The organism is Radiobacillus sp. PE A8.2, from assembly GCF_045635475.1.
Lineage (GTDB): Bacteria > Bacillota > Bacilli > Bacillales > Amphibacillaceae > JBJGXI01.
In genome coordinates this window covers 1-57671 of sequence record NZ_JBJGXI010000032.1, presented here as the reverse complement: position 1 = coordinate 57671, position 57671 = coordinate 1, and the positions used below count along the sequence as shown (strand labels likewise).

Below are 57671 nucleotides of genomic sequence, written 5' to 3'. Positions count from 1 at the left end.
CCTCATACTGTAAAGCGTTTTGATGAAGCTCTTTCAGTCTTACTATCTCTTCTCGCATTAACCGTTTGCCTATCAACGTGATTTCGTAAATTTTCTTTCTTTCCTCATCAGCATATACCATAATAATTTGATCTCGTTGCATTTTAGTTAGCGTCCCATATACCGTTCCAGATCCTAATTTAATTCGATTATTCGTTATATGTTCAACATGTTTGATTATCCCGTATCCATGTCGTGGCTCTGTTAAAGACAGAAGAATGTAAAATGCCGTTTCCGTCATTGGGATATAAGATTTTAATATTTTTTCACTTTTCACTGTTCTCACCTATTTTCATAGATCTATTATGTCACATCTCGACTATATCGCATCGTGACATAATAAGCAATATTTTTTTATTTCTAGCTACAATCTATTGAATTGGTATGTATCAACTATAAAGTGGTATAATATGGACGAAATATTAACAACCTTTGGAGGTACTATGCTTACATTTGAAGAAAAACTTGCTATTATTGAATCTTTTCCTGAATTACAACGCAAAGAGGTGTCTCTTGGACGAGTCAATTTTCATTATCAAGAGAGTATTTATGATAAAGTAACTGTCGTATACCACTTACATCCGAATGGAAACGGCTATGTTTACGCCGAAATGATTGAAGAGAAATATTCCATCGATGATAAAGGTATGGTAAATATCCGTGATTTCACGGAAGAACAGCTTCGCAAAGTTATAGCAGAATCGATTGCGTCGCTCTCAGAGGATAATTTTGAAGAAGATTGGATAAACGCTGATCAACAAATTCTTACAATATTCCACGATTTTGATTTATGGAACGTCTATGCAGGAGACATGCTGGACGGCACATTCCCAACATATAGTGGAGCAGCTTCTTACTTAGAACAAGAAGGTTTTAGACGCAAATAGTCACGTAAAGAAACATCCTTAACATGAATCGTTAAGGATGTTTTTTTCTTTGTAAATCAGACCTTAGACGGACTCGATTTACAGTCCTAGTATGTTTAGCTACGCACAACTCCTCTTTATACTAGAATTATCAAAGAGATAAAGGAGTGCGGATCATGTTAAACGTATTTAAAAACAAAAACTTTTCATTCTTATTTTTAGGTAGATTAGTATCCAATGCAGGAGACAGCCTTTATGCAGTGGCAGCCATGTGGCTCGTGTATGAATTAGGTGGTTCTGCTTTTTATACAGGATTAGCTGGTTTTTTAACCCTCCTCCCACAATCACTTCAATTTTTGGCTGGGCCGTTTGTAGATCGTTGGTCATTAAAATGGACATTAGTCGTATCCCAGCTTATTGAATTTATCCTTATTATTATCATTCCTATTTTTCATTTTCTAGATTTATTGAATGTGGCAGTCGTGCTAACGGTTATGCCGCTAGCAACATTAGTAAACCAAATTGCTTACCCCGCACAATCAGCAGCGTTACCAAAAATTTTATCAAAGGATGAGCTCGTAAAGGGAAACTCTGCCTTTTCGTTTGCTTATCAAGGTGTAGATTTAACATTTAATGCACTTGCTGGTATTCTTGTAGCTGCGGTCGGTGCAGTTTCTTTATACATTATTGACTCGATTACATTTCTCGCTGCCGCTTTGTTATTTTTATCTTTAAATATTCCACAAAAAAAGAAGCAGCAAAAATCCAAGCAAAAGAGACCCATAAAAGAAACGATGAAAGCTTACGTTGGAGAAATTAAAGAAGGAGTATCTTTTATTCGTGGTAGTTTAATTGAAAAAATAGTATTCGGTAGTGTTGTTGCAAACTTCGCAATTGGTGCTACAATTGCCGTTTTACCTGTACTCGGTGACACGTTAGGCGGTTCACACATTTATGGTTATTACTTAGCAGCATTGTCTGCTGGGTCTTTGCTAGGAGCATTAACGGCTTCTTGGGTTGAAAAATTTCCGTTAGGTAAGTTTGCCATCATTTCTTTTCTGTTCGGATCTTGCTTTTGGTTCGTATCTTCTATCGTTCCATGGACTGCTGTAAGTATTGCGCTTTTTGGAATGGCTTGGATTCCTATCGGTATGACGAATGTTATTTTTGCAGCACTTATGCAATCTGTAGTTCCAGATCATTTGTTAGGAAGAGTATTTTCTGTGTTAATGAGTGTGAACACCGTGGCAATGCCGGTCGGATCATTGATCGGCGGTACAATGACTGAACTCATTGGCAGCCAACTCGTATTTGGATGCACTGCACTCGGCATCGCAGTAGTGCCCATATACTGGTTATTCTTTAATAAAGATTTAAGAGGTTTACCTATTGTGAAGGAAATTGACGCAGCATATGTAGGATTAGAGCAATTTGATACATCTCAAATTGATAAAGATACTAGTTCGAAGGTAAATAGCTTAGCCTAAATAGTCAATTTCCCACGCACGTTTATTGATTCTTATAAAAACGGGAAGTGCACATGCACCTCCCGTTTTGTTTATCTATTTTATCCCCGCTCTTGTTCGTAATCTTCTTCTTTTGACAGTTTACCTGGCCAGAAAGCAAATCTGCCAAGTACCATTGTTATTGCTGGTACGAGTAAAGGTCTAACAATAAATGTATCCAATAATACGCCTATTGCGGTTACTGTACCAAATTGAACAAGTACTTGTAAGGGCAGAACCGCTAACACCGAGAAAGTTCCTGCTAAAATTAAACCAGCAGATGATATCACACTACTCGTTTCGCCGACACCTTCAGCAATTGCTTTTTTCAACGGCATCTTTCGTCTGTTTTTCCAAATTCTTGAGATCATAAATATGTTATAATCACCGCCAAGCGCGACTAAAAATACAAATGCATACAGTGGAATTAAACCTTGCATCGCAGGGGCACCCATACCGTAATGAATGAGTAACCAACCTAGACCCAATGCAGAGAAATACGATAATACCACAGTAATAAGCAGATAAATCATAGCAACGATTGATCGTAAATAGAGCAATAATAATATAGCTATAATGATAAGTATTATAGGGCGAATGATGTCTTGGTCACGGCTAGTAATTTTTTCTGTTTCATAAAGTGTAGCTGTTTCCCCGCCAATCCACACTTGCTCTGAAGCATCACTTATACCGGATTGCTCAAGTATGTTCGTAACAGCCTCTTTTATTTTCGGAATTTCTGCCACTGCATCTGCCGAGTAAGGGTCAATAGATAATGTCAGACTGTACTGTATTAAATCAGAATCGACCTCCCCAGTTCTTGGATCGCTTACGCTTTCCACATTTGTTAAAGCAGCAAGACTCTCCTGGATATTAACTTCTGTACCATCTGTATCGACTATCACCTGGACAGGTGCTATTTCACCTGGAGGGTAATGGTCCGCGATGATAGTGAAGCCTTCACGTGATGGCATATCTTCTGGAAATGAGTCAAGTACACCATACGTATAATCTATTTTTATGGTAAACAATGCTAATCCACCTAACAGCACTATACATACAATTATTATTTGCCATGGTTTCTCTGTCACTAATTTACCAGTTAATTCGCTAAAACGACTTCTTTGTTTCGACCGACGGATAGGCTTGCCTTTCTTTTTCTCTAGTTCTTTGGTCATTTTCTCTGTTCTTGGAATGAACGGGAAAAACGCTGCACGTCCAAGTAAAGCAAGGATTGCGGGTAACAGTGTCATTACTGCAATTGCCATTATGAATATCGCTAAGCTAAACGGAATTGCGAAACGATCATAAGAGGCGTATTGAGCAAGTGATAAGGTTAACAACCCTAAGACCGTCGTCAAAGCACTCATCATAATCGCACCGCCAGAATTGGATATAGCTAGCTGCAATGCTTTGTATTTATTTGGTTCTAATTGCAATTCGTCTCGATAGCGCGAAATAAGGAATAAACAATAATCCGTTCCTGCACCAAATAAAAGCACCGTCATAATCGAAATTGCCTGATCATCGACGACAATCCATCCGTTGCTCGCCATTAATCCTAACACTGGATTAATGATGCCATATGCAAATCCGACGCCAATTAGTGGTACGATTGCTAATAATGGTGAACGATAAAGCAATATTAATAATATTAATACGAGTAATACAGTTGCGATAAGTAATGTCACATCAGCTTGAGAAAATAACGAAACTGCATCGGTCTGAATACCAACTGGACCTGTAAAACGAATATGCAAACCATCACTCTCTAACTGGTTGCTGACTGGTCCGTTTTCTGTGAGCTTATTGATCCTTTGTTCTAGCTCTTCTAATGCTAGCTGTAAATCTCCGGTTAATGCAGTTTTATCAAAAAACACTGGCGTGGTTAGCGCCTCCCCATCACTGGATGCGGATTGCATGAGTGCCTGGACTGGAATCTGATCAAATGGTGGTACCATTGTTTGTTCAACTAATGGCTCTTCTATAAGCCCTTTATACAGGCTTTGAACCGCCTCATAATCTGATTCTGTTAATCCCTCTGAGCGATTCCAAATAATTAATAAAGGAACACCGCTATCATTAGGAAATTGTTCATCAGAAATTTTCGATGCTTCTACAGACATCGCATCTTCTGGCAATAAATCATTAGATCCAGGTTCCACATCTCCTACAGAAGGCAAGACTGCCGATAGAATTGCAACCATCGCTACCCAAAATACTAAACTAATCCATCTACTTTTTGAACCAGCTACTACCTTCTCCCAACTATCCAAGCCTTTCATCACTTCACTCCTCTCCTTCAACTACGACTGTATCAAGTGACGCTGAATTAATTATATATACTGGTTAGTTAATTATCAACAATTATTGCTTATATGATATAATAACAGTGCAATGATTAGGCGAGGAGCGAACGAGGATGAAAGACAGACACCCAAAAGCACTAGGTCGACCTCGAGCTAGTGAACAAAAACAACCTACGAATGAAAAAATTCTGCACGCTGCTACAGCGCTTTTCCTAGCGAATGGCTACAAAGAGGTATCGGTTGATGAAGTTGCAAAAAAGTGTAACGTTACAAAAGCAACTGTCTACTATTATTATGAAAGTAAAGCAGCTTTATTCACAGAAACTATGGTACAAATGATGGTTTGGATACGGAAACAAATGCAAACCATGTTAGAGGATGAACTACCACTAAAGACACGCTTATTAAACGTAGCAGCAGCACACTTAAATGCTACTGTAGACATGGATTTAGACAGTTTCATGAGAGAAGCGAAACATGTGTTAACGGAGCAACAAACTAAAAAAATACAAGAAGCAGAGCAACAGATGTATGCTGCATTAGAAGATGCCTTCATTCGAGAAATAAAAGACGGAGAAATCAGTAATATTAACCCTACATTTGCAGCACACACCTACGCTTCACTATTAAAAGTTGGTAATTACAAAAACGCAGATCATAAGCGAATCTTTTCATCTACAGAGGAAACAGCTGTGCAAATCATTCGCTTCTTTTGGAACGGGCTTTTTTATGAAGAATAACCATTCACTTAATTTTCCTGTATACCCTTTAATAACTGGCTATAATAAAAAAGTGAAATCGAATCTATATTATGATGAACAACAGTTAGTGCTTGTTTTTTTACAAAAGCACGTTGGAAATTCGAAAATGCCTTCATTGTAGGTCTTGTCACTGTGTTCGTTAAGAACGCTGACTGATTTGATCCAGTCCTTCGCCTTATATTAAGCGAATTTATCATTTCGTCAGCAGTTAACACACCAATTCCATGACCAAAGAATTTACCATTTCCCATAACAACCGCATTTTCGCCTCTCCAATAAGGTGTTTGAGGACTAACATCAGGGTTTTTAAAATAGACAACATCACCAGGCAAAAAATATTCAGTCTCGATTAATTCTAGGCCAAGATCAGCATCCGCATGCCAACTGTATAAATAAATATTTTCAAATAACTGATTAAATAATTCCTCACCCACAAGTGTAAGTATCGCATGATAAAAAATGATAAGCATAGCGGTTGCACATTCAAATCCATACTGATCACTATTGGTATAAATATCTTGAATTGCTGCGGATGGACTTATCCCCTCACGAAGTCGAAATCCACCTTTTGTTGTGCGTTCCCAATAAGCTGAATTACAGTAAGATTTAGCAAACACTGAAAACTTAGCATTACTCATATGGAGTTTACTTGCACTTATTAAAATTTGTTTTCGCAGCTGTATTTCCTGTGATAACTCATTTAAAGACGAAAAGTTGTAGACAACCGGAGACTGATTCATCTCTTGCACAATCATGAGTTCTACGCTTCCCGGCGACCAATTATCGTTTTGCTGATAAGATGCCCCTGATAGTTGAATCATTGTATACTCCCCTTCCTGATAAAATGTGATTAGGATAGTATATTATCAGGAGCCTAAAGCGTGTTAACCTAAGTTTCGGTGTTTATCCTGTTTCTATTACGAATGATTACAAAGAAGAGAGATGCACTCGGGGAAAGAGAGATTTCTTATAGCGTTTGCAAGTAACATCGATTAGTAATGAAATGCCAGATTTGGAGAATCATGATCAAGCAAGGGAGTGGTTCAATTAAGTCACTTCCGGATTACCCCATAGTTCCAGAATCGTTTTCCTCATATACTGAAAAACCTAACCTTCATGTAAAAGATAATCTAACCATTCAATCTCTCCTCACGATAATAAAAAACGATTGCATCCATAATTCTTGATGCAATCATTTTTTTCAACTAGCAGGTTGTGCCAAGCCTTCTTTATGTAGAGTTTGCTCTAACGCATCATACGCGCTTTGTTCATCATTTCCTTCTATAAGAAGTTTGAATGAATCGTCTTTTTCAATTCCTAAAGACATGACACCCATAATCGATTTTAGATTTGCGGTTTTATTATTAAATTCTAAATTAATGTGGGAACTATATCGATTTGCAATTTGTATCAGAACTGTTGCTGGTCTTGCATGTATGCCTAAAGGATCTATTACTGTGAATGTTTGTTCCACCATGTTAGTATTCTCCTCTTATATTATTATTAAGATAGTATAACGCAACAACTATGAATTATTAAATCATCTGCTTTCATACGCTGATTTTAAAATGTTCCCTACAAGTGCTCAAAAACAACTATTAGATTATTAAAAGCGATTTGAGGGAAATATTGTCCGCCAATCATTTAATCGACGCAGTTGATCCCCGATTACTTATGCAGACGTCTACTTTTTACGTTGCTATTTCAGCACAATTAATTTTCTGTTGTAAAATAATGCCCCATAGCATGAGCTACGGGGACATTATACTAAGTATGCAGCGTCAAAATTTCCCGAATATCCTCCTCTGTGAGGCTAGAGGATGCTTGTTCTTCTGGGTCGATAATCTCTTTTATTAAATGACGTTTTTTCTCTTGCAGTTCATTCATTTTCTCTTCAATTGTCCCATGTGCAACTAATTTAATCACATCTACATCATTTTGCTGACCCATTCGATAAGCTCGGTCTGCTGCCTGCTCTTCAACAGCAGGATTCCACCAGCTATCATAAAAAATAACTGTATCTGCACCCGTTAAATTAAGACCTGTCCCTCCCGCTTTCATCGAAATCAGAAATATATTACGATCACCTTCGTTAAATCGCTCACAAATATCAATTCTAGTTTCTGAAGGGGTCTGCCCGTCTAGATAGAAAAAAGGTAATCCTTTATAAGCTAATTCTCCACCAATTAAACCGAGCATTTTCGTAAATTGCGAAAAAATCAGCACTCTTCTTCCAGAAATCCTTGCTTCTTCTAGCATTTCCATTAGAAGTTCGAATTTTGCAGACCTATCATTATAGCTATCAACAAACAGACTCGGGTGGCAACATATCTGACGCAAACGAGTTAATCCTGCTAAAATTCTAATTTTATTTTTACGAAATGTATCTTTATCGAGATGCTTTAAAGTGTCATGCCTTAACTTTGCCAAATATGCAGCATACAGCTTCTTCTGCTCTGGAACTAATTCAACCAATTTCATAGAGGTCCTCTTCTCCGGAAGCTCTGTTAGTACATCCTCTTTCATTCTACGCATTAAGAACGGTTGAATTCGTCGGACAATCGTTTGCTTGGAAAGCATACTATAATCCCGTAATCCTCCAAATAAGGTAGGAAAGACAACATGAAAAATGGACCATAGCTCTTCTAGTGAATTTTCAACCGGTGTACCTGTTAGCGCAAAAAAATGTTCAGATTGAATCCGTTTCACTGCTCTAGCCGTTTGCGTAAGTGGATTTTTAAAGGCCTGAGCTTCATCAAAAAATACCGTATGAAATAGCTGTTTTTCAAACCATTGGTAATCCCTCCGCAAGATCGGATACGATGTGATAACAACATCAGTTTGCGAAACTTGATTTTGTTGTTTTACCCTGTCTTGTTTACTACCAGCAATAACCACACTGTGTAAACCTGGTGCAAACTTCTTCATTTCACGCTGCCAGTTATACGTAACGGATGAAGGACAAACAACTAACACCGGAAGATTATGTTGACGAATATGATCTACTTCAGACAAAATATAAGCGATACTCTGGACCGTTTTACCGAGTCCCATATCATCAGCCAGAATCCCACCAAACCCAAAGTCCGCCAACGTTTTCATCCATTGAAAACCTTGCTTTTGATAGCTTCGTAATACTGAGATTAATTCCTTAGGGACCTGAAATACTTGGCTGCCAGGATTGCTTATCTTTTCTGAAAACTGTCGAAAACTCTCGTCCGTTATAAAGGTGTGATTAGACTCAATTGTATCAAGCAATTCCATACTCTTTTCCAAAGGAAGGGCCAATCCATTTTCCAGACCTCCGCTTCTCTCAGGTAGGTTATTAAGAAAACGTCCAATCTCTGTGAATTCTTTACTCTCTAACGATAATAAAGATCCACTTCGCAAGCGATAGTACTTTCTTTTCTCTTCTAACGCGACCAAAAGTTCTCGGATTTGATCTTCAGGGATATCTTTCATTTCAAATTTGAATTCAAGCCAATTTGTCCGTTCCTTTTTTACTTTTACACGTATTTTAGGATATATATTCTCCTTAATTACTCGGTTTCTCACAGCTGTAGTCGTATAAATTTGTGTTAGCATTTGTATTTTTGGGACTACATAATTTAGAAAATCAAACTCTAGCTCTTCATTATGCATAAAATAACCACTTTCTGTTTTAGTAAACAGACTATCGTCCATCATTTGCAGAATCTTATCCTCTTTATCCACATCCCGAATAAGCAGATGACTAAGGCTCGGTTTCTCATCTTCCAGTGGGTTGATTACGATATTTTCATAGTGGAATTCAAGCGCAGCAAGCAGCCGATCTTTGACACGATCCAAATATAATTTAGCTACGAGAGGTGTTTTAACAAATTGCTTGTGAAGATTATCAGCAATATGGACTGATCCTAATTGTTTTAATCCCGGTACAACTTTTTCTAAAAACAGATCGATCTGATTTCTTGGAATCGGAATTTGATTCGTATGAGACGCAGCAAGCATTCTTTTAAGTTCAGAAAGACGTTTACAGTCATGATGAGTTAATATAGTTACTTTTCCTTCATATATTACAGAATGATAGGAACTAAGAACAAGCATCTTATCTAACCCTGTAACCTTCAATTGATAGCCATCAGTTTCTTCCAATTTAAACTTTAATGGTAACAATTCCTCAGACACATGGACATTGCTTATCACTCGTCCCTCTATCTGCCACTCAACGTAGGATACGTTTGTAAGTAAAGGCAGCAGCTTCTTCCAAGCAGATGGTGAAATAAGTAGTAGATGATTAGCTATTTCCAAATTAGATTGTCCGAACTTGTCATCATCAATCATTTCTATTAACTGTTGGATAATTTCATCCACTTCTCTAGTGAAGCAGTGATCATTAAAATCGAATGTGAAATCACTTGAAGCAACAATTGGACGTCCCTCTTTCATTCGCTCTAAAAAGTCTCTAATATTTGATACTATGTGTGATCCTATTTTCACTTCAATACCAAATATATATTCTTGCTCGTCTGACCAAAGAGACATACACCTAAACGTGGTATTAATCACGTTTCTGTTTTCGAAGTGAGGCTGGTGGCTAGATGATCTTGTTTTCGGCTCCTGAAATAAAGAAAGCAAGCCATCTGTGAGCTTACTAGAAGCCTCCGTATTATGTTGTATAGCTATAAAAACAGCAGCAATATGTTGACAGTCCTTAGGATAACTTGCCAAGGTTGGACAGCTACATTGGGAGCTAATTTTCCCATTCATACCTACTTCGATTACGACATGGAATGTTTCACCTCCATAAACCGTAGCTAGACAACCATCTGAACTGTACTGTTGAAATGAAACTTTTTCCGAGTTATATAAAGCTTGCCCCTTATGAAAGGACGCCGTGCCACATTGCTCGATAATAGTTTTTCGATTTATTGATAAATTCATTTACATGCCCCTCCTATACTCTTGTTATCAAGGGCAGATTTATTTGATTGAGAAATGTTTATTTTACAGCATTCTTGTTAGCACCACTAACTATTTTCTGAATGTAAGTATAAGAAGCGGGAGGCTGCAAATTGCACCTCCCGAAATTTCAAATCAGTAAACATTCGTTATCATAAATAAATGCGTACCTTATGTCAATAAACAAAAAATGCTGATCTGTTAATGGAAAACTAAATGTTCGTATCATTTCTCTAGTTTCAATATCAGAATAGATATCAGACAATATCCCTCTGCTCCATGTTCTCATTTGCACCATGTTTTCCAAAAAATATGGACGGAATGCCCAGTTCGATCCTTTTTTATCATGCTCAACTTCCCATGTATCTGCTCGTTTTCGAAAGTTGGAAGACACTTGCTGTCCGTCGCTGTTACAAACATAGATACGAAAGCTTTCTTGATCGAATTGACCCGTTACAAGTTCGATAAATGCATCCACTTTTCTTGGTCCATCCCATTGAGGAAGTAATCCTTTTAGTTTATTTTGCCATGACAAGATATAAGTTAGTCTTTGTTCAATTAATCCCTTTTCCCGTTGAATATAAGCATCAACTTTTTCACCAACATTGACGAGTAGAGCGTCATCATTGGTCAAAGCAAAATCTGGCTTTGCTAGGAAAAAGCCTTGATAATAACGCCCACCATGTTTCCAGGCAAATTGAAGTTGAAAATCATCCTCAATATTTTCAAACAACAATGCAGCGCCAATCCGACGTGCTAGCATAGATAACGAATACATAACATCCTGAAAACCATCTGCATTATAATTTCGAATAATTCGCGTGTCTATCTTTAGAATATGAGGTTCAATCTGTCTAATTCTGTCAATGTTAGAGCTTTTTGCTCCTACATGATCTACGGCAATTTGGATACCGTATGTTTTATAATAGAGAAGTAAATGGCTTAACATTTCAAAATCCTCATCGAAGTCATGCTCTGTAACCTCAAGGACAATACGGTCCAATGAAAATCCCTTTTGTTCATAACTAATCAAGGTTTGTAATAGGTCTTCCCCATCATTAACCATCATTTGCTGAGCATTTCGATTAATAAACAAGAGTCCTTGTTTATCAGACTCCAGCATTTCCGAAAGTGCAATATGCAACAAATGCTGATCTACGTCCACTTTAAATTCCTCAGGTACATCAGAATCATGAAAAAAAGGGCCCAGACTTATCCATTCATTGCCATCATACACGCGCCCCAGAACTTCATAACCTATCACATTATGCTTGATAGCACTTATAATTGGTTGGTAAACAGGCTTAATGTTATGTAAATTCCCAATAATATCAAACGGATCCATGAAACTCCCTCCTTCATGAGGATTTAATTGTACCATACCGTTCGGGAGAGTTCGGTATCAGAATCTTACTAATTATTACTATACCATTTGATTAGTCGATCTTAATATGATTTAGGTTTCATTTTATAGTATTACATACAAAAACACATGAACAAGTTTTTCGAACATCTTATTTTGTCGCTATAACAGTATAAGATCGGAAGAGAATGCAAACAATTTTGGTATAGAGGAGTGGTTACTATGACACAAGAGCGATTATTAAAAGAAATCGATACGTTGGACATACAACTGATGGATTTAATTTTGGAGCACTGGCATAGGTTTAGTAACTTTAGCACATGGCAATTTTGGGTTAATATTGCTTTTTTTCTGATACCCTTGGTCATCACGCTCGTATTTGTTGATAAGAAAAAGATTTTTCAAATTGCTTTCTATGGTTACACCTTCCACGTTATGTTTGTTTATATAGATGTGTTTCTTTCACGGTTTAATTATTGGGATCACCCTTATTTAATGATACCTTACATACCCGTTAGCATTCCTGTTGATGGTTCACTAGTCCCAGTAACTTTTATGCTCGCATACCAAATCGCAATAAATAATCAAAAGAATTTTTATTTTGTCACTTTTATAACAGCAATTATTGTTGCCGGTATGGCTTGGATATGGCAGCAATTTGAGTTACTAATACTTTACAATGGCATGAATCTCCTTCATTTATTTTTGCTTGACCTATCCATTGCCATATTAGCCTACTGGTTTACTAATTTTTTTAAATGGTTAAATCAAAATCATCAAGCTTTTAAATAGAAGTTAGGTAATTATCTTGTCTGTATATTATGATGTATGTACTCTTCTAACCAACATTTTTATAAGCATGAATGTAAGCTAGCTAGAAGAAGGAGTAGAACTTGACCTACTCCTTTACCGATATATTCCCACCTTTATATTCTTTGCTTCTTCTTCTGCAGAAATTATTATTTTATAATTGCCTGGTGTAGCATTAAATTCAATATTACCCTTCGAAAGTGGAGAAATCGTTTTTCTCCATACTACCTCTTCCGAACTTTCCATTAGCATCGATACCTCTCCCTCCAGAATCAATGCTTCATAGGGTAACGATATCGGGCCCTCTTTGTTCAGCTCGATTTCGATTGAATAATCACCTTGTAGAGATCCAATTGACAACTGGATACCAGTTTCTGTTATATTTTCTGTTACATCTTTAGCTTGACCGTCTTTTTCTAGTAATACGTTTACTAGTGTCGCGCCTATTAGTAATATCCCTATGAGTGTCCCTATTATTAAAAATAATCGTGTTTTCAAAATTATTCCTCCAATTAATAATTAATGCCCTAGTATTATAGATAGATCGTATAGGAACGTTAATATTGTAACCCAATTTAGTAACATTGTTAACCTAAGTATCAGTTATTAAAAATCAAAAAACATCCATAGGTTAATTGAAGTATTCATCACCTTTATTGATATTCAATTTATGGTTATTTATCAAAACTGTAACATTATCTTTCCATTCGACTTTCACATCATCAATAGCATCCTCCATATAGATTTTCCTCTTAAACCAAAGTGGGCCATTTAATTCACCTAGTATGTATGGAACAGTCGTAGCCCCTCCATTTGCTATGTATAGATCGATCGTATATCCTTCATCAGGGGATTGTGTTGTTTTAATAAGTTGTCTGTCTACAGAGAACATAGAGGCAAACATAAGTGCCATAAAAAGAACAATAATCAGAAACGATGACATAATCACAGTTAACCAACTTCTTATTTTCGTAATTAAAGTAGTACGTATCTTAAAACCGAGTAGACCAAAGATAAGAGCAATGATGGTCAGAAACAAGATGACGAGATTTGAAGGCACTATTACCCATGTATGATTGATCAGCGAATAGAAGGAATAGCACGATAATGTTAAGCAGAATAAAGCTAAGAAAAACGACCACATATTCACATGTCTTATCATAGCATTCGACTCCTTATACAAAGATTTTAAAGTATATAGGTATTCTATGTATGATATTATCAAACGCTAAAAATTAAGTAAATAATTCTAGCGATCTTTTATATATTCCGAAAACATTAAAATTCAATAATAAATGGCTGATGTTTCTCACTTAAACAATACTCAATTCTTTGTCTGAAATTCTTCCATGTTACCATCTCCAACCCTTTGTTTACCGGAAAGAATCCGACTTCCAAACTTTCGGCACTAGTTGCCATTGTTCCACCAATTGGTTTTGCTAAGAAAAGATGATTACATATAGAATGATTGATATTCTGAAATACTCCACAAAACCTTAATATTTCAATATCTATACCTGCTTCTTCCTTCGTTTCCCTTGCGGCTGCATCTGTTAATGATTCACCTTCTTCTACTTGTCCGCCCGGCATTTCCCATCCTCTGCGGGGTCCCCTAATTAATAAGATTTCATGATCATCATTTATAACAATCGTTGCAGCTGAGATTATGTGCTTCGGAACAGTCATACAGCTTCCTCCTCTACACTATAGATTTTCGACAATTGTAGGTAATGTTGCTAAATCATCAACGACTGCATCTGCTTTATTATCATTTAAATGAATGCTCTTCTTTAAAATTGCTTTCATTCCAATTTCTATTGGCGCTTTTATGTCATTTAAAGGATGATCACCGACAAATACACATTCTTCAGCAGTAACATTTAAAAGCTGTAAGGCTCTTGTAAATATTTTTGGATCAGGCTTTTTAATTCCTTCCCATTCTGATATTAATATTGCATTAAAATAACGCTCAATCTCTAAAGCTTTGATATTATCCATTTGGAACTTACCTTTTCCATTAGTAATCATACCTAGCAAATATTGTTTTTTTTTGAATTCCTCTAACATAGAATGAAGGTTAGGAAACGGTACACAACAATTTTTAAAATGATTTAAATAATCGTCAAGTAGATCTTCTTTTGTTAGGTCAATTATATTAAACTCCTGAATGAGCTGATGGTATACTTTGTCCTTCCATACATAACCGTGATCGTCAAGTTCGACGAATTTAGTTGTATAGACTTCCTTTGGCACGTGACCTATCCACCTGCTTAATCGACTATACTGTTCTTCGATAAATGCTTTCACTGATGCATCTCTATCTAATAAAGTACCATCTAAATCAAATAAAACCGCCCTGATCATATTTATCGCTCCTTAATTATTTAAAGAGATTAAGTTGCAGTTTAAAAAAGAAGAATAATTCTAAATTGCGCTAATGGAATGACATTTTCGTCGTCTATCCTTATTCCTATTGAAATAGAAGACAGGCGTATTACTGTTTAGATATGGATCCCATTTAACAAATGCAACATTATTAAACTCAAATTTCTCACAACTTGAGATGTTTAGAATATATTATTCTATAAAATTGTATTAACTCCTCTTTTGACTAACTAAATTCATCGTACTTCTTCTTACTTATTCACACCATTGAAAACCCTTTCAATTACTATTTTACCACTTGAGTCAATTTTACATAAAGTAAACCAACATCCATCATCCACATAAAAATTTAGAATAGCTTATTTGTAATAATAAATGGAATATAAATAGATACTAGAAATGGAATTAATTAAATTAAATGTAGTCTTGCACTTTTATCGTAATTGAGCAAATTTCATTAGCACCTCAAAAAACTATTTTCATCCTCCTACGGGCGAATGTGAATATTTGCAATTCCGTATTATGAAATCGACTAAATTACATAAAGATGCAATTTCAGGAGAAATAACTTAGAATAATTTACAATAAATTAACATAAAGTTTACATTGAGTTAACATATAGGTAGGGGTGAATAAAATGACAAGGGAAGAATTTTTTAGCAATGATGATATCCAATTAATTAAATTCGCTAATCAATTAAAAGAAAAAATTGAAGTCTTCTGTAAACAAAATGTATTTTTAACACATAATCAATTGTTGGTGTTTATTGAAAAAAACGTTAAACAATTCGTTTCCAGGTTACACGCAAAGGAAGCTGTTCGATCGGTGTACACAAGAGAATTGCTCCAATTGATAAATATCCACCTAGCTGAAATAGTTAAGAAATATCATTTGTTTTGGGTCTATTAGTTAAGGAATTTAAGTGTCTCATTAATAATCTAATTGAACTTTAAATCTAATACCACTACTCATATTTGTTTCACACACAAACATTTACACTTCTTCTCACAAAACACTTCTAACATTCCAAATCAATTGAAACTATAAGGTGTCATGATCGGGTGATGAACATAGAATCGTAACATCTTTTTCTCTATTTTTTTGGAATATATTGGTCCTTTTAGTCTATCGCATACACAACGTCACATGACCAAAAGTTCTAGGGACTGCTCAATTCTAATTGGATCCAACAAAATAGCAGCACTTTGATTTCGCTACATGAACTAAATGACTAGTAAAAGTCCCCAATATAAGATCATTCATTGTTATTTGGCTTATGATAATCTATAATAGCCTAATGGCGACAATATGCTTTTACAAATTACAAAAGAGTGATTCTTGTGACTAAACATTCATTATTTAATATTCATAACCTTTATATTTTTATCGTAATTACTATAGGATTTTTTATTTCATTTTCCCATAATATTTATATGGAAATATTGGAAATCAACTATTGGATACCTTTTTTACTATTAATAACTGCAGTTGTACTTGCTAATCATTTTGGATTACTTCTTCCACCAAAGGGAAATCAATTCTCTTTAGATTCTACTTTCATATTAGCTGCCCTTTTTGCTTTTGGACTTCAATGGACACTATTGGTGCTGATATGCAGTACGGTCCTAAGTATGTTATATCAACGCCAGTTAAAATGGTGGGTGCATTTATTTAATTACTCCACTTACGTTATGATGACCTGTGGTGCCTACTACTCATATATCTTTCTTGGTGGAGAAATAGGGATATTAGATGTGCATATGTTACTAGCGTATATACTTGCATTGACCAACTATTTTCTAATAAACATTATTTTAGTAGGTTGCATCCTTATAATAGTCTATAAGGATAAATCATTAATTACATTAAAAAATATATTTTTGGAAACAATGTCTACCTATATTCTTACCCTCATATTGGCACTGACATTAGGAATTGTATTAAAAAATCAACCGATTTTTGGAGTCATTCTTTTCACATTAATCATGATACTATTGTCAATAATTTTTAAACGGTATTATTATTTATACGAAAAAGTGTTAAATGACAAAAAATACAACGCACAAATATTAGATTCATTGCCGGTCGGTATAATCACATTTATTGATGATACTTTTGAGGTCTCATTGAATGACTATGCAGAGAAACTATTAGATGTTGATAGTAAAACAGTAAAATCTATTCTTTCAAGCAAGGATGAACCGCAAGTAAATGAAAGATTTTGGAACATCATGTTATCAAAAGGTGTATTTTATAATGTAAAGATTGCTTACAATAAGGATGGAAATTCTCAAACGCTTTTGGTTTCACACTCAGAGCTGAAAAATCAATCGGATCAGCTAGTTGGTAGAATTTATAACTTTACTGATATCACTGAAACAGAGGTTATACAACAAAGAACACATCAATTAGAGAAACTGGCCGTACTTGGAGAGCTAACAGCCGGAGCTGCACACGAAATTAGAAATCCTTTAACGGCGATTCAAGGTTTTTTTGGATTAATGGAAAGATCATTATCAGAAGCTGATCGAAATCGATTTCACCTCCCATTAATGTTAAAAGAATTTGATCGAATTAATTTTATTATTGATGAAATGTTGTCACATGCAAAACCTGGACAAGCTGTATTAGAAGAAGCTTATATAGAGGATATCCTAGAGGAAGTAATCTCTTTTTACCAATATCCAACAGCCGAACAACAAATTCAGTTTACTATCAAACTAGAGCGCACACCTTTATTACTTGATATAAAGCAAATCAAACAGGTCTTATATAACTTGGTGAGAAATAGTATCGAAGCAATGGAAAATAAAGGTGCGATTACGATTTACTCAAATAAATCGAACAGTGCATTTGAATTATTCATTGAAGACAACGGCACTGGTATTCCAGTAGAAATACAAGATACAATCTTTGAACCCTTTTATACAAACAAAGAGATTGGTACAGGATTAGGTTTAACGATTATCCAACGTATTATTGAAAATCATCATGGTAATATTGAATTAGTATCCAGTTCAAACAGTGGAACGACGTTTAAGATTAGTCTCCCCCTACAAAATAAAGAGTGATTTTAAGGAAACATCAGCAATAGGGGTGTTTCCTTTACTTCATCGCAAGCTATAGTCATGCTTCATGTGGCAATTCAATCGTACTCATAATAGAAACTTTCTTAAGTGCTTGTGAAGCCAATTGGTCAGCTTCCCGATTGTTTTTTCGTGAGACTTGTTTATAAGAAGGGGTAATCCCTAACCGCTGTAGCATATTTTCGATACGGTCTGCCCAAGTGTTTAATTGCTCTTCAAATACTGGCCATTCTCCATTTAATTGGTTAACTACAACCTGGGAATCACCGATAATAGTAACAGGTAAGTGATGTACACCTAAACCTTCTAGTTCTTGCAAAGCAAGATAAAGAGCTGCATATTCTACTTCATTATTCGTATCCAATTCCTCCACTAATGCATTTTTGCGTAGCCTCCAAAATTTTCCGTTCTGCTCATAATAAATAACGCAACCTAAACCAGATGCTCGTGTTGCAATGTCAAATCCCCCGTCAAAATATACGGTAATATGGTGGGGCTCCGTCTGAATGCCTTCCATAAATTTTTTTAGATCCTTCATCGTCCATGTATTATCGTGAGTATCAATGAATGTTATGTTCTTTGCACGGCCAGTTCTTAGTAAATCTTCGGCAATTAATATTGCTTTTGCAGCGCGCATCTCCTCTGAGCTAAAGGATGTTTCTGTTCCTTTTGTTGTTTTATAAGCAAGTTCAATCCTGACATTCATATGATTAACCCCTTTATGATGGTATGGAAAAAATAATGCAATGTGTACCTATTTATTTTTCACCACTGATTTGTCATTTAACCATCTTATGTTCAAGGAAATATAAAATTGTTCATTCACAAACAATAACCTGTCTTGTAAATGTTCGTTTTTTCAGTTCACAACGATCGGTAATCTGAAACCCAGCTTTATCGATAATTGAATCGATCTGCTCAACCGTGACAAGCACTACTTTCCTTGCAAATTCCCGAGCACACTCAAGCATTTCTAGTTGCTCTTCAATGGTAATAACCGAGCATAAATTATATGGCAAATCAATGATGGCTACGTCATAATTACTAGAAATTTCTCGGATATCTTTTAAAGCGACTTCCCCTGATAATCCAAAGTGTGCGATATTTTCCCGTGCTCCCTTCATCACAAGTGGATTGATGTCACTACCAGTAATTTTAATACCCATCGACAACGCTTCCACCAATACTGTTCCAATTCCGCAGCAAGGATCTATTACCTTGATTCCAATCGGATTAGGGACAGCAATATTTACGATTGCTCGAGCAACCCTTGTATTAAGTGCTGTTGAATAACTATGTGGCTTCTGTTTATGCTGCAACCAAATCGCTTTATTTTCGTGGTAAACACCAAATATCCAGCGCCCCTCCAGGAACAAAATTCCAAATATTTTTTCTGGATTATGCAAATCTGCCTTACCTTTTACAATTGATCCAACGGCACGTACAAGCTTAAGACGTTCACTATATTCAATTTGTTCTTGTTCAGCATTAGTGGATAATTTTATAAATTCGACCTTGAACGTTTCAGCTATATCTGGCAAACCTTTTACTTGGTCAAAAATTTCATCTATTTTATTACCCTGGAATATCACGTCCAGCCTGCCTCTAATAAACGGACTTCGACTTGGATCAACGCACAGAGAGCTTTCCATAACTTTGGATACAGCATTCACACCAAATAAAGCACGCATTTCCAATCGACACAATTGGTCTTCCTCTTCACTGCATGCATAATTATATATATAAAACTTTTCAATCTGCTTCGTATGATTCACAATCTTCCATCCCCTCAAAGAGTATTATACAGCAATACAGCTCCTTACTCAGTTAATTCATCATGTTTTTAAAACCGTACGTAAATAATGATATAAACCCTTTGACATAAGACAAAAAATGTTGTAAAGTACCAAAGGGTCGAACATTTATGTTTAACCTTTCATTATTATTCGTGTTTAGGGGTGTAAACCATGGAAAATGCTTTTGATTACGAAGACATACAACTAATTCCAGCGAAATGTATAGTAAATAGTCGCTCTGAATGTGATACAACGGTAACCTTTGGCGGTCGTACATTCAAGTTGCCAGTGGTACCTGCAAATATGCAAACCATTATTGATGAAAAAATTGCGCTTTATTTAGCAGAAAATAATTACTTCTACATCATGCATCGTTTTGAACCGAAAAAAAGATATGCGTTTACGAAAGATATGCATGCACGCGGATTATTTGCTAGCATTAGTGTTGGAGTAAAAGAAGAAGAATATCAATTTATTGAACAACTAGCTTTAGATCAGCTTGTACCGGAATATATTACAATCGACATCGCGCACGGTCATTCTAATGCCGTGATTGAGATGATTAAGCACATTAAGAAGCACTTACCCGAGAGCTTTGTTATTGCAGGAAATGTTGGTACTCCTGAAGCAGTAAGAGAATTAGAACACGCTGGTGCTGACGCTACCAAAGTAGGTATCGGACCTGGTAAAGTTTGCATTACAAAAATCAAAACTGGATTTGGAACTGGCGGCTGGCAATTGGCAGCACTTCGGTGGTGTGCCAAAGCTGCAAGTAAACCAATTATTGCCGATGGTGGTATTCGCACACATGGTGATATCGCTAAATCAGTCAGATTTGGTGCATCGATGGTTATGATCGGATCGCTGTTTGCCGGACATGAAGAATCACCAGGAGAAACGATTGAAGTAGATGGCAAGTTATACAAAGAATATTTTGGTTCTGCTTCTGAATATCAAAAAGGCGAAAAGAAAAATGTAGAAGGCAAGAAAATGCATGTTGAACACAAAGGTGCACTGCAAGATACGTTGACAGAGATGGAACAAGATCTTCAATCTTCCATTTCCTATGCAGGTGGGAACAAGCTAGAAACTATTCGCACTGTCGATTATGTAATCGTAAAAAACTCGATTTTTAATGGGGATAAGGTATATTGAACTATTTGAAAAATCCTTTTAGAGTAAGTAGTTCGATATAAATTTTTTAAAAAACGATGTCTAAAATAGCTAAACCAAATTAAATTTAGCACTATAACTAAAAGTTTAACAACCAAGTCAATTTCATAATTACCTTATACAGCCATCTTCATCCATATATAGTTCGGAGACGTTTTAATTTCCGACTATATATGGATGAAAATGGTTAAAAATCAATATTATGAAATTGACGAAACCAAAAAAATAGCGCTGGATTTTTATCCAAGCGTTATTTTTTTGGTTCAACTATAATACCATAAGCAAGTACATATTTTTTCAATTTCATTTCAATCATAGTCCAATATTCAATCGTTACAATCTTGGTATAGCCTTTTTGCCGGACAAATCAACTATGCATGACCATCTCTACAAAATTGATATATAGTGAAATGATTATATACTTTACAGACATTTAATATCCTTAATTAAACGAAAAAATAATTTGTTAATCCTCTTTCTCTGCAACGAGCATGTATAAAGATTCCGCTGGCAATTTTTTTTCTGTTACCAGAAACCCTGCTTGTATCAATTCCCGCTCCATTCCTTCCACAGTAATTCTCGGTGCTTTCGCGGAACTTCCTTTTGGTTCAAGTTCCAGACAAATTAGATAACCATCTTTTTTCAGTACATTATACATTTGCTGTAATAGTGGTGCTAGCGGTTTAATTTCATGTAATACCAGAGAAGCAATGATTAAATCGAGAGAGCCATCAGGTAAAGAAAGAGCATCCATACTTCCATACACTGGGACAATATTCGTAAGCTGTTCCACCAAGGCTTTGTCTTTTATTATTTCTAGCATTGTAGCGTCGATATCAAGCGCGTATACGTTGCCCTTGATCCTTTTCGCCGCTGGTATGGAAAAATATCCGGTTCCGGCGCCAAAGTCCAACATGCTATCTGTTTCTTTTAAAGGAATCATGTTCAGCAACTGTTCCGGAGAAAATTCATTTCTTCGTAGGGGACTTTCTAAATACGATAACTTTCCTTTGCTATGATTGCCATGTGCGTGATGCATATAGATCCTCCTTTGTTAGCAGCTGTTTAGGCGTGCTTCTCCAGGTTAAATTTTTCTTCTATCAGTGCTGCGTTCACAGCTATAGCAGCCATACTGCCTTCTGCGGCCGCTATAATTAATTGGGAGGGGCCAGCAATTCGCGTATCTCCACAAGCAAACACCCCTTCTGTATTTGTGCGTTGCCAGCTGTCGGTCTCAATTCCGCCCTGCTCGTTTAATTTATATTCGAGTGAAGAATCAAAAGTAGCGGCCTGTTTCCATTCCGCAGCTATAAACCCTCCTTCACGAGGCACTGATGTTTCATCTTCAAATTCGATTTTTTCCAACATACCCTCATGCCCAATGAAAGTTGCGATTTTCTTTTCATTAATACTAATGCCTTTGCTTTCGAGCAATTTTTGTTCTTCCAGCGAAAGTACTTTACTACCGTTTGTAAAAACAATTAAATCGTTCGTCCAGTTGGATACGATTTTCGCCATATGAAACGCCTTTCCACCATCTGCGATCACTGCCAGCGGCCGATCCCTTAATTCCCACCCATCACAGAAAGGGCAGCTGAACAGGCTCTTACCATAGAACTCTTTCACACGTGGGATATCAGGAAGGATCTCTGTAAAGCCGGTTGCGAGAATGATTTTCTTCGCGCTATAAATTTTCCCATTTTCTGTTTCCACTTGGAACAAGGAGTTTTCTTTATTTATACAATGCACGCGCTGCTTTTCGATCCTCACGTCCGGGTACTTGTTTAATTCTTCCTGGCCAATTTTTTTGAATTCCTGTGGATGTATACCGTCCCTTGTGATAAACCCGTGAGACTCGGAAGTCACCGCATTTCTCGGTTTGTTGTCATCGAACAGGATAGTTTTACGTCTTGATCTTCCAAGTACTAAAGCAGCATTCAGTCCAGCCGGTCCTCCGCCAATCACAGCACAATCTAATATCATCTTATCCACTCCTTAAAAATAAATTTAACTTTTTTCTTCTTTCTGTATGAATTCTGCCTCTGTAGCAATATCGATCAAAAGCTTTGACCCCAGTTCAGCTTTCATATTTTCCTCTGCCTGCTTCATGACATTCTCAATCAAGCAGCCCTCATGATGAATGGAGCAGTCGAATAAGCTTGTATCTCCTTCAACTGCATGAATGACATCCAAGAACGATATTTCATGTTTTTTTCTGGAAATTTTATAGCCTCCCTTCGCCCCAGGGGTTGACTCAATCAAACCAGCTTTCGTAAGCTTAGTTAATATCTTAGAAAGGTACGTCGGGGAAAGATGCTGCATATCAGCTAGTTCCTGCACTCCCACTGAATTCCTCTCAGTCTGCAGCATTAAATGAACCATCGTATGCAAGGCATAGTTTGTCGCGTTTGAATACCTCATAATCAACCTCCTAATAAATAAACAAGATATTAAAGACTCTTAATATCTATAATAAAAAAAGAATACCACTAGACATAAAAAAAATCAACCTACGGGATTTAAAAATATAGCATTCATAAAGCTGAAGGTGCCCACCCGCTATATGCAGAATGGACACCAAAAAGTTCTTTCTTATTTCTTCCTATCTTCCGTTTGAGTAGGCTCAATTTCCTCTGCTGTTTCCGTTTGAAATCGTAAATTGGTTTGGATTAAATTTTGTTTTTCTGCCTGATATACACTGGCTACTACATAGCTATGAAAGAAAAATTCAAAGGCAGTTATACCAAGTGCAGCAAGTAATGACATGGTAAGAGGATTTGTAAACCGCACTAAATCTGCCGCAAAAAAATATATGATCAAAAACGCTAATCCAAAGTCTGCTAGTAAAGCAACAAAGTTATTTGATTTCGATAAGATTAACAAATCTCCTACAATATAAGTAACGATTCCTAAAGCAGCAGTAATGAGCAATACACTAAGAAACGACATATTATAAAAAACACCAAGAACAATGTACAATAGCACAAAACTTGCTATAAATTTAAATACAAGAGCTTTCATATGCACCATGCCTAATCCCTCCTTTACATATTTTTAATCCTTGCGATTGTTTTATTCATGGTATAGTTTGTAATTCGGTTAACTAAATCTCCGTTCACTATTAATTTTTAAATAATAAAGGAATTATGGCCCTAGTAATCGTATAGTTAATATGGAATATCATTATACGATTTATACAGAGTTATTTCTCTATGAAAACGGATTGGAGATGATTAATTGACAAAGACTAAAGGTTTTTCCTACGGTAAGATTTTTGCAATTGGTAGCGGATTCTTTGCTTTAACACTTGCATGGACGTTTTACAACGCTTATATGCCACTCATTCTCGGCGAATACATAGAAAGTAGAGCGATTCGAGGAGGGATTATGGGGTTAGATAATTTAGTTGCAGTTCTTCTAATTCCATTTATCGGTGCTTGGTCTGATAAAATAAGTACCCCAATCGGTAAGCGACTACCTTTCATTACTGTCGGTATGCCTCTTGCTGCGTTATTTTTTGTATTGCTACCTTTTAGTGCAGAAATTACATTGTGGACATTGCTAGCTGTCGACGTTATTTTCTTACTGGCCATGACTATATACCGCGCACCAGTTATTGCACTTATGCCCGATCATACACCAATAGATAAACGATCAACGGCAAATGGGATCATTAATTTAATGGGAGGGGTTGGAGCAATTGTTGCTTTATTTTGTTTATCCTCCTTGTATGGTATGGATCAATCTTATCCGTTTCTCGTTACAGGACTTATCTTATTTCTATCGTTTATTTTTCTTTATTTTACTGTTGATCGAAACCCTGCGTATGTAGGAAGTTCTGAGGATGAATTAGAAGAAGTGCAAGCATCAAAGTCATTCTTCCAAGGACTGAGCAAACTAAAACAGCCTGCATTTAGGGGTCATCTGTTCATTTTAATCGCTATATTTCTCTACTTTATTGGTTATGCAGGTGTAGAGGCCCAATTTACAACATATGCTGTAGAACATTTAAAAATGGACGAAAGTGCTGCTGGGTTAACACTAGGCTTTTTCAGCTTAGCTTTTGTTATTTTCGCGATACCAGCAGGTCTGATCGGTAGTAAACGTGGTAAAGCACCAATTATGTTACTTGGATTAATCTTGCTACCACTAATATTTATCTTAATACCGTTACTTCCTTTACTACAAGGTGTTATGCCTTCAATAAATGAGACACTCGTACTACAAATCGTCCTATTTATTGGTGGAATTGCCTGGGCACTTATTAATGTGCAAGCCTATCCTCTAGTTGCTGATCTAGGTGGAAAAGATAAAATTGGCTTTTTCACGGGGTTATATTACTTGTTTTCGATGGCTTCCTCAATTGTTGCACCAGGGCTGTTAGGACTGTTAATGGATTTATTTACACATCCTGCGCTATTTTTCGGATCGGCACTTACCTTTCTTATCGCCTTTTTCTTCTTGAAAAAAGGGAGTAGTATGGTTCACACAAGCAAAATTGACCTTAATGATGATTCCTTAAAACTTTAAACGCAAAAAGAAACACCGCTTACGTGAAGTGGTGTTTCTTTTTGATCATTGCTCTTCTAGTTCTTTAACGGAAACACTTTGCTTCACTTCTGGATTTTCTAAAGGATGAACAGTGGCGTTTCCTGTATCCTGATCAACATGCTCAATATAGATTTTCCCACCATTATACGTTACACTGGCCATTGTTGGCTGGGATGAAATTTGTTGCGCTCTTTTCACATCCATATTCAGTACCTCCTTTTTGTGGGTATTTTTTACAATAAACTAGCAAATATACAAGATATCTTGGTGGTTTAATAATAGTCCTTGTTTTCATAAAGCATAAACGCACATCTATTATTGTCCATTGTTTGTGCGTCTTCCGATATAATATTTACGTATTCATTCATCAGAAAGCTTGTAGGTTTCTTTTGCGAAACCATAATTTGTTCTAATTTGGCCACTATACGAAGTATGAACAGACAATCTGGTAATCAATTAGAGCATTAAGTACCATTACTAAGAAAAATAGCATTATTTAATCTTAATTACGATAAATAAACATATACCTTGATTGTGTAGCATTTTTGATGTTTCAGCATTTAAATTTTCTGTGTTAGAATTTCTTACAGTAACATTGACAATTTACTTATAAAAAATTAGGAGGAGATTACGATCTCATTTGAAATGGCACCTAAAGGAAAGAATTGCAGATTAGTAGCAACTACAAAAATTGGAGAGGAAATAAACCTGTCTGTACTTCATAGCGAAGATGGTTTTGTTTACTTTAAACTAAGTGATACTGCTAAACAACGTAAAGATATTCAAGAATATATAACAGATCTTCAGCCAAAGATTCTTTCTGGCGTGTATAATGCTGAATTAGTAGATATGAAAAAAGAAGAAATATGCTGTTAACCCCCCTAACCAAGGGGTTTTTCATTTTATTATAAGGTACGAAAGGATATAAATTTGTACAAGTTTCTAGCTTCGAGCGCCAGAAACTACGCGACTTCACGAATCCCCCTACGATAAGTCATCATCGATTCATGTTTGCTGGAAGGTCAACTAAAAACTGGACTTGTCGTCCAACGTCGACATACGCATTTTGAAGGGGCATGATTCCTTTATCTCAGTCCATTCGCTCCAGTCGCTACGTTTCTAAACTGGCGCACTGCGCTTTCCTCAATAGTAGTTAATTCCTAGCGAATTCTCCATCAACTTCTACTGTTTCATAAATATTAATAAAAGCCTTTTTATCATGATTGCGGACAATTTTTTTAATTTGCATTGTTTCATAACGAGTCACAACCATCATTAATATTTGCTTCTTCTCTCCTGTGTATCCACCATATCCATCCATAATTGTTATTCCTCGATAAATGGAATCAAGCAGTTCATTTTTAATCATATCGCCATTTGTAGTCACAATTTGAAGCGTTAATTTAATGTGGCTTGTGTGAATTGTGTCGATCATCTTACCTGTCAAATAAATCGCTAGCATCGTGTACAGAGCAATCTCCCAATTGAAAACAGCACCAGAAATAAGTACAATCACACCATTCATACCTGTAAGCAGAAGACCGACACTCACATTGCTGATTCTTGTAATAATAATGGCAACAATATCTAATCCACCTGATGAACCAGAGAATTTTAAAATAAGTCCAATCCCAGCTCCTCCAATAATCCCACCGAAAATTGTCGATAGTAAAATATTATCTGTGATTGTCACAATAGGCAACGCATATAAAAAAACGGAAAGGGAAATAACACAGGTCATCGTATTTATCGTTATTACCTTCCCTAGTTTGTAGTACCCTAAGATAAGAAGCGGTATGTTAAGTACTAAATTGAGCAAACCAATGTCCAATGGGGTAATTAGCCCAATTAGAATGGCGATTCCACTCACTCCACTGCTCAAGATCCCATATGGAACAAGAAAGAAATTGAATCCGATCGCTACAATAAAGGATCCAATTATTATAATGACATTTTTCATTGTGATCATAACCTCCAACATTCAGGAAAAAAGCACTATGTAGTATTATCGCATTTCCAAGCAATTTAAATCATACTACATTATACGACGCATCACTACTTTTATAAAAAGTACCGATAATTCTAAATAATTAAGAAGGTTTTTATATTAGGCTTTTTCCAAATGATTGTTGTTTTGTGCAAAATAGCTAAAATGCGTCGTAACGTAGTGCTTCGTGATTTCCGCTCCAGGCAGTCGCTTTCGCTTTTCGCTAGTTTAAAGCGGTTTTCTTTAAACAGGCACGGCTTCAGCTAACTCAGAAGCAAATGTTTTCGGTGGGACGAGTAATCGCAGTCCCAAAGAGCGCTTCTCTAGTGGATCTTCAGCCCGTGCTGTCCCGCAGGACATTGAATTAACTTCCCCGAATTACACCGCACGAAGAAAATGCGGTTTTCATTTTCGAGGATCGACTGCCTGGAGGTCCAATCACCCGACGTAAGGAGCAATCCAGTTAACAGCGGAGGAAATGCCCTTCGACTCCTGAGGCCCGGCAAGGGTCATGCAGGCGTTGTCCGACAAGGACGGGTTTAGACTGTAGTCCTTAAGAAGCGGCGTAACGCGAAGGCGAGGAGGCTCACTAGCCCCCCCCACGCGGAAAGCGAAGGGCATTTCCGGAGCGGGTCAAGCACTCGCCAAACTACGATGGTGTTTACTTCAAATATGTAATAAAAAGCACTAGCTTTAAGAAAAGAGCACTATTATTTATTTGTAAAAAGGACCGAAATATAAAAGCCAGAATCTCTAACAAAGATTCTGGCCTACATATATAATTAAAGTTGTTGTTTGCCCTTCACACCATTGATTGAATAACTAGCAGATATCTCAGCACTCAACGAATGTGAGACAGAACAATATTTATCCTTGGATAGTTGGATTGCTCGAATAACTTTATCTTCTGTTAAATCGCCCTCTAAAGCGTAATGGATAGCAATTGTTGTGAATTTTTTTGGATGATCCTCAGCACGTTCTCCTTTTACATCCATATGGAAGCTTTTCGGTTCTAAGCGCATTTTCTGTAAAATTGAAATGATATCAATTCCCGTACAGCCTGCGACAGCATTTAATAGTAATTCTGTTGGTCTAGGACCAGTATTTTCTCCTCCAACCTCCGCTGAAGCATCCATTCGCAATTCATGGCCAGAAGGGGTCATACTTGAGAAACTCATTTTATCATTCCATTTAATCGTTGTCTCCACGCTGAAATCACTCTCCTCCACTTATAATTATCGTTATTTTCTACATCAAAATGTTATTTGATACAAATCTCAATATTGATTTTCTATCAGCTTAATTTTCTCATATAGTTCTCGGTTGATTGGTGTTGGTATGCTGTGCTTTTTTCCTAACTCCAATACCGTCCCAGCAAATAATTGCACTTCACTGTACCGTTTGGCCTCTAAATCCTGACGCATCGATGGTTTTCCATCTGGATTTAATGTAGCTAGAATATCCAACCAATAGTCTAAATCTGCTTCTGTTAGGTAGATACCTTCCTGTTCAGACAACTGGATCACTTCTCTCATAGCAGCAATCATCGTGACTCTTGCCTTCCCATGCTTTTGTATTTCAGCATAATTACTTTCATATACAGCTACCGTTTGATTTACGCCAACATTGAGCATGAATTTTCCCCATTGCCTTTTTAACATGTGCGTTTCCAGTTCATACGGAAAATCCATTTCCTCAAAAAATTCTGCTACACGCTCTACCTTTTCTGAAATCATATTTGGTTCACGCTCTCCAAAAGACAGCATTCCGGCATTCTTGTATGTAAGTTTGTTTCCTTCTTTAACTGCATCCATTCCTTGTGCTACACAAAAGAGAACTTTTTCAAATCCATATCTCTGTCCTATGATTTCTTCACTTGAAATACCATTCAATGCAGATAAGATAATCGTGTCTTCACCAACATGATGCTTAATCATATCCAACGCTTTTTGAAGTCCATTATACTTGACTGCAATTATGATTAAATCTGCTGGACTGGTAGCCTCATCAGGTGTTTCGAAATTAAAATCGCAACGCTCATCGTTACAATAAATACCTTCACTTTGATACTTATTAACACGCTCTCGGTCCGCAATAAAGCTCAAATTTTGTTTTGGGATTCTTTTAGAAAGCTGATTTCCGAATAAAATCCCTAATGCTCCTAAACCAATAACCGATACTTTTTCGATTGCCATGTCCGCCTCTTTTCTATTTATCATATATTTTTGAAGAAATGACTAGGATGCTCAACTTCTTTTATCATAAGCCAAACCACATTTGTTTGTCACACGTTTTACAATCTCGAATTTTATCTATGCACAGTTGATTGTTACATACTAAACCCACCATGAGGGAAGCTACATAAAATCATATTTGTAGGAGGATAAGCGATGGGTAAAGAGATGCATTATGGCGATGATTATAAATATATCCCTGCAACTTCTGCAGGAAATGGTGTAGGAATAGAAGTGTTACCGGATTTGTTTAGCTTTACCGTTCAAATTGTTAATGTTTTTCTAGTTGGTAACCCAGAAACAGAGGATTTTGTTTTAGTTGATGCGGGAATGCCTAAATCGGCAGATAAAATTATATCTGTTACAGAAGAACGATTTGGTACGAATTGTCGGCCAAAAGCAATCATTTTAACACATGGTCATTTTGATCATGTAGGAGCAATTATTGAATTAGTGGACCATTGGAACATACCAGTCTATGCACATGAGCTAGAGCTGCCTTTCCTAACAGGTAAAGAGAGTTATCCAGAACCTGATCCTACCGTTGAAGGTGGTATTATAGCGAAAATATCTCCGTTATTTCCAAATGAACCAATTGACTTAGGCCACCATCTAAACGCGATACCAGACGATGGCACAATCCCACATATGCCGGACTATAAATGGATACACACACCCGGCCACACACCTGGTCATATATCTTTATTTAGAGAAAAGGATAAAACATTAATAGCTGGAGATGCATTTGTTACGGTTAAACAAGATTCGCTATACAGCGTATTAACACAAGCACAAGAGATTAGCGGTCCTCCTAGGTATCTAACGTCAGATTGGAAATCAGCAAAAGCATCCGTTAGAAAATTAGAAGCACTAAAACCTTCCGTTGCCGTTACAGGACATGGAACAGCATTATCTGGAGAAAAATTATCACGCGGCTTAGAAAAGTTAGCAAACAATTTTGACAGCATAGCTGTTCCTGACTACGGGAGATATGTGGATGGACGTCTACATTAATTTCCAATCTTCCCCTATTGTTTCTTTTCGTAATTCATGCTATATTATTTGAGCGATGAGCTAATTTGTGTAAGTCGACGACATCAAAAATGCACGATGTGGCGTGCAGTCTGTCGCCTCAAATACGTCAGAGACGTCCTTAATTGGGCGTCTTTTTATTTTTGAAACAATACCTAATATACCGAAAAAGACTGCAAATGCCATTATCATTACTCGCCAGGACTCTACCCTCCTAATCTAAACCTTAGTCAAAAAACTCCATATGTAGTTTTTCTTTCTTGTAATAATCTAATCTATCATGCAACGTACCTGTATGAAACTCAAACTTATGCCCGTCTGGATCTGTAAAATAAATAGATTTCTTGTCTTTTTCATCTCTAGAGCGACCTGGTAAAATATTAATACGCAATTTTTTAAGATTATTGTATATTGTGTTGAATTCTGATACTTCAATAGAAAAAGCTATGTGTGTATATGATTCTCTTATTTCATTGCGTGGAATATCTTTTTCTAGATTTAGTGCAATCCACAAACCATTCAAATCTAAATAAGCAGTGCTTCTACCCTTTACTAGCAACTTAGCATTAAACACATGCTGATAAAAATCTATAGACTGATCTAAATCTGAAACAGAAAACAATAAGTGATTCAACCCTTTAATTGACATCTAAGTTCTCTCCTTTTTACAGTCCTTCAGTAATAATCCATGTTATTTTAGGCTTTGTTTACTTGAATTTCTAAAAGGAAGATGCATAATTACTGAAGGAGTTATTGAATTAAATTCGGATATAACCTGTGATCTTGGCATAAACAAGAGGTTGCCTCCAGTTTAGCGGTGGTGACAACCTCCATGATAATTGTGTAAAAATACTTAACTGTTCTGATCTTCAAATTCTTTCATAAAATCAACAAGTGCATGAACACCTTCTATTGGCATTGCATTGTAAATACTTGCACGCATACCCCCGACGGAGCGATGGCCTTTTAACGTTTCAAGACCATTAGCTTGGGCATGACTGATGAATGTTGCATCTAAATCACGAGCAGGAATCACAAATGGAATTGTCATAATAGAACGACTATCTTTTTGTACCGGAGACTCATAGAAAGCTGACCCATCTATATAATCATACAAAAGATTCGCCTTTTCTTCGTTGATTTTCTCCATCGCTGCTATGCCACCACGATTTGTTAACCACTCAAATACTAGTTTCGCCATATAAATCGCGAAGGTTGGTGGTGTGTTGTATAAAGAACCACTATTACTATGCGTTTTATAATCTAACATAGTTGGACAAGTTTCACTTGCTTTGCCAATCAGATCTTCTCGAATAATAACCACCGTTAAGCCAGCAGGACCGATATTTTTCTGCGCTCCAGCATAAATTAAGCCGAACTTAGAAACATCGATTTCTTCTGATAAAATATTAGAAGACATATCAGCAACTAGTGGCACCTTACCAGTATCGGGAATTTCTCTAAAGGCCGTACCTTCAATTGTATTATTTGTCGTGATATGCACATAATCTGCTTCTGGATCAAACATACTGCGGTCTACATGTGGAATGTAAGTAAAGTTCTTATCTTCTGATGAAGCAATAACCCGAACTTGACCATATTTTTTCGCTTCTTTTATCGCCTTTTTTGACCAAGATCCTGTGTTAACAATGTCTACTTTACCGCTACCTGTCAACAAATTCATTGGCACCATTGCAAATTGCTGTGATGCTCCACCTTGAATGAAAAGCACCTTGTAATTATCCGGGATGTTCATTAGATCTCGTAGTAGCTGCTCTGCTTGCGTAATCACTTCTGTGTATAAACTTGATCGATGACTTAACTCCATTACAGACATACCTGAACTTTGATAGCCAAGTAATTCTTGCTGTGCTTTTTCCAAAACTGCTGTTGGAAGCATGGATGGTCCTGCTGAGAAATTATAGACTCTTTTCACTGTAAACAACTCCCATTTATACTAGATTAGTCAATTTATGTTACTAATTTTAAGCCATTTACATAGAGTCAGATTAACTCACTACACATGGATGGCAAATAGCTATGAAAGTAATATTGGAATTGACTCAGATAGAAAAAGGCAAGGAAATCTACTCCTTACCTTTGCCCAGGCGAACGGCGATCGATACTATATGCTCCCTTGCGGTTATCCGCATTCGCCAGTCACATATAGCCTTTATAGCTTTGTCGTAATCTTACCAATTTTTTAAAAAATTCACAACCTTATTACCATTGAAAATCAGAATTATATTTTACACCCAACCGAACCAGTACAAATAAGGTCAGACAATATTAGTTAACACGGTGTTTTTGCCGGTCCTGTAGTGTACTCCTCAATCCACGGATATTATAGTTGAATTTTTTTATTTCATCATCTGATATTATCTGATTTTTATAACGAACAAGAAAATAGGCTTTTATTTTGTCGATAGGTAACTCGATTCTCGCAAACCATTCTTCGATTGTTTCGCCTCTTTTTCTTCCATAGCCTTTTTTGTGGCAGAATAGCTCAAACATATAGAATTCCCGTCTAATCCTATTGTTAGGTTTAGCAGTGCGATAAGTTGACTTAGCTATATGTGATTGTTGTTCATCGAAATTCGACACATGTGAGCTAACAGTTAGTTTGCTAATCGTTTCTTTCTCGACCAATGTTCTTGCAAGTTTAATTCCAACAAAAATTAAAGCGATAGTTGCCAATAAAATAAGAATAATAAGCATTAATTCAACTGCATTTCCATCCTGATATACTTCTGGATCATCTGCCATATTCATTTTTTCAGCTTGTTTACCTATTTCAAGTAAGTTAGATTTATTTTGCCCAGTTTCTTCTTTTATTTCTAAGTCTACGAAACGATCTAGTACTCCAATTCCTATTCCACCAATTCTAGCTAGTACGATTCCTACAATTTGATAAATAAACTGTAGAACCGGATACACCGCCCAAAATGCTAGAACAATCACTGCACTTATAGAACCAAACAAAGCTAACTGTTGTAAGACTCCCTTTTTATTTAAATTCTTACCATTGTGCCATTGTGACTGAATAATAGAGAAGCCAATTAACAAAACGAACTGCAAAATACCCATAAAGAAAAAAGTGAACGATGGCGATGCGAAAACAGCCCCCATCATTAACAGTAATGTGACGACTAATATAAGAAACAGATGCTGTTGATCTGCTTCTCTTTCATGTGAAATAAACCTCCACCCAAAGAACAACATGATTAAACCACTAATAATCCATGGATAATCAAGAATAGTAAACGCAGCGATACCTATAATTACTGAAACAATACTAATTGGCAGATACGTTTTTGTTCGAGATCCGATTATTGTATAAACACTAATACTTACGATCATTAACATAAGATAACTTGCAAAAGGAATCGGTGAGGACGCAAATATGAAAATTGGTAAAAGCAAAAAATAAAATAATATCATCTCACTAAGCCACTGTGTTATTTTAATCGATGTGTATGTATGATTCATTTGCTTCACCCTATTCCTGGATAATCCTATATTGATCTTCTAGTTCGTGAAGGCGATACACTTTTACCCCTCTTCTTTTCCACCTGGCGACATATTGCTTTGTTACATCATCCATTTCTCCAACAAAAACAATCGCACGATGTTTAAGGATATCACGGTCTACATGTCTGATCATTCTAGACACTGGAATTAAAGGATAAGTATGATTTATCCTTGCTAACATTTCAAATATCCGTTTAAGGTGTAGCTTACCAGTACCATGATCCAGCCGTAATGACGGGACACCAATTGTACCCAAATTTATATGAAGGGCGACAGCATACTCTGCTCGAATAGCCTGTTCACATAAATAGGCTACTGCAGCAAGGTAGTCTTCCATATTTTCATGCAAATACATATTCCCAAGGCGACTATAAGTACCTAGGTTTACTAAAATCGTCCAACTCATGTCCATTTTTTTCTCAAAAAGCTTTGTTTGAAGCTGTTGTTTTTTTGCACTCGCTTTCCAATGAATATGTTGCATGGAATCAGAATGGAAATAGTCCCGAGTGCCTATCTGCTCCAACTGATCTTGATGTAAAGAAAAAGGAGAATTGCTAGTACCTATTCTATTTGTCATAATTTCGTTTAAGCCAAATACTTGTTTTTTCTCAGGATATACAATAACTTCTAATTGTAAAACACCGATTGCCCGTAATGCTATCTTTTCAAAACTAAATGGATTTGAATATCGATATGTTACGTCAGAAATACGCGAGACACCACGCCTATCTGCTTGAACGGAAAGCTCAAGTTCTACTTTACTCCGATTTGGTAGCGGGCTATATATTGTATGATTTCTCTTTACGTTACCATCATTTGAAATAGCATTTTCTACGATAATGTTCTCATCTGTTGTAAAGGTTAAATGACCATCTAACCTTCCAAGTTTGGTCTTGTTCGTTAAAAAGATAGAAAACTTTTCTTGTTCTCCTGGAAACAGCACAACTGCTCGCTTTTCATTGTCAAGAAAGACACTGTTACCAGTGAATCTCTCGAATAAAAATCCGATTAAACTATAAGCCATGAGGATACCCACAGCAATAAATAACATTCGTTGATGGAAGAGGACCGCAGTAAAAAGGACAACCATTGAAATTGCGAGCAAGGTGTTAAATCGTCTGTACAGTTTCCCATACCCTTGTTTAAGTAAATGGATCATCGGTTATGCCTCAATCTCGACGGGTACATCTTCACTTGCAATAATATCCTCAACGATTTGATTGGATGTTTTCTTAAAAGAAGCTTCCATTTGTAAAACTATTCGATGAGAAAATACAGCAGGGACAAGATTTTTTACATCCTCTGGTTGCACATAGTTTCTACCACGTAGCCAAGCATTCGCTTGGCTTGCCCTCATTAATGCTAAAGCACCTCGAGTACTAATACCAACTTCTATTTCTGGATGATTACGCGTTGCTCTTACTAGACGTAAAATGTAATCAGCAACTATTTCTGTAACGGTTATTTTTTTAATATAATCTTTAATTGTTTTGATATCTTCCAACATAAGAGCAGGTGTAAGTACCTTCATAGGATCATGGTCCATATTTGCATATAAAATTTGTTTTTCCTCTTGCAGACTTGGATATGTCATTTCTATTTTAAACAAAAAGCGATCAAGCTGCGCTTCAGGTAATGGGAACGTACCTTGACTACCCTCTAATGGATTTTGTGTTGCAATAACAAAAAACGGTTGTGGTAAAGCTAAAGTCGTCCCATCAACAGTCGCTTGCCCTTCACCCATCGCCTCCAATAAACTCGACTGCGTTTTCGGTGTAGCACGATTAATTTCATCCGCCAGCAGTATATTCGTCATAATTGGTCCAGTTTGCATTTCAAAGTTTTGCGTTTTGGGATTAAAATATTTGATTCCTGTTACATCACTCGGTAATACATCAGGAGTAAACTGAATTCTGCCAAACTGTCCTTCTATCACTTTACTTAAACTTTTTGCCAGCTTGGTTTTTCCAGATCCAGGTACACTTTCTAATAACACATGACCATCAGCTAACATAGCGATAAAAAGTTTTTCAACAACAGTTCTTTGACCGATAATAACTTTTTCTAATTGTGTAATTGCTTGTTGTATACGCTCCAACATGTAAATGACTTTCCCTTCTTTGACGAATTAATGTAGATCTCTTAGCCATGCTTGCTTTATTTTAGCATAAAACAGATTAGGAATATGAATAAAATATTGATTTGTTTCTCATCTTATATCTAGAGGTGAGTCGATGTTAAATCGTGCAATGTTAACTGCATTATTAGGAATCGGATCGGCACAATTTTTAAAAATTCCATTAAACTACATAGAGACAGGCATATGGGATTGGAGAAAGGTTATTGGAAGTGGAGATATGCCAAGTTCTCATTCTTCAGGTGTCACATCTCTAACTACTTATGTAGCCTTAAAAAAGGGGCTACCTTCCATTGAATTCGGGATTAGCAGTATTTTCGGTCTTATAGTTATGTATGATGCTATGGGAATCCGCTGGCAGACAGGAGAAATAGCGATAGCTGTTAACGACATGGATGAACAATTAGAAAAACTGGCGGTTGATCATCCAGGCATTAACCACAAGAAGCGAGAAAAAGAATTAAAGGAAATGCTTGGTCACTTACCGATTGAAGTGGCTGGCGGTGCAGCATTAGGTATTGCTATCGGAACAATAAGTTATTTAACTGAAAGAAAAACAAAAGGATCCCGCTAAGGATCCTTTTTTCACTGTCTATTTTAAGACTCTGCCACCGGATCAAAAGACCCAGCAACAATATCTTTCTCATCAGTTTTTTCTTCACGGTATGGAGTTACCCGCTTCATAAACAGTGCCAAAATTAATGCAACAATTGCAATTAATGTTGAGATAAAGAAGGTAAAGTTAATACCATTCAACATGGCTTGATTGACAATTTGTTGTTGCATTTGCGCTGCAACCTCCGCAGTAGGTTGCGCCGCACCTGGTTCTACTGACGCCGCAGCATCTGCAGTTAACTGCGTGATTTTTGATTCGGCACGATTATTCATCACGGTAATTAACAACGCAGAACCAATCGCACCAGACACCTGCTGCAACGTATTATTCATTGCTGTTCCGTGAGGATTATTCTTAGCTGGCAGTTGATTTAAACCATTCGTCATAACCGGCATCATTACCATCGACATCCCAAACATACGGAATGTATATAACATTACAAGCGTTGAATAAGCCGTATCCATACTTATTTTACTAAAGTAAAAAGACGTCACTACAGTAATACTTAACCCAATACCAGCCAGTGCTCTTGCCCCGTACTTATCAAATAGCTTACCTGTAATCGGAGACATAATCCCCATTGCTATTGCACCCGGAAGCATTAATAAACCTGATTCCATAGGAGAAATTCCTCGAATCGTTTGAACATAGATTGGCATTAAAATCATTCCTGAAAACATAGCTACAGCAATAACCATCGAAATTGCTGAAGATAAAGCGAACATCGGATATTTAAAAATGCGGAATTCAAGCAATGGGTCATCCATTCTTAACTGACGTAGAATAAAGGTAACCAACGCTAGTGCTCCAACAATAATCGTCCCATACACGAGCGGATGATCCCATCCTTTTTCACCTGCAGAACTAAATCCATAAAGCAAGCCACCAAAACCAATACTAGATAAAATTAATGAAACAATATCTAACTTGATTGCACGTTGAGGTGTCACATTCTTTAATTTAAAGATAGCAAAAACCAAGGTTAGTACGGCAATCGGAAGCACGATATCAAATAACATTCTCCAGCTGTAATGTTCAATAATCCAACCAGAAAGTGTTGGCCCAATCGCTGGAGCTGTGATCATAACTAGACCAAACATCCCCATTGCCGCCCCTCTTTTTTCAACAGGAAACGCGGTTAGCATCACGTTCATAAGTAGTGGCATCATAATCGCAGATCCTGATGCCTGAATCATACGCGCAGTTAGTAGTACACCAAAAACAGGAGCTATACTAGCTAGGAACGTTCCTAACGTAAATAATGACATAGCTACGATGAACAACTTCTTATCCGAGAAACGTTGAATAAAAAATGCACTCGCTGGAATTAAAATTCCATTAATCAACATATATCCTGTTGATAACCATTGCACAGCAGTCGGGCTAACCTCAAATTCGTTCATAATAGAAGGAAGTGCAATATTTAATAATGTTTCATTTAAGATAGCCACAAATGCACCAACAAATAAAATAGCAATCATGCCTACCATCGATTTATTTTGATTAGAATTAATATCTGACATTAAGGATCATTCCTACTTTCCATATATAATGAATTATAATACTTGAATAGTTTATACCGATAGTCTAAAAAATGCAACCACATTTTTTTACATCCTTTATAAACATTGATATATAAGACTTTATAAACTATAATAATAGTAGACCGTTATTATAAAGGGTGATTACTTGAGTGCAAAAAGAACACAAATAGTCGATGCTGCACACCAACTATTTATTGAAAAAGGATTCGCATTAACTTCAATTCAGGACATTTTAGATAAAGCGGGGATCGCCAAAGGAACATTTTATAACTACTTCAATTCAAAGAATGAATGCTTGCGTGCAATTTTGGAGTCTATAGCTGAAAAGGTAGACCAAAAGCGCAGAGAACTTGCTGTTGGCAAAGAGGACAGTAATCAAAGCGTCTTTATCGAACAAATGGCCGTAAGGATGAATATGAATCGTCAACACCACCTATTGGCCCTTTTTGAGTCCGTTTCTTTATATGATGATGCGGAATTGAAAGCATTTATGGAAAGACAGCACCGTACTGAGCTGCGATGGGTTACGAAGAGGTTAACTGCAATATATCCTAAAAAAGCAACATCTATAGCATTAGACCATGCCGTTATGCTTATGGGAATCATCCATCATATGATGCATGTGTGGAAGTTAGGAACTACCGATGAAATAGCCACAGAGAAAATTATTAGATTTTCTCTTGAACGGGTAAAATCTATGGTAGACAAGCAATTACAAGATAAAGAAGCATTTTTACCAGAGAATTGGCTTGGAACTAGCGATCAAGATGTTATTCCCGATCTTACGATAATTATAGCCCGGCTAGACAAGCTACGTAGTAAAGTCAATGCAAAGGATAAACAACACGAGTTGATTGATTTTCTAATTACTGAATTACAAGCCAATCATCCACGAACCTTCTTATTAGAAGGAGTACTTCTGTCATTAGAGAAATCATTTCATCAGACAGAACTTGAACAAGAAGTTAGACCAATTGTACAAATGACCTGGAAGCTTCTATAGGAAAAACGCAGAACGCCGCCCTAGAAACGGAGCGAATCGACTGAGATAAAGGAATCATGCCCCTGCATAAGGGGTATGTTGAAGTTGGAGAACAAGTCCACTTTTAGTCGACCTTCGTTAAAACCTGAATACATGATAACTTATCCTAGGACGATTTGTGAAGTCGCCTAGTTTCTGGCGCTCGGAGCTAGACGCATGCACGAATTTTATAAAAAAGGAAGCTCCCACTCACCAGCGGAAGCTTCCTTTTAATATCTTCAACTTTTTCTCTCTTTATCAAAAAATCGACTGAAGAGCTTGTTTTTCTTCCATTTGTTTTCGGTCTCCCTATATTCCGAATATGTACTTTTCCCTTGATCCTTTGATTGGTATAGCGCTACATCTGCTTCTTTTACAAGTTCTTCTTTTGTCTTCCCTACACCTTTATAGTAAGACACACCAATGCTTGCAGAGACTGTGATTTTTTTAAGTCCGGTTTCCATCGGTTCTTTCATCTTACTTATAATTGATTGGCAGACCGCGATTGCTTCATTTGTCTCTCTTAGTTCCGGCAATACCACTTGAAATTCATCGCCACCCATTCGTGATACAGTTCCAAGTGTCCCAACACTTGTTTGTATTCTATTTGCAAATTCTTTAATTACTTCATCTCCGACGTCATGACCATAGGAATCATTAATCTTTTTAAAATTATCACAGTCTAATATTAGAAGCGCGGTCATTTTACCACTTCGCTTTGTCCGATTTAACGCCACATCTAAATTCTCATTGAATAAGGTACGGTTAGCAAGACTTGTTAGTTCATCATATAATGCCATTGTTCGTAATTCTGTTTCTCTTTCCTTTAAATCAGAAATTACTCTAGAAATCAAAACAAGTTGTTCGACTTCACCTAAGCCATTCAAAACGGCTGCACCTTTAGAATGCACCCAAATTATTTCTCCGTTCTTATTAAGACGTCGATATTCGATTTCTGCTACTCGTCCTGTCTCAAACAATTTCTCTATATAGTTATTGACCTTTACCATATCTTCACGATGAACAAAAGAGAGAATCGATTTTCCGATAAAAAACTTTGATTCCAAGCCTAAAATCCGCAAATGCGATGGTGAAGCATACTCAATTTGTCCAAGCTTATTAATAATCCGTATAAGATCATTGGAATTTTCAACAATAATACGATATTTACGCTCACTTTCTTGCAACTTATTTCTTAATTGGTCAATGTTAGAAATATCTTTATACACCGCAATTCCATGACTCATTTTCCCATCTTCCATAATTGGTGTATAAGATGATAAAATGTGAATCAAACTTCCATTCTTCGTTTTTCTTTCCGCATAATGGTTTTCAATCACTTCCCCTTGTTTCAACCGTTCAAGGATAGCTTCAAATTCTTGCTTATTGTTAGTTGGTAGAATACTGATTGCTGGATCATTCAATAACTCTTCTTTTGTCCAACCAAACAATTTTGTATAACTAGGATTAACAGTTATGTACTTTCCCGTTTCATCAAAAGTAAATACAGGATCTGCTGCATGGTTGTAAATAAGTTCAAATTGCTCCTTTAACTGGTTAAGCTCTTTCTCGTAGTTTTTTCTTTCTGTTATTTCTCTTGTAACCGTGATTAAATACTCCACTTCACCGTCATCACTAAGCACTGGTGTTACTTTGGATTCAACCCATCCGTTCCTCGTCTTATCTAGTTCGTCCATTATTGGAAATTCTATTTTTTCTTCATACATCACTACTTTTTTTGAGACAATCGCTTCTTGATATCTTGCAGTAATAACCTCTGCTGAAAATGAAGGCATAATCTCCTCAATGCTTTTCCCTTCGAAACCTATTGGAAATTGTAGTAAGTTAATCGCTACTTGATTAGCGGTTACGTAACGAAAGGATCCATCTTCACTTATTTCAATTAAAAATACCATATCAGAAATACTATTGAATATAAGATCTAAATTTTTGAAGTTTTTTAGCCTAGCAAACATGTTTATTCTCCTTCATCATGTAACATACTTAGGACAATTTTAACATGTTTTAAAGGTAACTCCCATTAGTGGGTTACCTTAGTCTTTTTCACCAATTGCCTTAAATAAGATTTCCTTCACGTTTTCTGCAACCTCTACTTCTTTTCTTATTTTTTCTTTCTTTTCAAAGTTATTGCTTCTTCAGCCATTACATACATATTTTCGACACCTTTGTTTGAAGCTTCAAAGCTATATGCATGCTCAACATCTATGCCAATATTTCCAGCTTCCTTTGCAGCGTCAATATTAGCTCCCATAAAAATAAATTCCCAATTATATTCGTCTTGTTGGCGCTTAATAAGTTGTTTCACTTTGTCATGGCTAAACTCACGACTAGCATTTTCCATTCCATCGGTTGTGATCACAAATATAATGTTACCTGGTAGTCTCTCTTCATTTGTTTTCAATAACCGCTGGTCAACTTCCAAAATTGTCTTTCCAACTGCATCCAACAGAGCTGTTGTGCCTCTTACATAATAATCTTTCTTTGTAAGTTTTGCTCTTTTGGCATCAATTCCATTCCATAAGACTTCATATTCATGGTCAAATAGAACGACAGTAACTGCTGTTTCGCCATCAAGTTTACTTTGCTTCTCCGTTAAACTATTAAAACCTCCAATTGTATCATTTTCCAAGCCTGACATCGAACCACTTCTGTCCAATAAGAAAATAATCTCCGTTAAACTATTAATCATATTCATCACCCTTTTATTTGATATGCTATAATTTTAGCTAAGTTTATCGAGAAATTGGTCGCCTGCAAAGCGACATTTAGGAGGGGTTCTACTATGCTTGATGAAAAGTTATGGAAAGAATTAGAAGAATATTTACATTTTCATTTAAACAGCATTACATACGAAGAAGAGCTTGAAGTAAGCTATAGTTTGAAAAGTAACATATCTGAGGACGAAATCGAGGAATTTATTCAAACCAACCGTAAACCCACACTAAATCACGTATTGTTTACGTTCATTGATTGCAAAGGTTATAAAGACTCCGAAGTTTATAAAAAGGCGCAAATCGATCGCAGACATTTCTCAAAAATTCGCTCTAACGTCGATTATACCCCTAGCAAGAATACGGTGGTAGCCCTCGTAATGGCACTCGAACTATCTATAGATGACACCACTACGCTTTTAAATTCAGCTGGCTTTTCATTATCTGACAATGACACAACGGACTTAGTTGTTCGTTTTTGTATAGAGAAAAAAATATACAATATTGACCTATTAAATCAATTCCTTGACCACTTTGGACAAAAGCCTTTGATTGGGACAAATGAATAAAACAAAATTAGTATAGATAGCTTGACAATTTCCAGTAAAAAAAGGTAACTAGACAGTACATGCTCTACTCCAGCCTTTTTCAAGAAACTGTTCTCTAAACTGATATTGTAAATTTGTAGATATCCTTAAAAAATTTACAGATGGATTTATAGTAATTACTCCAAAAAAATTACGTGAAGATCTTTGGTTTATTGTCTATAAAAAACTGAGTTAGTTGGATAGCTAACTCAGTTTTCACAGCCTAAACATCGGATTGTCAGCTACATTAGTCCATAAATCGGTCTGTTCTAATTCACCTGCCACCTGCATCAATAAATCTTCACGACCGCGGCGCGCCATGAACTGAACGCCACATGGTAGACCTTTCTCTGTTATATGAAGCGGTGCTGACATCGCTGGTTGCCCGGTTAGATTTGCAAGTTGTGTGAAAGGTGTTCGTTCGAGACTTTTATATATTAAAGAATCTACAAAACTCGTTTTCTTCAATACACTAGCTAACCCCAAGTTTTTGATTGCTTTTATCAACTGTTTTTCTACTACAGTTAGTTCTAGTTCTCCAATCTTCGAAGGTGGAAAAGCCGTAGTTGGTGTAATATACAAATCAAATTGATCGTGAAAAACATCCATTTGATATGCTGCTATATCCCACTCTTGTAAACTTAACACAAAATCAGCTGCACTTACGGACCTTCCTAATAAGCCTAATAACCAGGTTGAAGGCTCCATTTCATTGTATTTCAGCTTCCTACCAACCTTATTTTCTATTGTACTTATAGTTGAAGCAACTTCACCAAAATATAGCATCATAAAACTATTGGCTAGTTTGTTCCCATCAACAGGTGCATCTTTTTCCTCTACATGATGACCCATTTCTTGAAATAGCTTCACTGTGTTTTCAACAGCTTTTTGACATTCTGGGTCTACTTTCATTCCGATCGGTGATCTTGTCGAAAACGCTATGTTCAATGGTTTATTTAGGGGTTTATTCACACATTCCTGATAACTCCCTGTATAGCGCGGTGCAAGAAATGCAGAAGCTCTGTCAAAACTATATTGGTCAAGCATAGCAGCACTATCTCTTACAGACCTACTTAGAATATGTTCAACAGATGCTCCTTGCCATTGTCTGCCTTTATCTGGTCCAATTGGCGTCCGACCACGAGTCGGTTTTAATCCGAACAGCCCACTAAAAGCAGCAGGGATACGAATTGACCCTCCACCATCATTGGCACCTGCTATTGGTACGATTCCCGCGGCAACAGCTGCCGCAGAACCACCACTTGAACCACCTGGAGTGTAGTCAAGATTCCAAGGGTTTCGCGTTGGACCATTGTATGCTGGTTCCGTAATTCCCATTAAGGCAAACTCAGGCACATTTGTTTGCCCAATAATCGAGACACCCGTTGTCTTTACTTGTGAAACAAATTCACTATCTCGAACTGCAACCTGATCTACTAAAGCTCTTGACCCACCTGTTATCGGTTGACCCTTTATATCTTGTTGTATATTTTTTGTCAGCACAGGCACCCCTGTGAAAATTCCATCATTTTTTTCACCAAGGACAAGTGCCACTTCCCTATCTATCACATTTATAATTGCATGTAGCTGCTCGTTCTTTTTTTCAATTTCACGATAAGCCATATCTACTACTTCTGTACGTTTAACTTGTTTGGTTTTTACTAATTCCGCTAATCCCAGAGCATCGTACTGCTTATATTCGAATGTCATGACTGTGGCTCCTCCCATTGTCCGCACCGTTTTTTAATAAATTCAACAATTTGAGGTGATTCTCCTTTTAGCATTTAGAGTTCTTTTGTCATAAACACACTATTTGGGTCTTCCGTATAGTTTTCAAACGGACCACATTCCTGAAAACCAAAGCTTACATAAAGTCTTCTAGCTGGGTCAAAAGCAGCCATCGATCCAGTTTCTAAACTCAGTCGAAGGTAACCACGTTGCGTAGCTTCTGTGATGATATGTTTCAAAAGTTGCTTTGCCACACCCTTCTGAAGATGCTTACTAGACGTTTTCATTGATTTTATTTCTCCGTGTTCGGGATTTAGCTGTTTAAGTGCGCCACAGCCCATTAATTCATCATTCTCCCATACACTCCAGAAACTAATCTCTGGTTTTCTTAGTCCATCTAGATTTAATGCATGTCTGCTTTCTGGCGGCGAATGAACGGCCATACTTTGAAGGTGATCCATCACCAATTCCGCCACTTCAGCACCCGTTAAATCATCTACTCTTATTTCCAATCACAATCCCTCCTGTTTTCATTTTAGAATTGCACCTATGTAGCTAATTGATAACTTCAATTATATCATTATCGATAATTCTGGTATTTGATGTTGCTGTTCATCTTTACTTTTATTCTGATTGAAGTTCGTTTTGCATTATCAAGACCACGTTATAATTTTATAAACGATTAAAAAACCAATTCCCCCAAACATTCAGGAGGAATTGGTTTTTACATTAACGTACTTTTTAAATATTATTTACCTGCTCTATTTTTGTTAAACACATCAAATCCAACAGCAAGCAATAGCACCATACCTTTAATCGCTTGTTGCCAATCGATACCGATACCGATTAATGACATACCATTGTTCATTACACCCATAACTAAACCACCGACAATCGCACCTATTACCGTACCAACACCACCGGCCATGGATGCACCACCGATAAATACAGCTGCGATTGCATCTAACTCTAGCATATTACCAGCAGCAGGTGTAGCAGAGTTAAGACGTGCCGCAAACATTAGACCTGCTAATGCAGCAATTACACCGTTATTTACAAATACCCAGAATACAACACGTTTTGTTTTAATACCAGATAAGTCGGCTGCTTTTTTGTTACCACCTGTTGCATAAATGTGTCGACCCATCACTGTATTATTCATTACAAATGTGTAGATAGCAATAAGCACAAAAACGATTACTAGTACTATTGGAAGACCTTTGTTAAGTGCCAATTGATAAGCAAACCAATTAATTACAAATACTAATAATGCTAATTTTGCACCTGTAATCCACATTGGGACTACATCAAAATTATATTGCATTTGTGTTTTACGTTTTTTAAATTCCAAATAAATCAATACTAACGATAAAACAACAGACAATATCATTGTCAGAATATGAAAATCACCTGCACCAATATCAGGTATAAATCCACTACTTAGTTTTGGAAAAACATCCGGGAAAGGAGCTAGGGATTTACCATCTAATAACCAAAGTGTCAAACCTCGGAAGATTAACATCCCTGCCAAGGTAACAATGAAGGCCGGGATTCCAACATAAGCAATCCAAAATCCTTGCCATACTCCAATAACTGCACCCACAAGTAATGATAAAATAACTGCTAACCAAACTGGCACATTATTGTTAATCATAAGTACCCCAGCTATAGCACCTATAAAGGCAACTACTGAACCTACAGAAAGATCAATCTGACCTGCAATAATTACCAACACCATACCAACTGCTAGTACAAGAATAAAACCATTTTGTAGAACTAAGTTCGTTAAGTTTAACGGTTTAAGGATAATACCTTCTGTTAATATCCAAAATAAACCTGTTATAAATACTAGTGCAATGATCATTCCATATTCACGTATATTGTTTCGAAATAAATTAATTAGCGTTTGCACGACTAGCACCTCCAGATCCGGTCATATAACGCATAACACTTTCTTGGTTTGATTCCTCACGTGTGAGTTCACCTGTTATACGTCCTTCATTCATAACGTAAGTTCGGTCTGAGAGCCCAAGAACCTCTGGTAACTCAGATGAAATTACTAATACAGCCATTCCCTCAGCTGCTAACTCATTAATTTGTGCATATATCTCAAACTTTGCACCCACGTCTATACCTCGAGTAGGCTCATCTAATATTAAAATATCTGGCTCAGTGAAAATCCATTTACTTAATACAATCTTTTGTTGATTACCACCACTTAAGTTACCTGCAAGCTGCTCTAAGGATGGTGTTTTAATATTTATCTTTTCCCTTAATGATTGTGCTTCTGTTACTTCTTTATTTTCATCTATAACTGTATTTTTAGAAACACGCTTTAAATTAGCCAATGTAATATTCCGTTTAATATCGTCTATTAAATTTAAACCATATGTTTTACGGTCCTCAGAAACATAAGCAATACCATTTTCAATGGCTTCACTTACGGTATTTGCTTGAATTTCTTGCCCGTTTTTGACTAACGAACCGTCTATTTTTTTACCATATGCCTTACCAAAAATACTCATCGCCAGTTCAGTTCTTCCTGCGCCCATAAGGCCAGCTAATCCTACTATTTCTCCGCGACGAATATGTATATTCACATTATCAATTATTTTACGATCACGCTGTTGTGGATGATATACATTCCAGTTTTTCACTTCAAATACTGTTTCTCCAATATTTGGATGACGTTCAGGGAAGCGACTAGTTAACTCCCGTCCAACCATTCCTTTAATAATACGGTCCTCTGATGCTTTTTCTTCTTTCGTGTCAATTGTTTCGATTGTTTGACCATCTCGCAAGATCGTAATAGAGTCAGAAATACTGGACACTTCGTTTAGTTTATGAGAAATAAGTATAGATGTAATCCCTTGCTTTTTAAGTTCTAAAAGCAAATTTAATAGGTTTTCACTATCAGTCTCATTAAGTGCTGCCGTAGGTTCATCCAAAATTAATAGTTTCACATCTTTAGAAAGAGCTTTTGCTATCTCAACAAGCTGTTGTTTACCAACACCAATATTCATTACTGCTGTTTCAGGTGAATCTTTTAAACCCACGCGTTCTAATAATTTCTTAGACTCCTGAAATGTATCTTGCCATTTAATAATTTTATTGGACTGTCTTTCATTTCCTAAGAATATGTTTTCTGCTATTGATAGATATGGACTAAGCGCTAATTCTTGGTGAATAATAACAACACCCTGGTTTTCACTTTGTTTAATATCTTTAAAGTGGCATTCTTCTCCTTCAAAGTAAATACCGCCTTCATAAGTTCCTGAAGGATAAACACCGCTCAATACTTTCATAAGTGTGGATTTCCCTGCACCATTTTCACCAACGAGTGAATGGATCTCACCTTTATGGACCCTTAAATTAACATTATCTAAAGCTTTAACACCAGGGAATGTTTTCGTTATGTTACGCATTTCTAAAATATAATCTGACATACCCTCACCACCTTCTTCAAAATAACGAATGAAATGATTCAGTGGTGTGATCACCACTGAATCATTTATTAACTATTGTAAATCTTCTTCAGTGTAGTATCCGCTGTCTATTAGCATTTCTTCGTAGTTGTCAATGTCCACAGAATTAGGTACTACTAGATAAGAAGGAACAACTTTCACTCCGTTATCATAAGTCTCTGTATCGTTAACTTCAGCTTCTTCGCCGTTTAGAATTGCTTCAACCATGTTTACTGTTACTTCAGCTAGGTCACGAGTATCTTTAAATACTGTTGACGTTTGCTCTCCAGCAATAATTGATTTAACAGAAGCTACTTCAGCATCTTGACCAGTGATTACAGGAAGTGGTAGATCTCCAGAACCATAACCTACACCAATTAATGCTTGGATTACACCACGGCTGATACCGTCATATGGTGATAGGATTGCATCTACAGTTTCACCGTCAGAGTATGCCGAGCTTAAGATATTTTCCATACGAGATTTGGCAGTGTTTCCATCCCAACGCATCGTAGCTGCTTGTTCGAATTCAGTTTGCTCACTTTGTACAACTAGCTTACCGCTATCAATGTAAGGCTGTAGTACAGACATTGCGCCATCCCAGAAGAAGTATGCGTTGTTATCATCAGGTGATCCACCGAATAATTCGATATTAAATGGACCTTCAGCCTCCGCAAGATTTAGTGCTTCTTCAATGTATGTTGCTTGAAGTACCCCTACTTGGAAGTTATCAAATGTTGCATAGTAGCTTACGTTTTCAGTTTCCATAATTAATCGGTCATAAGCAACAACTTCAATATCTTGTTCTGCTGCTTTTTCAAGTACATTCGATAATGCTGTACCATCGATTGATGCAACTACTAGTACTTCTGCACCTTTTACAATCATATTTTCAATTTGTTCAATTTGCTTATCTACATCATCTTCTGCATATTGCAGATCAGTTTGATAACCAAGTTCCTCAAGTTGTTTCACAATGTTATTTCCATCGTCTACCCATCTTTGAGAAGACTTTGTTGGCATTGCGATACCGATTAATTCGCCATCACTATCTCCACCACCGGAAGCGTTATCATCTCCGCCACAAGCAGATAGAACTAACATAAAACTTATTAACAGTGCAAATAATCCTAATTTTTTCATCTCTCTTGAAACCCCTTTCATTCCTCAAATGCTTTTTTATTACTTGCTAACTAACTTGTTATAAGATTATCACCATTTCCAATGTAAGGCTTTACATTAATTTAAACTGTTTTTATAAAAATTAAATGTAAGCGATTAGATTTCATATGTACTTTTAGCATCGTTTTAATGAATTAGAATATAAGAAAAGTGCAGAGCGCCGCTTAGAAACGTGGCGACTGGAGCGATTCGACTGAGATAAAGGAATCATGCCCCCGTATAGGGGGTATGTCGACGTTGGACGACAAGTCCGCTTTTAGTCGACCTTCCATAAAAACTTGAATCGATGATGACTTATCGTAGGACGATTCGTGAAGTCGCCTAGTTTCTGGCGCTCGAAGCTAGACCTAGACACACGAAAAGTGCAGAGCGTCGCTTAGACCTTTCTTACCTTATGAAAAAAAGCACCTCCAATTAATGGATAGTGCTTTGATCTGGCGTATTATTTTTAAACTTATTTGGTGATACTCCAACCACTTTCTTAAAAGCGGTGCTAAAATAATGCTGAGAATCATAGCCTACTTCTTCAGCAACATCACGAATTGTCATATCTGTTGTTACCAATAAATCCGTAGCTTTATTAATCCTCAACTGTGTGATCAGACCTACATAAGATATGCCTAGCTCCTGTTTTATCATCTTACTTAAGTAGACGGCTGTAACATGTAATTCTTCGGCCACTCTTTCTAATGTTAGAGTAGAATCTTGATAATGCTGTTGTACATAGTTTCTTGCCTGCTTTACAAGTGGGGATATTCGAATTTTTTTTTCTAATTGTGATTTACAAGTTTCATAAACCTTATATAGATCTGTTAAATCATGCTTCACATCCTCGAGATGCCAATAAACAGTAATATCAAAATATTCTTTTACCGTTTGTTGTATCCTTTCCACAAGTTCATCTGTGATTTTTTCCCATAAACACACGTTTAGTAGATGATATTGATCTCGAAATACGGCAGCAGATTTTGCTTCTAATATCTCTTCAACAATATTTTCAATGGCAAACAAGTAAATATGTCTCTCTTTTTCCTGCATAAACGTTTGATTTTGATGATACTCTGGCCACCTAATTAAAAGGTGTTGCAAAGGTGCCGCCTTAGGCAAGCTTAAAAATTGTAATTGCTCTACGATTTCTTCATTCGCTAGTTTGCCATCAATCCAATCTTGAAAAAATCGTTCTTTCATTTGTGAATGATTCTTTTTAAGTTGTTTTGATGCTTGCTTTAAATATGCTTTCTGATCAATTTCTATGTCCAACTGTTGCTTAAGCCCAAGTAGTAATTCGTGTAATTTTTCTGGATTTACCGGTTTCAACAAGTAATCCTCCACTTGCAAGCGAATCGCTTCTTGGGCATAATGAAATTCGTCGTACCCGGAGATAACCACCATTTTACAATGAGGAAGCTGTTGTTTAAGCTGTTTCATTGCGGTGATACCATTCATGATTGGCATATTTAAATCCATAAGAATAATATCCACTTGATGCTCAATCGCTAATTCTAAGGCTTCTTCACCATCTTCAGCTTCTCCAACTACTGTCATGTCATACTTTTCCCAGTCAACAGAGGAGCGAATCCCCTCACGTATAATAAATTCATCATCTGCAATTAATAGCTTCCATCTATTCATTTGGTATAATCCCCTCCCCCATCGGTTCTTCTTTAAGGATTGGTAATAAAATCTCAACGATGGTCCCAACTTTCTCTTTACTATCAATATTAATGCCATAACCATCTCCGAATGCCAACAGTATCCGGGCTTGAACATTCAACATCCCATAGCCTTTCTTATCCCTTGTTTCTTTTATATTTTCTGTTCTTGGAATTGCCTCATCCAGTGCTTGTCGCATCCCACCAAGCTGCTCGTCCGACATCCCGACCCCATCATCTTGAATAGTAATTGATAGCTTCCCCTTAATTTCTTTAACTTTCACAACAATATGACCGGCTCCTCGCCTCTCTTTTATGCCATGATAGATCGCATTTTCAACAATCGGTTGCAAAATGAATTTTAATACATATAAGGATTGCTTTCCTTCCTCTATCTCAATTTGAAAATTTAATTTTTCTCGATATCTAGTTTTCTGGATCATTAAATACCTTTCTATGTGTTCAATCTCTTCCGCTAACCTAATTCTATCTCTGCCTTTACTTAAGCCAATACGAAATAACTTAGCTAAGGATTCTACGACTTCTGCTACATCCTCTGCTTTTTGTTTTCTTGCCATCCATTGAATCGTGTCAAGTGTGTTATATAGAAAATGCGGGTTAATATTTGCTTGTAAGCTTCTAAATTCTGCCTCCTGCTTTTGCCTTTCGTGTCGCTCTGTTAACTGAAGTAAATGATTAATCTGTGTTAGCATTTTATTAAAACTACGTCCAAGTAAGCCTATCTCATCATCATGCTGCTCCTTATAGCGCACATCAAGTTGTCCACCTTCTGCTTTACGCATGAAATTCATTAACTGCGAAATCGGCCTAGAGATCGAACTTGCTAAGAAATAGGAAACGGGTATCCCAAATAACATAAGAATAAATACAAATACAACTAAGTAAAAACGAATTTCTCTAATTTCAAAAATCGTTTCTTCTGCCGGAAACACTCCAATTGTTGTCCAATGCGCAAACGGGGATTGCTGAAAAATAAATTGAAGCTTTTGCTCATTAACTTGTTTTGAAAAAGTACCCGCATTCCCTTCTAACCATCCTTTTGGGATCGTTTCAATTAGTGGATCATCCGGCTGGTAAATACTTTGATTCTGTTCATCGACAACCATCAAATAACCGGTTTTTCCAAGTCGAACATCTACCAAGGTTTCAGCAATTACTCTTAGTTTTAAATCAATTAATATAACACCATGCACTTCCTGTGTGAACGGATCTACTACTGCACGAACAACCGAGACGACTTCATCATTTTGATAATTTACCAATGAAGATATGCTACGTGTTCCCGGTTTCCCAATAATTTTAAAAATCCCTTTATTATCAACTGCTTCTTGATACCAAGAATCATTGGTTAAATCTCGCGATGGAGACGCATAAAATTCATTACTAACATAGTCCCCTTGGTTATTCACAACTAAGATTCCTGCTACTTCAGGGGAAAGCGTTGTAAAATTACGAAGATATCGTTGAATATCATATTTCCGATCGGAATCCACCGATATTTCGCTTTGTTCTTGATTGAAGAATTGCTGTACCTCCTCATTAGAAGCAATAAAATAAGTGGTACTTTGCATGTTATTAATGTAAAATTCTAAAGTCTCATTTACTTTACTAATTAATTGCAACGTATTTTCGTTAACCTGTTCCTCTAACACACGTTCAATCGTCCAATTAATTAAAAATCCTAGACAAATAATCGGTATGATACTAATGATTAAAAAATGTGAGATTAATTTATATCGAATCGGCAAATTATTAATTTGTATCCAACGCTTCAAAACGATCAATCCATTCTCAGAGGTTTTTATTGTGGATAATAAGAATCTACATTCTCTTTCGTAACAACGGTAACACCTGTATCCATATAACGCGGAAGTGGTGTACTTGTATCCACTTGTTCAACAATCTCATGCTGCAGGTGAAATAAGAATTGTAGCGACCAATAGCCCATCTCCCACGTCCCTTGTGCTAGTGTTGCTGATATCACACCATCCTCAATCATGTCTAGTGTTCCTTTATCTGTATCAAAACTAATTATTTTCATAGAGTTCTGAAGGTTGTTAGCTATCACCGCTTGCCCTACGCCAACTCCGCCATTTGCTTCTGTGGCAAAAATACCATCCAAATCTGGGTTTTCTTTCAACATTTCCTCTGCTGCCTCTTTGGAAAGCATTTGGTCTCCTCTTCCATCTTTAATTGAGACGACCTTTAAGTTTGGATATTCCGTAAACATAGTATCTTGAAAACCCTCAGTTCGCTGCTGGTGATTTAACTGATGTGGTTGTGTAATTAATCCAACCTCCCCTTTTTCGTTTAACAACTCCGCCATTTTATGAGCAGCTTCTACTCCGGCATTATAATTATCAGTTCCTAAAAAGGAATATGCTTTACTTGCTGGCGCATCAGCATCAAACATGACCACAGGAATACCAGCATCTACAGCTTTATCGATTACTGGATTTAATGCTTCCGGGTCCATTGTCGACACTGCAATACCCGCTGGATTTTTTGCAATTACTTGTTCAAGTACTGTTATTTCTTCGTTTACATCGTATTGAGTAGCACCCCTGTATTCAACCGAGACATTCAATGCCTCCGCTGCATCCTCAAACCCCTTTAGTGCACGTTTCCAATAATCCATACCTACTTGAAAGGTTACCATTACATAGGTTTCATCCATATTCCCTCTTAATTGATTCTCCGACCATTGACGCGTAGACGCCTCTTGCGCTTGATAATTATATACATATAAAACAAATATCCCTATTAATAATAAATAAATGAAAAGTAATTTTTTCATTTTGGAACCCCTTTCAAAACACAACAAAATACTATTTACTTCTCTTTATATCAATTTTTCATTCTAGTATTATCAGCATCTGTCAAAATTGTACCTAAAATACTAGAAAACGGCAACAAATCATCTTTGGAAATTTTTATCTGCTGTCGAATATTCACAAGAAACAAATTCTATTCTATGATGGACTAACAAAGTAAATTTCATATACCTACATAGTATTATGAAGGCGTTAATCCCACCATAGGTAAATAGTTAAAAATTGACTAAAACAAAAAAACTGAGTATAAATATAACGGATTCGGTTTTGGAGTACAAACAATAAAAAAGCAATTAAAATGGAGTTCCAATTCGCATAAGAATTGGAACTCTTGTTTTTGTTGGTGTTAAAGGATTTATAATAAATTTACATACTAATTCGCAACAAAATTCGCACCCTATTTCACAAGAGTCTGATAGCCAACATACTCCTGCGAATTGGTGTGTTAAAACGTATGCGAATTGGTTATACTAATCCTAGTGTAAATTCAATAGGAGCGGTGATAAATGAATTTATTAAACCAAAAAACCTAAATGCAGAAAACGTTGATTGGTTGGTATCGGAAAGAGCTAGAACAATCGTAAAAAGCTATGCAGAATATACGGAGCACACGGAAAGTGAAATCGTGAATCAATTTCTTCTAAATCTCTTAGACGATAAAGATTTCATCGACTGGATAGGTAACAAACGGAATAATCGCAGGCTCATTCAACAACTTGGAGTCGAAGATAAGGTTGTGGCAAAGTAGATGGCAAATCTTAAACGACTAGCTACCAAAGAAGATAATATTGTGAACGTCCTTTCTCCACTTACGATGGATGAGATTACTAATCGGAACAAGGATTATCAGCAACTGACTCCCAAGCAATTTGGGACAAGATATAGTCAGTTATTGTTTCAGCCAGTTGGATTTACGCTAAGTGGAACGGAACACCGAATTCAATACAACCATTGTGCGAATCCCTATTGCCTGTGGCACGGATTACCTCAAGTGAGATTCGAGACTAAAAGAAAGCCAAGTCGATATCGCTTAACAGGTTCTGGTACAGAAAAATCGATTAAATGCAACCCTGACCCTAAAGGCGGAGCTGTGTTAGGGTGTTATACAAATACACTATCAAATTGGTCAATTGCTGAGGAAATCGAGCGTTTGGTTCGTGTCAACACTGTTCAAGAACAACAGCCTGATTATGAGTTTCATAAGGACGGCTGCTCCGTTGGAGAGACAACACCTTTTACTGCCGCCAAAGAATTTTATAAACGAGGTAAAAGCAAGGCGAAATCGCAACGGTATCAATGTAAAATGTGCAAGAAGTTTACTAACGTCTTACCGAAAGGGAGACAAGCCATCACATATCACCAGCAAAGAAGCGATATATTGCCTCTGTTTATGAAGTTACTGTTAAGCCGTGCACCCATAACAAGAACTTGTGAAATTTTAGGAATAGGTAGAGGAACCTACTATGACAAGTTGGAATTTCTTTATCGAAGATGCTTGGAATTCCTGGAACGTCACGAGACCAAACCACTTCAAAAGGTGACATTCAAAGAAATATGGGTCAACACGGATAAGATGACCTACTTCCTCAACAATGTGCGTCAAAAAGGAATGGGTGGAAGTCGTTACAGTGATGTTGAGGACAGTCAATTCCCAACGAATGTAGTGGTATCATCTGATGTACACTCTAGGTATGTGTTCCGTTCAGATGTAGCTTATGACTGGACCTCTACGCTTGGAGACATAGCATTGGATACGGTACTTCAAAGAGAGGACCATCTCAATGAATTCGCAAAAAAAAATGCTCGGTTTCCGAAGTATTCTCATTATCCGCAGCCACCAACAAACAATGATACGCAGGACGAAGTGAAGTATCGAAGTGATATGTCAAAGTTTAATCGTAGAGCTCAATATATGGACGGATTCCACGTTGGAGCAACTTATACTACTATTGCTCACCTATGGCTCATCAAACAGCTTGTAAGAGCTTCTGAATGGCGATTTGTAACTGATGAGGACTCTTCTATTACCACATCGATAAATCGTGTTTTCGCAAAAGAGATGATTCATTCGGACGCTCATCATTTTCTCTGTCAAACAGATAAGACAAAGACACGAAAGCAAGCTCGTGAAGAATTTGTTGAGGCTAAAATGGAACTGCTGGATTGGGGGAGTAACCGAGGATATGGTACAACTTCTTTGAGGAAACTTGCGTTTTTACAACTAGAAGAATTGTTCCAACATCACTCTTTTCATAAGGAAGTAACTTTACCAACTGGAACACATTTTGAATATGCCGATAACCCGATTGAACATCCGTTAGCCACCATAGATAGAGGAAGACGGTGGGTAGATTGCAAGACAAACCTTTCTTCTGTGGAACCAAGAGAAATCGCCAATATGATAATGAACGTTAACGATAATGCCACCAACACTTTTATCCAGCAAATACGAAGACGGCTATCTATCCTGGAAAGACCGCTCACGACAGCTCGTGGTGATGGCAAGAGTTATATTTGCTCTAACTTCAATCCCAAGTACGCACAGATGGCGATGACGATTCTCAGGACCTATTATAATTTCTGTTTTATAACTCGTGCGGGAAAGGATTCTAAAACGCCTGCTCAGCGTCTCGGTATTGCCAATAAGCAATATTCAATAAACGACATAATTTATATGCAGTAGGAACGAAGAAAAGACCGATTAAGCAATCGGTCTTTTCATTCTATATTGCCTTATTCAATTAAAGCCCTCTTTAAATGAATAACTATTATCTAAATTTCATACAAGAATTCAAGTAATTGTTCAACTTCTTTAGTATTTCCCTCTTTATCTAAAGCATTTTTAAACAGGCTATAAGCTAAAGCATCGTTCTCCTGAAGCCAACTAAATGCTTTTTTAGGACCTAAAAACCATAGTCCTTTGAGGTCAAAGTAAATTTCCAAGCTATCTTTCAGCATCCAATAAAACCTATAATTACCTTCAATATCATTTTTACTAGACCTTAAATACATCTTTTTAAGCCAACTCTTTAAAAAGTCTTTTTCTTCCTCAGACAGTTTTTTAGGACCTTTATTAAATACATCATTGATTTCAGACAAGAACTTTTCAGCAGTCCCTTTATCATTCAATAATACCTTACCTCTATTTACACGTAAAAATTGTTCTGTATTATTCATTTGCTCACTGTTATAAACCCAAACATCTAATTGTTTACCATTAAACAACTCGACATCATTTTTATCCTCTATATCATCCGAAAAACAAATAATATCTAAGTCACTTTCTTCTGTATAGTCACCTGTATTGTAAGAACCATATAAAATTACTGTATGACAATTGTATTTTTGTTTTAAGTATGTTTTTACCTGCTCATATAAAACATCTAAATCCACAATCAATCCCCCAATATTTCTTCTCTTAGTATAAAACTGACATTCTTCAAGTAAACTGCCCGTTAATTGAACAATCCCTTTATCTATATATTAACATAAAATCCCATAAAACCTTTGAAAAATCCTCTATTATGAATAAAAAACGCACAGATAACCAATCACTGTGCGTTTTTTAGTGTGAATTTAGTGAAAATTATATAGCTAATTGGGTTGCGAATAGGGCTGTTATTTGACATTTTGTACTCCAAAACCGAACCCGTTAGTATAAATACTCAGTTTTTATTTAGTGGTCAAGCAAGAAAGATTCAAACAATTAATCATCTTCATAAACATTACTACAATGATCAACCTGGACAACACCAGGGTTTGATTTAATCGTGTGTTTTAAAA

52 protein-coding genes and 1 riboswitch (1 of these 53 running past the window's edge) are annotated in these 57671 nt (G+C 36.6%); of the genes, 15 read left to right on the top strand and 37 right to left on the bottom strand.

The window, feature by feature from the left end:
* Positions 1 to 280, bottom strand: partial view of a PadR family transcriptional regulator gene (locus ACI6MV_RS16340; RefSeq protein WP_407271398.1) — the 5' portion only. 17 nt of this gene lie to the left of the window's left edge; 280 of the gene's 297 nt are visible here — the first part of the coding sequence; the start codon lies at positions 278 to 280; the stop codon falls past the left edge of the window.
* 202 nt (positions 281 to 482) lie between these two features.
* Here ACI6MV_RS16340 and ACI6MV_RS16335 point away from each other — a divergent pair, with 202 nt between their 5' ends.
* On the top strand, positions 483 to 926 hold the full coding sequence (locus ACI6MV_RS16335; protein WP_407271397.1) for a hypothetical protein: 444 nt from the start codon (positions 483 to 485) through the stop codon (positions 924 to 926).
* A 155-nt stretch (positions 927 to 1081) separates the two neighbouring features.
* A complete protein-coding gene (locus tag ACI6MV_RS16330) occupies positions 1082 to 2392 on the top strand; it encodes an MFS transporter (RefSeq protein ID WP_407271389.1) in 1311 nt (436 codons plus the stop codon).
* An 80-nt stretch (positions 2393 to 2472) separates the two neighbouring features.
* Here the strand turns inward: ACI6MV_RS16330 and ACI6MV_RS16325 are convergent, their stop codons facing one another.
* Positions 2473 to 4695 (bottom strand): MMPL family transporter, encoded by a 2223-nt coding sequence (locus ACI6MV_RS16325; RefSeq protein WP_407271396.1) that lies wholly within the window; start codon positions 4693 to 4695, stop codon positions 2473 to 2475.
* Positions 4696 to 4832: 137 nt separating this feature from the next.
* Between ACI6MV_RS16325 and ACI6MV_RS16320 the strand changes: the two genes are divergently transcribed.
* Complete coding sequence (locus tag ACI6MV_RS16320) at positions 4833 to 5459, top strand: TetR/AcrR family transcriptional regulator (RefSeq protein WP_407271388.1); 627 nt, start codon at positions 4833 to 4835, stop codon at positions 5457 to 5459.
* A gap of 8 nt (positions 5460 to 5467) precedes the next feature.
* On the opposite strand, the gene ACI6MV_RS16315 is transcribed toward ACI6MV_RS16320, so the two are convergent.
* The 4 genes from ACI6MV_RS16315 to ACI6MV_RS16300 form a co-directional block, all read right to left on the bottom strand.
* The gene (locus ACI6MV_RS16315; protein WP_407271387.1) at positions 5468 to 6301 is read right to left on the bottom strand and encodes a protein-glutamine gamma-glutamyltransferase; all 834 of its coding nucleotides are present in this window, start codon (positions 6299 to 6301) and stop codon (positions 5468 to 5470) included.
* A 380-nt stretch (positions 6302 to 6681) separates the two neighbouring features.
* Positions 6682 to 6957: a phosphocarrier protein HPr gene (locus ACI6MV_RS16310; RefSeq protein WP_407271386.1), complete on the bottom strand. Its 276-nt coding sequence runs from the start codon at positions 6955 to 6957 to the stop codon at positions 6682 to 6684.
* 290 nt (positions 6958 to 7247) lie between these two features.
* Positions 7248 to 10403 (bottom strand): SNF2 helicase associated domain-containing protein, encoded by a 3156-nt coding sequence (locus tag ACI6MV_RS16305; protein WP_407271385.1) that lies wholly within the window; start codon positions 10401 to 10403, stop codon positions 7248 to 7250.
* Between the two features lie 148 nt (positions 10404 to 10551).
* On the bottom strand, positions 10552 to 11766 hold the full coding sequence (locus tag ACI6MV_RS16300) for an EAL domain-containing protein (protein WP_407271384.1): 1215 nt from the start codon (positions 11764 to 11766) through the stop codon (positions 10552 to 10554).
* A gap of 240 nt (positions 11767 to 12006) precedes the next feature.
* Between ACI6MV_RS16300 and ACI6MV_RS16295 the strand changes: the two genes are divergently transcribed.
* Entirely contained in the window at positions 12007 to 12576 is a 570-nt protein-coding gene (locus tag ACI6MV_RS16295; protein ID WP_407271383.1) for a hypothetical protein, read from the top strand.
* A 114-nt stretch (positions 12577 to 12690) separates the two neighbouring features.
* Here ACI6MV_RS16295 and ACI6MV_RS16290 read toward each other — a convergent pair whose 3' ends face one another.
* From ACI6MV_RS16290 to ACI6MV_RS16275, 4 genes are all read right to left on the bottom strand, one after another.
* Positions 12691 to 13092 carry a hypothetical protein gene (locus tag ACI6MV_RS16290; RefSeq protein ID WP_407271382.1) on the bottom strand — a complete coding sequence of 134 codons (402 nt, stop codon included), beginning with the start codon at positions 13090 to 13092 and terminating at the stop codon, positions 12691 to 12693.
* A gap of 133 nt (positions 13093 to 13225) precedes the next feature.
* The gene (locus ACI6MV_RS16285; protein ID WP_407271381.1) at positions 13226 to 13756 is read right to left on the bottom strand and encodes a DUF5412 family protein; all 531 of its coding nucleotides are present in this window, start codon (positions 13754 to 13756) and stop codon (positions 13226 to 13228) included.
* 116 nt (positions 13757 to 13872) lie between these two features.
* The gene (locus ACI6MV_RS16280) at positions 13873 to 14280 is read right to left on the bottom strand and encodes an NUDIX hydrolase (protein ID WP_407271380.1); all 408 of its coding nucleotides are present in this window, start codon (positions 14278 to 14280) and stop codon (positions 13873 to 13875) included.
* 18 nt (positions 14281 to 14298) lie between these two features.
* On the bottom strand, positions 14299 to 14958 hold the full coding sequence (locus ACI6MV_RS16275) for an HAD family hydrolase (RefSeq protein ID WP_407271379.1): 660 nt from the start codon (positions 14956 to 14958) through the stop codon (positions 14299 to 14301).
* 658 nt (positions 14959 to 15616) lie between these two features.
* On the opposite strand from ACI6MV_RS16275, the gene ACI6MV_RS16270 reads away from it, so the two are divergent.
* Entirely contained in the window at positions 15617 to 15889 is a 273-nt protein-coding gene (locus tag ACI6MV_RS16270) for a hypothetical protein (RefSeq protein ID WP_407271378.1), read from the top strand.
* A gap of 431 nt (positions 15890 to 16320) precedes the next feature.
* On the top strand, positions 16321 to 18051 hold the full coding sequence (locus ACI6MV_RS16265; RefSeq protein WP_407271377.1) for a two-component system sensor histidine kinase NtrB: 1731 nt from the start codon (positions 16321 to 16323) through the stop codon (positions 18049 to 18051).
* Between the two features lie 55 nt (positions 18052 to 18106).
* On the opposite strand, the gene ACI6MV_RS16260 is transcribed toward ACI6MV_RS16265, so the two are convergent.
* Together ACI6MV_RS16260 and ACI6MV_RS16255 are read right to left on the bottom strand one after the other, a co-directional pair.
* A complete protein-coding gene (locus tag ACI6MV_RS16260) occupies positions 18107 to 18772 on the bottom strand; it encodes a ribonuclease H family protein (RefSeq protein ID WP_407271376.1) in 666 nt (221 codons plus the stop codon).
* A gap of 112 nt (positions 18773 to 18884) precedes the next feature.
* Positions 18885 to 19841: a TRM11 family SAM-dependent methyltransferase gene (locus ACI6MV_RS16255; protein WP_407271375.1), complete on the bottom strand. Its 957-nt coding sequence runs from the start codon at positions 19839 to 19841 to the stop codon at positions 18885 to 18887.
* Positions 19842 to 20033: 192 nt separating this feature from the next.
* Between ACI6MV_RS16255 and guaC the strand changes: the two genes are divergently transcribed.
* Positions 20034 to 21017, top strand: a complete 984-nt coding sequence (guaC, locus tag ACI6MV_RS16250) for a GMP reductase (RefSeq protein ID WP_407271374.1) — start codon at positions 20034 to 20036, stop codon at positions 21015 to 21017.
* A gap of 484 nt (positions 21018 to 21501) precedes the next feature.
* On the opposite strand, the gene ACI6MV_RS16245 is transcribed toward guaC, so the two are convergent.
* From ACI6MV_RS16245 to ACI6MV_RS16230, 4 genes are all read right to left on the bottom strand, one after another.
* Positions 21502 to 22074 (bottom strand): class I SAM-dependent methyltransferase, encoded by a 573-nt coding sequence (locus ACI6MV_RS16245; RefSeq protein ID WP_407271373.1) that lies wholly within the window; start codon positions 22072 to 22074, stop codon positions 21502 to 21504.
* A gap of 26 nt (positions 22075 to 22100) precedes the next feature.
* On the bottom strand, positions 22101 to 23018 hold the full coding sequence (locus tag ACI6MV_RS16240) for an NAD(P)/FAD-dependent oxidoreductase (protein ID WP_407271372.1): 918 nt from the start codon (positions 23016 to 23018) through the stop codon (positions 22101 to 22103).
* Positions 23019 to 23042: 24 nt separating this feature from the next.
* Positions 23043 to 23456, bottom strand: coding sequence for an RrF2 family transcriptional regulator (locus ACI6MV_RS16235; protein WP_407271371.1), 414 nt, complete (start codon positions 23454 to 23456; stop codon positions 23043 to 23045).
* Between the two features lie 171 nt (positions 23457 to 23627).
* Complete coding sequence (locus tag ACI6MV_RS16230; protein ID WP_407271370.1) at positions 23628 to 24065, bottom strand: YndM family protein; 438 nt, start codon at positions 24063 to 24065, stop codon at positions 23628 to 23630.
* A gap of 207 nt (positions 24066 to 24272) precedes the next feature.
* Between ACI6MV_RS16230 and ACI6MV_RS16225 the strand changes: the two genes are divergently transcribed.
* Positions 24273 to 25565 (top strand): MFS transporter, encoded by a 1293-nt coding sequence (locus ACI6MV_RS16225; protein WP_407271369.1) that lies wholly within the window; start codon positions 24273 to 24275, stop codon positions 25563 to 25565.
* Positions 25566 to 25610: 45 nt separating this feature from the next.
* Here the strand turns inward: ACI6MV_RS16225 and ACI6MV_RS16220 are convergent, their stop codons facing one another.
* Positions 25611 to 25790, bottom strand: coding sequence for an H-type small acid-soluble spore protein (locus ACI6MV_RS16220; protein WP_407271368.1), 180 nt, complete (start codon positions 25788 to 25790; stop codon positions 25611 to 25613).
* 441 nt (positions 25791 to 26231) lie between these two features.
* Between ACI6MV_RS16220 and ACI6MV_RS16215 the strand changes: the two genes are divergently transcribed.
* Entirely contained in the window at positions 26232 to 26462 is a 231-nt protein-coding gene (locus ACI6MV_RS16215; protein ID WP_407271367.1) for a hypothetical protein, read from the top strand.
* Between the two features lie 277 nt (positions 26463 to 26739).
* Here the strand turns inward: ACI6MV_RS16215 and ACI6MV_RS16210 are convergent, their stop codons facing one another.
* The 3 genes from ACI6MV_RS16210 to ACI6MV_RS16200 form a co-directional block, all read right to left on the bottom strand.
* Positions 26740 to 27546, bottom strand: coding sequence for a YitT family protein (locus ACI6MV_RS16210; RefSeq protein ID WP_407271366.1), 807 nt, complete (start codon positions 27544 to 27546; stop codon positions 26740 to 26742).
* A gap of 809 nt (positions 27547 to 28355) precedes the next feature.
* Positions 28356 to 28781 (bottom strand): OsmC family protein, encoded by a 426-nt coding sequence (locus ACI6MV_RS16205; protein WP_407271365.1) that lies wholly within the window; start codon positions 28779 to 28781, stop codon positions 28356 to 28358.
* Positions 28782 to 28850: 69 nt separating this feature from the next.
* On the bottom strand, positions 28851 to 29768 hold the full coding sequence (locus ACI6MV_RS16200) for a ketopantoate reductase family protein (RefSeq protein WP_407271395.1): 918 nt from the start codon (positions 29766 to 29768) through the stop codon (positions 28851 to 28853).
* A 195-nt stretch (positions 29769 to 29963) separates the two neighbouring features.
* Between ACI6MV_RS16200 and ACI6MV_RS16195 the strand changes: the two genes are divergently transcribed.
* On the top strand, positions 29964 to 30821 hold the full coding sequence (locus ACI6MV_RS16195; RefSeq protein WP_407271364.1) for an MBL fold metallo-hydrolase: 858 nt from the start codon (positions 29964 to 29966) through the stop codon (positions 30819 to 30821).
* A gap of 244 nt (positions 30822 to 31065) precedes the next feature.
* Here the strand turns inward: ACI6MV_RS16195 and fosM are convergent, their stop codons facing one another.
* The 5 genes from fosM to ACI6MV_RS16170 form a co-directional block, all read right to left on the bottom strand.
* Positions 31066 to 31488, bottom strand: coding sequence for a FosM family fosfomycin resistance protein (fosM, locus tag ACI6MV_RS16190; protein ID WP_407271363.1), 423 nt, complete (start codon positions 31486 to 31488; stop codon positions 31066 to 31068).
* Between the two features lie 204 nt (positions 31489 to 31692).
* Positions 31693 to 32775, bottom strand: coding sequence for a 3-phosphoserine/phosphohydroxythreonine transaminase (gene serC, locus ACI6MV_RS16185; RefSeq protein ID WP_407271362.1), 1083 nt, complete (start codon positions 32773 to 32775; stop codon positions 31693 to 31695).
* Positions 32776 to 32934: 159 nt separating this feature from the next.
* A riboswitch (ZMP/ZTP riboswitch) is annotated at positions 32935 to 33013 on the bottom strand.
* A 115-nt stretch (positions 33014 to 33128) separates the two neighbouring features.
* A complete protein-coding gene (locus ACI6MV_RS16180) occupies positions 33129 to 34328 on the bottom strand; it encodes a hypothetical protein (protein ID WP_407271361.1) in 1200 nt (399 codons plus the stop codon).
* A 10-nt stretch (positions 34329 to 34338) separates the two neighbouring features.
* Complete coding sequence (locus ACI6MV_RS16175) at positions 34339 to 35529, bottom strand: DUF58 domain-containing protein (protein WP_407271360.1); 1191 nt, start codon at positions 35527 to 35529, stop codon at positions 34339 to 34341.
* A 3-nt stretch (positions 35530 to 35532) separates the two neighbouring features.
* Entirely contained in the window at positions 35533 to 36471 is a 939-nt protein-coding gene (locus ACI6MV_RS16170; RefSeq protein WP_407271359.1) for an AAA family ATPase, read from the bottom strand.
* Between the two features lie 133 nt (positions 36472 to 36604).
* Between ACI6MV_RS16170 and ACI6MV_RS16165 the strand changes: the two genes are divergently transcribed.
* Positions 36605 to 37081 carry a divergent PAP2 family protein gene (locus tag ACI6MV_RS16165; protein ID WP_407271358.1) on the top strand — a complete coding sequence of 159 codons (477 nt, stop codon included), beginning with the start codon at positions 36605 to 36607 and terminating at the stop codon, positions 37079 to 37081.
* 23 nt (positions 37082 to 37104) lie between these two features.
* On the opposite strand, the gene ACI6MV_RS16160 is transcribed toward ACI6MV_RS16165, so the two are convergent.
* On the bottom strand, positions 37105 to 38646 hold the full coding sequence (locus tag ACI6MV_RS16160; RefSeq protein ID WP_407271357.1) for a DHA2 family efflux MFS transporter permease subunit: 1542 nt from the start codon (positions 38644 to 38646) through the stop codon (positions 37105 to 37107).
* Between the two features lie 166 nt (positions 38647 to 38812).
* Between ACI6MV_RS16160 and ACI6MV_RS16155 the strand changes: the two genes are divergently transcribed.
* The gene (locus tag ACI6MV_RS16155; protein ID WP_407271356.1) at positions 38813 to 39670 is read left to right on the top strand and encodes a TetR/AcrR family transcriptional regulator; all 858 of its coding nucleotides are present in this window, start codon (positions 38813 to 38815) and stop codon (positions 39668 to 39670) included.
* A 257-nt stretch (positions 39671 to 39927) separates the two neighbouring features.
* Here ACI6MV_RS16155 and ACI6MV_RS16150 read toward each other — a convergent pair whose 3' ends face one another.
* Together ACI6MV_RS16150 and ACI6MV_RS16145 are read right to left on the bottom strand one after the other, a co-directional pair.
* Complete coding sequence (locus ACI6MV_RS16150; protein WP_407271355.1) at positions 39928 to 41664, bottom strand: diguanylate cyclase domain-containing protein; 1737 nt, start codon at positions 41662 to 41664, stop codon at positions 39928 to 39930.
* A gap of 146 nt (positions 41665 to 41810) precedes the next feature.
* A complete protein-coding gene (locus ACI6MV_RS16145) occupies positions 41811 to 42398 on the bottom strand; it encodes a vWA domain-containing protein (RefSeq protein ID WP_407271354.1) in 588 nt (195 codons plus the stop codon).
* A gap of 93 nt (positions 42399 to 42491) precedes the next feature.
* Here ACI6MV_RS16145 and ACI6MV_RS16140 point away from each other — a divergent pair, with 93 nt between their 5' ends.
* Entirely contained in the window at positions 42492 to 42989 is a 498-nt protein-coding gene (locus ACI6MV_RS16140) for a hypothetical protein (protein ID WP_407271353.1), read from the top strand.
* Positions 42990 to 43223: 234 nt separating this feature from the next.
* Here ACI6MV_RS16140 and ACI6MV_RS16135 read toward each other — a convergent pair whose 3' ends face one another.
* The 8 genes from ACI6MV_RS16135 to ACI6MV_RS16100 form a co-directional block, all read right to left on the bottom strand.
* On the bottom strand, positions 43224 to 44717 hold the full coding sequence (locus ACI6MV_RS16135; protein WP_407271352.1) for an amidase: 1494 nt from the start codon (positions 44715 to 44717) through the stop codon (positions 43224 to 43226).
* Positions 44718 to 44791: 74 nt separating this feature from the next.
* The gene (locus ACI6MV_RS16130) at positions 44792 to 45247 is read right to left on the bottom strand and encodes a GNAT family N-acetyltransferase (protein WP_407271351.1); all 456 of its coding nucleotides are present in this window, start codon (positions 45245 to 45247) and stop codon (positions 44792 to 44794) included.
* A 236-nt stretch (positions 45248 to 45483) separates the two neighbouring features.
* A complete protein-coding gene (mmsB, locus tag ACI6MV_RS16125; protein WP_407271350.1) occupies positions 45484 to 46647 on the bottom strand; it encodes a multiple monosaccharide ABC transporter permease in 1164 nt (387 codons plus the stop codon).
* Positions 46631 to 48181 (bottom strand): multiple monosaccharide ABC transporter ATP-binding protein, encoded by a 1551-nt coding sequence (gene mmsA, locus ACI6MV_RS16120; RefSeq protein ID WP_407271349.1) that lies wholly within the window; start codon positions 48179 to 48181, stop codon positions 46631 to 46633. The genes mmsB and mmsA overlap by 17 nt, the downstream gene beginning before the upstream one ends.
* A gap of 72 nt (positions 48182 to 48253) precedes the next feature.
* On the bottom strand, positions 48254 to 49342 hold the full coding sequence (gene chvE, locus ACI6MV_RS16115; protein WP_407271348.1) for a multiple monosaccharide ABC transporter substrate-binding protein: 1089 nt from the start codon (positions 49340 to 49342) through the stop codon (positions 48254 to 48256).
* 453 nt (positions 49343 to 49795) lie between these two features.
* Positions 49796 to 51013, bottom strand: a complete 1218-nt coding sequence (locus ACI6MV_RS16110) for a response regulator transcription factor (protein ID WP_407271347.1) — start codon at positions 51011 to 51013, stop codon at positions 49796 to 49798.
* Complete coding sequence (locus ACI6MV_RS16105) at positions 51006 to 52829, bottom strand: cache domain-containing sensor histidine kinase (protein ID WP_407271346.1); 1824 nt, start codon at positions 52827 to 52829, stop codon at positions 51006 to 51008. The genes ACI6MV_RS16110 and ACI6MV_RS16105 overlap by 8 nt, the downstream gene beginning before the upstream one ends.
* Positions 52830 to 52855: 26 nt before the next feature.
* Positions 52856 to 53851: a substrate-binding domain-containing protein gene (locus tag ACI6MV_RS16100; protein WP_407271345.1), complete on the bottom strand. Its 996-nt coding sequence runs from the start codon at positions 53849 to 53851 to the stop codon at positions 52856 to 52858.
* Between the two features lie 536 nt (positions 53852 to 54387).
* Here ACI6MV_RS16100 and ACI6MV_RS16095 point away from each other — a divergent pair.
* The gene (locus ACI6MV_RS16095) at positions 54388 to 54636 is read left to right on the top strand and encodes a hypothetical protein (RefSeq protein WP_407271344.1); all 249 of its coding nucleotides are present in this window, start codon (positions 54388 to 54390) and stop codon (positions 54634 to 54636) included.
* Positions 54637 to 56571 (top strand): insertion element protein, encoded by a 1935-nt coding sequence (locus tag ACI6MV_RS16090; RefSeq protein WP_407271343.1) that lies wholly within the window; start codon positions 54637 to 54639, stop codon positions 56569 to 56571. It begins immediately after the preceding gene.
* A gap of 89 nt (positions 56572 to 56660) precedes the next feature.
* On the opposite strand, the gene ACI6MV_RS16085 is transcribed toward ACI6MV_RS16090, so the two are convergent.
* Positions 56661 to 57281, bottom strand: coding sequence for a nucleotidyltransferase domain-containing protein (locus ACI6MV_RS16085; RefSeq protein ID WP_407271342.1), 621 nt, complete (start codon positions 57279 to 57281; stop codon positions 56661 to 56663).
* Positions 57282 to 57671: the final 390 nt, after the last annotated feature.

What these genes read in the sequence shown, in the direction of transcription:
- ACI6MV_RS16310 (WP_407271386.1), bottom strand. Translation starts at nt 6,957, where the DNA reads ATGGTGGAACAAACATTCACAGTAATAGATCCTTTAGGCATACATGCA.
- ACI6MV_RS16235 (WP_407271371.1), bottom strand. Translation starts at nt 23,456, where the DNA reads ATGAGGTATTCAAACGCGACAAACTATGCCTTGCATACGATGGTTCAT.
- fosM (WP_407271363.1), bottom strand. Translation starts at nt 31,488, where the DNA reads ATGTCAATTAAAGGGTTGAATCACTTATTGTTTTCTGTTTCAGATTTA.
- ACI6MV_RS16210 (WP_407271366.1), bottom strand. Translation starts at nt 27,546, where the DNA reads ATGAAAAATGTCATTATAATAATTGGATCCTTTATTGTAGCGATCGGA.
- ACI6MV_RS16220 (WP_407271368.1), bottom strand. Translation starts at nt 25,790, where the DNA reads ATGGATGTGAAAAGAGCGCAACAAATTTCATCCCAGCCAACAATGGCC.
- ACI6MV_RS16200 (WP_407271395.1), bottom strand. Translation starts at nt 29,768, where the DNA reads ATGGCAATCGAAAAAGTATCGGTTATTGGTTTAGGAGCATTAGGGATT.
- ACI6MV_RS16285 (WP_407271381.1), bottom strand. Translation starts at nt 13,756, where the DNA reads ATGATAAGACATGTGAATATGTGGTCGTTTTTCTTAGCTTTATTCTGC.
- ACI6MV_RS16175 (WP_407271360.1), bottom strand. Translation starts at nt 35,529, where the DNA reads ATGATCCATTTACTTAAACAAGGGTATGGGAAACTGTACAGACGATTT.
- ACI6MV_RS16330 (WP_407271389.1), top strand. Translation starts at nt 1,082, where the DNA reads ATGTTAAACGTATTTAAAAACAAAAACTTTTCATTCTTATTTTTAGGT.
- ACI6MV_RS16315 (WP_407271387.1), bottom strand. Translation starts at nt 6,301, where the DNA reads ATGATTCAACTATCAGGGGCATCTTATCAGCAAAACGATAATTGGTCG.
- ACI6MV_RS16170 (WP_407271359.1), bottom strand. Translation starts at nt 36,471, where the DNA reads ATGTTGGAGCGTATACAACAAGCAATTACACAATTAGAAAAAGTTATT.
- ACI6MV_RS16215 (WP_407271367.1), top strand. Translation starts at nt 26,232, where the DNA reads ATGGCACCTAAAGGAAAGAATTGCAGATTAGTAGCAACTACAAAAATT.
- ACI6MV_RS16245 (WP_407271373.1), bottom strand. Translation starts at nt 22,074, where the DNA reads ATGCATCACGCACATGGCAATCATAGCAAAGGAAAGTTATCGTATTTA.
- ACI6MV_RS16270 (WP_407271378.1), top strand. Translation starts at nt 15,617, where the DNA reads ATGACAAGGGAAGAATTTTTTAGCAATGATGATATCCAATTAATTAAA.
- ACI6MV_RS16320 (WP_407271388.1), top strand. Translation starts at nt 4,833, where the DNA reads ATGAAAGACAGACACCCAAAAGCACTAGGTCGACCTCGAGCTAGTGAA.
- ACI6MV_RS16165 (WP_407271358.1), top strand. Translation starts at nt 36,605, where the DNA reads ATGTTAAATCGTGCAATGTTAACTGCATTATTAGGAATCGGATCGGCA.
- chvE (WP_407271348.1), bottom strand. Translation starts at nt 49,342, where the DNA reads ATGAAAAAATTAGGATTATTTGCACTGTTAATAAGTTTTATGTTAGTT.
- ACI6MV_RS16160 (WP_407271357.1), bottom strand. Translation starts at nt 38,646, where the DNA reads ATGTCAGATATTAATTCTAATCAAAATAAATCGATGGTAGGCATGATT.
- ACI6MV_RS16180 (WP_407271361.1), bottom strand. Translation starts at nt 34,328, where the DNA reads ATGAATCATACATACACATCGATTAAAATAACACAGTGGCTTAGTGAG.
- ACI6MV_RS16305 (WP_407271385.1), bottom strand. Translation starts at nt 10,403, where the DNA reads ATGAATTTATCAATAAATCGAAAAACTATTATCGAGCAATGTGGCACG.
- ACI6MV_RS16325 (WP_407271396.1), bottom strand. Translation starts at nt 4,695, where the DNA reads ATGAAAGGCTTGGATAGTTGGGAGAAGGTAGTAGCTGGTTCAAAAAGT.
- mmsA (WP_407271349.1), bottom strand. Translation starts at nt 48,181, where the DNA reads ATGTCAGATTATATTTTAGAAATGCGTAACATAACGAAAACATTCCCT.
- ACI6MV_RS16100 (WP_407271345.1), bottom strand. Translation starts at nt 53,851, where the DNA reads ATGAAAAAATTACTTTTCATTTATTTATTATTAATAGGGATATTTGTT.
- ACI6MV_RS16110 (WP_407271347.1), bottom strand. Translation starts at nt 51,013, where the DNA reads ATGAATAGATGGAAGCTATTAATTGCAGATGATGAATTTATTATACGT.
- ACI6MV_RS16275 (WP_407271379.1), bottom strand. Translation starts at nt 14,958, where the DNA reads ATGATCAGGGCGGTTTTATTTGATTTAGATGGTACTTTATTAGATAGA.
- ACI6MV_RS16300 (WP_407271384.1), bottom strand. Translation starts at nt 11,766, where the DNA reads ATGGATCCGTTTGATATTATTGGGAATTTACATAACATTAAGCCTGTT.
- ACI6MV_RS16145 (WP_407271354.1), bottom strand. Translation starts at nt 42,398, where the DNA reads ATGATTAATAGTTTAACGGAGATTATTTTCTTATTGGACAGAAGTGGT.
- guaC (WP_407271374.1), top strand. Translation starts at nt 20,034, where the DNA reads ATGGAAAATGCTTTTGATTACGAAGACATACAACTAATTCCAGCGAAA.
- ACI6MV_RS16230 (WP_407271370.1), bottom strand. Translation starts at nt 24,065, where the DNA reads ATGGTGCATATGAAAGCTCTTGTATTTAAATTTATAGCAAGTTTTGTG.
- ACI6MV_RS16140 (WP_407271353.1), top strand. Translation starts at nt 42,492, where the DNA reads ATGCTTGATGAAAAGTTATGGAAAGAATTAGAAGAATATTTACATTTT.
- ACI6MV_RS16195 (WP_407271364.1), top strand. Translation starts at nt 29,964, where the DNA reads ATGGGTAAAGAGATGCATTATGGCGATGATTATAAATATATCCCTGCA.
- ACI6MV_RS16150 (WP_407271355.1), bottom strand. Translation starts at nt 41,664, where the DNA reads ATGTTTGCTAGGCTAAAAAACTTCAAAAATTTAGATCTTATATTCAAT.
- ACI6MV_RS16090 (WP_407271343.1), top strand. Translation starts at nt 54,637, where the DNA reads ATGGCAAATCTTAAACGACTAGCTACCAAAGAAGATAATATTGTGAAC.
- ACI6MV_RS16135 (WP_407271352.1), bottom strand. Translation starts at nt 44,717, where the DNA reads ATGACATTCGAATATAAGCAGTACGATGCTCTGGGATTAGCGGAATTA.
- ACI6MV_RS16260 (WP_407271376.1), bottom strand. Translation starts at nt 18,772, where the DNA reads ATGAATGTCAGGATTGAACTTGCTTATAAAACAACAAAAGGAACAGAA.
- ACI6MV_RS16280 (WP_407271380.1), bottom strand. Translation starts at nt 14,280, where the DNA reads ATGACTGTTCCGAAGCACATAATCTCAGCTGCAACGATTGTTATAAAT.
- ACI6MV_RS16240 (WP_407271372.1), bottom strand. Translation starts at nt 23,018, where the DNA reads ATGATATTAGATTGTGCTGTGATTGGCGGAGGACCGGCTGGACTGAAT.
- ACI6MV_RS16295 (WP_407271383.1), top strand. Translation starts at nt 12,007, where the DNA reads ATGACACAAGAGCGATTATTAAAAGAAATCGATACGTTGGACATACAA.
- ACI6MV_RS16335 (WP_407271397.1), top strand. Translation starts at nt 483, where the DNA reads ATGCTTACATTTGAAGAAAAACTTGCTATTATTGAATCTTTTCCTGAA.